Genomic DNA, 56641 nt, shown 5'->3' with positions numbered 1-56641 from the left:
ACCATAATCTCACCGGTGCTCATCAGCGGGCCCGACGAAGATCCGTGGTGCGGGATGGACGGCAGGATCAGGGCGTTGGTCGTGGTCGGAATGCCGCCGGCGCTGATGCCGCGAGCCACGATCTGGTCGAACGGTTCGAGCTGTGTCACGCCGGGAACGTGGTCGTCGACCTCGTCGCGGGCCAGCGACCAGTGTCCGACCGGCGGGTGGAGCACTCCGGGTCGGGACTTGACCTTCGTGCGCGGGGAGGCCTCGATCAGGAACTCGACGGGCGGCGCCACCTTGGCGGGGGCCACCGGAACGTGCAGCGCGTCGATGGCGAAGGGGTGCGCAGCCGTCTCGGGCACAGATGCGGGTGCGATCGGGGCAGCCGGGAGCGCCGACTCGGTGTGGGAGTTGTGCTTCAGCAGGAATTCGCCGGAATCGCCGGTCTGTGCGGTCTGAAGCGCGCGCAGCTCACGACGGGTCAGGGTGCTGTGGTCCTGCGCGTGGACAACGCTGCTCATGCTGTCGACGGCGCGGGGCGCGAACGCGGACGGTGCGGCGGGATACTGCTGGGCGGCGTGCTGCCGTGCGGAATGGGCATCCGTCACCGGAACCGGCGCCTGATCCGCCGGAGCTGGTTCGAGCGGCGCCGGAGGCGCAGGAACGTCGGATTCGCCGGCGACGACCTGCTCGTTCCGACTAGCCAACTCGCGAGCTTGTCGCCGCGTCAGTGGCTGTGGGTCATTACCCAACGTCATGCCACACTCCGATACAGATGATGCTTTGAGATGTACTGGACGACCCCATCGGGGACCAGATACCAGACCGGGAATCCCCGATTCACACGTTCCCGGCAGTCCGTGGACGAGATGGCCAGAGCCGGAACCTCCAACAAGCTTACGTCCTGGTGGGGCAATCCCGAAATACTGAGCTCGTGTCCCGGACGACTCACAGCCACGAAATGGGCCAGGTCCCAGAGCTCCTGAACATCTTTCCAGCCCAGGATCTGCCCCATCGCGTCGGCACCCGTAATGAAGAAGAGCTCCGCGTCCGGGCGTTCGGCGTGCAGATCCCGCAGGGTGTCGATCGTGTAGGTGGGCCCGGTCCGGTCGATGTCGACCCGGCTGACCGTGAACCGGGGATTGGAGGCGGTGGCGATGACCGTCATGAGATACCGGTGCTCGCTCTCGGTCACATCTGCCTTCTGCCACGGCTGACCGGTGGGAACGAAAATGACCGTATCAAGGTCGAAGCTCTGAGCCACCTCGCTGGCGGCCACAAGGTGCCCGTGGTGGATGGGGTCGAACGTGCCGCCCATCACGCCGATGCGCGGTGGGCGGGCCCCGGGATTATCGATGGGTGGCGCTTCCGGTTAGTGGTCGCTGCGCGCGCCGCCGTGGGCGTCGGCGTAGGCCTTCGCCTTGGCCTGGTGGCGGTTGGCGACATCCCGGTAGGACCAGACGACGAAGCCGAGCGCGGCGAAGACCACGAGGGCGATCACTCCGTAGAGGAAGATCGGCATCGGCAAATCGACGAGACCGGCCTCAGCCAGCACAACGGTCAGGAACGACATGGGTTTCTCCATTCAGGGACACACAAGGCACAGTGATGCGCCACCGCCAACAGTCTAGCGGGGCTATGCGCGCACCTGGCCGGAGCCACGCACTATCCACTTGGTGCTGGTGAGCTCGGGCAGACCCATCGGCCCGCGAGCGTGCAGTTTCTGGGTGGAAATGCCCACCTCGGCTCCGAAACCGAACTCGCCGCCATCGGTGAACCGGGTCGAGGCATTGACCATGACCGCCGCGGAATCCACTTCTCCGAGGAACCGGTCGGCGTTCACAATGTCGTTTGTGATGATCGACTCCGTGTGACCGGTCGAGTAGCGACGGATGTGCGCAATGGCGTCGTCGAGGGAGTCGACGACTGCCACGGCCAGTTCGAGGCCCATGTACTCGGTGGACCAGTCCTCCTGCGTGGCCGGCACGGCCGCGGGGAAGATCTCGCGCACGCGGTCGTCGCCGTGCAGGGTAACGCCGGACTCCGTCAGCTTCGCCAGAACGGCCGGCAGGAGCCGCGCGGCCGCGGCCTCGTGCACGAGCAGGGTCTCGAGGGCGTTGCAGACACTGGGCCGGTGCACCTTCGAGTTGTGCACGATGTCGACCGCCCACTCCGGATTCGCCGACTCGTCGATGAAGATGTGCACGACGCCGGCCCCGGTCTCGATCACGGGCACGGTCGACTGGGTGACGACGGCCCGGATCAGGCCGGCGCTCCCCCGCGGGATCAGCACGTCCACAAGGCCGCGGGCCTGCATCAGCTCGGTGGCACCGGCACGGCCGAACGGGTCGATGGTCTGCACGCACGCCTCGGGCAGGCCGACCTGCCTGATCGCGTCCTGCAGCAGGGCGACGAGCACCCGGTTGGTGTTCTCGGCGGCCGATCCGCCCCGCAGGACGACGGCGTTGCCGCTCTTCAAAGCGATGGCGGCTATGTCCACAGTGACGTTCGGGCGGGCCTCGTAGATGACGCCGACGACACCGAAGGGCACACGCACCTGGCTGATTCGCACGCCGTTGGGCAGGCTGGAGCCGCGCACAACTTCCCCGACGGGATCGGTGAGCAGGCTGATCTCGAGCACGGCGTCGGCGAGGGCGTTAATGCGCGCCTCGTCGAGGCTGAGGCGGTCGAGCATGCCCTCGGAGAGGCCATTGTGCGTGCCGGCGGCCAGATCCAGGGTGTTGGCGGCCAGAATTTCCGCCGCGCTCCCCCGCAGGGCGGCGGCGATCCCGTGCAACGCCTGGTTCTTCAGCCCGGTCGGCGTCGTGGCCAGAGTTCGGGCGGCGGTGCGGGCGGCTTCGAGGATCGGGGTGATCTGAGGTGAGTCGGTCTGCAGCATCCCGGTAGTTTAGGCCAGAGCGGGTTCGAACCAGGTTCCGACCGGGTCGCCGCGGAGTGCCTCGGCCACCAGACCAGTCGATGTGAGCAGCACGGCAGTGCCGGCCTCCGCCGCGATCCGCGCGGCCGACACCTTGGTGTCGGCACCCCCGGTGCCCACCCCGGAGCGGCTGCCGCTGAGCTCGACACCGAGCATGGGATCGCCGCAGGGGACGTGATCGATGCGTTCCGCGCCCGGCAGGTGCGGCGCACGCGTGTAGAGGGCGTCGACGTCGCTGAGCAGGACCAGCAGGTCGGCGTGGATGAGCGTGGCGACCAGGGCGGCCAACCGGTCGTTGTCACCGAAACGGATCTCGTGGGTTGCGACCGTGTCGTTCTCGTTGACGATCGGCAGGATGCGCAGACCGAGCAGGCGATCCATCGCCCGGTGGGCGTTGCCTCGATGCGAGGGGTTTTCCAGGTCGCCGGCAGTGAGCAGCACCTGGCCGGCGACGATGTCGTACCGGTCGAGGCTGTCCTGGTAGCGGAAGATGAGCAGATTCTGGCCCACGGATGCCGCGGCCTGCTGGGTGGCCAGGTCGGTGGGGCGCTCGTCGAGTTGCAGGTAGGGCATGCCGGTGGCGATGGCCCCGGAGGAGACGAGGACGATCTCCACTCCGCGCCCGTGCGCTTCGGCAAGGGCATCGACGAGCGGGATGATCTGTGCGATGTTCGCGCCGCTGATCGAGGAGGAGCCGACCTTCACAACGATGCGCGCGGCCGACGCGACCTCGTGTCGGCCGAGTGCGCTCACAGAAGCGCTCGGCCGGGCGCGGTGGGCATCGGCTCGAACCAGGTGCCACAGGAGCCGCCGCGGAGGGCCTCTGCGGCCAGGCTCGTCTCGGTGACGAGAACGGCCGTTCCGGCGGAGGCGGCCAGGCGGGCCGCCTTCACCTTGGTGTTCGCCCCGCCGGTGCCCACGGTGCCGGTACCCTTGTTCGCCCCGAACTCCATGCCGTCCAGTTCCTGGTCGAACCCGATGAAGTCGATCGGCTCCGCCCCGGGCAGGTGCGGGGGCTTGGTGTAGAGCGCGTCGACGTCACTGAGCAAGAGCAGTAGGTCGGCACGGATGAGCACCGAGAGCATGGCGGCGAGCCGGTCGTTGTCTCCGAATCGCAGCCCGTAGGTCGCGACCGTGTCGTTCTCGTTCACGACGGGCATGATGCGCAGGTCCAGCAGTCGGTTCACCGCGCGGCGGGTGTTACTGCGGTGCGGCTCGTTGAGCAGGTCACCCTCTGTCAGCAGCACCTGCCCCGCGGCAATGCCATAGCGGTCCAGAGTCTCCTGATAACGGGCCGTGAGCACGTTCTGGCCCACGGATGCCGCGGCCTGCTGGGTGGCCAGGTCGGCCGGCCGCTCGTCGAGGTTGAGGTAGTCCATGCCGCTGGCGACGGCGCCGCTTGACACCAGGACGACCTCCACGCCGCGATTGTGGGCCTGGGACAGGACCTCGATCAGAGGTGCGATCTGCTCGGAGTTGTCTCCGCTGATCGACGAGGAGCCGACCTTCACGACGATGCGCCGGGCGGAGGCTACCTGGGCGCGGGCGCGGTAACTCATTCGGCCCCGCTCTCCTTACGGGGCGACACCGGGACTGAACCGTCGCCCGTGAGAGTGTCGCCGTTGTATTCTTCCTCGCCGGTCGACCACATGCCGGCTTCGCGCTCTCGGATCAGTTCGGCGCGTGCGGCTGCCTTGGCGTCCATCCGGCCGAAGTACTCCTCACGGCGCTCGTTGCTGGTGCGTCGCTTGGAGTCGTCAAGGCGGGTATCGGTGCCACGCGGGGCCGTGATCAGTTCGGCCGTGGAGGTGAGGGTGGGCTCCCAGTCGAAGACCACGCCGTTGCCGGGCCCGATGATGACCGTCGAGCCGGCGATCGCGCCGGCCTTGAACAGTTCGTTTTCGATGCCGAGCTTGGCCAGGCGGTCGGCCAGAAAGCCGACGGCCTCGTCGTTCTTGAAGTCCGTCTGCTGCACCCAGCGCTCGGGCTTGGTGCCGATGATGCGGTAGATGTTGCCGAACGACCCACCCTCGACCTTGACGACGAAGCCGCTGTCGTCGACGGCCTTCGGGCGGATCACGATGCGCGGCTTGACGGCCTGCGCCGCGGCGGCCTCGACCCGGCCGGCCTCGACGGTCTCGGCCAGCGCGTAGTTGAGCTGCTTGAGACCCTCATGGCTGACGGTCGAGATCTCGAACACGCGGTAACCGCGCGCCTCGAGGTCGGGCTTGACGAACTCCGCGAGCTCCCGGCCCTCGGGAACGTCGATCTTGTTCAGGGCGATCAGCTGAGGGCGCTCGAGGAGCGGCTTCTGGCCGTCGGGCACCGGGTAGGCGGCCAGTTCGCCGAGGATGACGTCGAGGTCGCTTTGCGGGTCACGGTCAGGGTCGAGCGTGGCGCAGTCGAGGATGTGCAGCAACGCCGTACACCGTTCCACGTGACGAAGGAATTCGAGGCCGAGGCCCTTTCCCTCGCTGGCGCCCTCGATCAGTCCGGGCACGTCGGCGACGGTGTAGCGTACCTCGCCGGCATCCACGACGCCGAGGTTGGGGTGCAGGGTCGTGAACGGGTAATCCGCGATCTTGGGCCGGGCCGCCGAGATGGCCGCGATCAGGCTGGACTTGCCGGCCGAGGGGTAGCCGACGAGCGCGACATCCGCCACGGTCTTGAGCTCAAGCTGGATGTCGCCTTCCCAGCCGTAGGTGCCAAGCAGGGCGAAGCCGGGGGCTTTGCGTTTGAGCGAGGCCAGTGCCGCGTTGCCGAGCCCGCCCTGACCGCCCGGCGCCACGACGATGCGGAAGCCCGGCTCGGTCATGTCGGCGAGTTCGTTGCCCTCGGCGTCTTTGACCACGGTGCCGAGCGGTACGGCCAGCTCCATCAGCTCGCTGCCGAAGCCGGCGCGGTGGTCACCCATGCCGGGGCCGCCGTTCGCGGAGCTGCGGTGCGGGGACCGGTGGTAGCCGAGGAGGGTCGTCACGTTCGGGTCGGCGACGAGAACGATGTCACCACCGCTTCCGCCGTTGCCGCCGTCGGGGCCGGCAAGCGGCTTGAACTTCTCACGCTTGACGGAGACACAGCCGTTCCCTCCGTTGCCTGCTCGCAGGTGGAGAGTGACGTGGTCAACAAACGTGGCCATGGGGGTGCCCCTTTCAGGTGGCAAAAAGCTCAGTGGTGCCTAAATCGTCGGTGCTGTGGATCTTGTCGTGCGGGTGCCGTAAAACACGCAAAGGGCGAGCCGAAGCCCGCCCTCACGCTTACCGATGTGGAATGCTTAAGCGGCAGCCACCACGATGTTGACGACCTTGCGACCGCCCTTGGCGCCGAACTCAACCGAGCCGGGCTCAAGAGCGAAGAGCGTGTCGTCGCCACCACGGCCGACGTTGACGCCGGGGTGGAAGTGGGTGCCGCGCTGACGGACGATGATCTCGCCCGCGCTGACGACCTGACCGCCGAAGCGCTTCACGCCGAGGCGCTGGGCGTTGGAGTCGCGACCGTTGCGAGTGGAACTCGCGCCTTTTTTATGTGCCATCTGTTCTGCTCCTCAGGGCCTAGGCGATGCCGGTAACCTGAACGCGAGTGAGCTCCTGACGGTGCCCCTGACGCTTCTTGTACCCGGTCTTGTTCTTGAACTTCTGGATGACGATCTTCGGACCGCGGAGATCGTTCAAGACCTCAGCCGTGACCGTGATCTTGGCCAGTGACTGCGAGTCAGAGGTGATCGTGTCGCCGTCGACGAGAAGCACTGCGGCCAGCTCGACGTTGCCGTCCTTGTTGGCTTTGATTCGGTCCATCGTGACGATGGTCCCGACCTCTACCTTTTCCTGCCGCCCACCGGCGCGCACAACTGCGTAAACCACGTTACGTACCTATCTCTGGGGAGCCGTGAGGCCCCGTGATGGAAAGTTACTGCTTTAAACACGCCAAGTCGGCCCGTCGCTCTCAGAAAACCTCGGTGATCGCGGGGGCAAAGGCCCGTCGCACACCAAAAGTCAACGTTAGCCGATCCTGCTGCAACGGTCAAACCGAGGCCGGATCATAGAATCGGGTGATGACCGTCTTGATCGACAAGCCGATGTGGCCCGCGCATGGCACCGTCTGGTCCCATCTTGTCAGCGATTCGTCACTGGCCGAACTGCACGCGTTCGCGGCCCGCAACGGAATCCCCCGTCGCGGCTTCGACCTGGACCACTACGACGTTCCCGCCCACCGCTATGACGCCCTCGTCGCCTCGGGGGCGCATCCGGTGGACAATCGGGAACTGGTTCTCCGGCTCCGCGCAAGCGGCCTGCGTGTGCGCGGCCGGGACCGATCGCGCCGCGGCCTTCTCCCGGAGTCCTGATCGGGCCTCGAAGCGCTGCCTTGCCGGTTGAGCGAGACCGGGCGACCGGCGACGCCCTGCCCCGCGGGCTGTGCGCCGCCGGTTGCCCGATCGACTCGATTCGTTCCTGCGCGGATTCTCGCTACTGCGGGGAATCCGCGGCCGTGGTCACGATCGGCTGGGCCGACCCGGTGGATCCGCCGGCCGTCGTCACCCGGCGGCTGCGTGAACGCCCCTGGCCCGGCTGCTTGGGCTCGGGCAGGGCATCCAGCACCGAGTCCAGCAGCTGGTCAGTGACCTGCTTGCTGACCGGGCGGCGGCTACGGGAGGACTTCTTGACCGGGATGTCCAGGATGGCGACGGGCTCGTCGTCGTCGGGCGCCGTGGCCTCGAGCGCGGCAGGCGCCTCGACCGGGGTCTGCTGCGCCCCCTGCACCGGGGTTTCCGGGGTCACGATAGGCGCTGCGTCCCGCTGTCGGGGCGTGGAGGACGCCCTACGGCTGCGGCGTGCCGGCGGTGCAGACGTCTCGGCCGCGACTGCCTCTTTCACGGCCTCCTCGATCGGGTTGGCCTCGGCGGCCGGAGCGGCTGACGCGGCGGCCGCCTTCTCCGCGGGAAACGATTCCGGCTTCGCCTCAGGCAGGGCGATGATCGGGATCGAGCCGGTCAGGGCGCGCGGGATGGTGCGGGCGGCGATCAGGGCGAGGGCGTGCTTGGCATCCTCGGTGATGCCGTGGGTGCCATGTCCGGACTTGCCGGCATCGGCCTGAGGCGCGTGCGCGGCTGCGGAGTTGGTACCGTTGCCGTTGCCGTTGCCGTTTCCGCCGCGGTTCCCGCCGTCGCCGCCGGAATTGGTGCCCGACTTGCTGCGCGGGCGACGCTCCATGGTCGGCTGAGCCGTCTGGCGGTGCTTGAGCACCGGGTCGTGGTGGATGACGATGCCTCGGCCGGCACAGGCGTCACAGTTCTCGCTGAATGATTCCAGGAGTCCGAGACCGAGCTTCTTGCGGGTCATCTGCACAAGCCCGAGCGAGGTGACCTCGGCGACCTGGTGCTTGGTGCGGTCGCGGCTCAGGCATTCGAGCATGCGGCGCAGTACGAGGTCGCGGTTGGTTTCGAGGACCATGTCGATGAAGTCGACGACGATGATGCCGCCGATGTCGCGCAGACGCAGCTGGCGAACGATCTCTTCGGCAGCCTCGAGGTTGTTCTTCGTGACGGTCTCCTCGAGGTTTCCACCAGAGCCGACGAACTTGCCGGTGTTGACATCGACGACGGTCATGGCCTCGGTGCGGTCGATCACAAGGGAGCCACCGGACGGTAGCCATACCTTGCGGTCGAGGGCCTTCTCGATCTGCTCCGAAATGCGGTACTCGTCGAAGGCGTCGTTCTCACCCTCGTAGCGCTCCACGCGCTCCACCAGGTCCGGTGCGACCTGGCGCAGGTAGGCCTCGATGACCTCGCGCGATTCCTCGCCGGAAATGACCATCTTCTGGAAGTCCTCGTTGAAGACATCCCGCACGATCTTGATCAGAAGGTCCGGTTCGCTATGCAGCAGGGCCGGTGCCTGCACCGTGTCGACCTGCTTGGCGATGGACGCCCACTGGGAGGTGAGCCGGTTGACGTCGAGCGTGAGCTGCTCGTCGGTGGCACCCTCGGCCGCGGTGCGCACGATGACTCCCACGTTCTCGGGCAGAACCTCCTTGAGGATCTTCTTCAAGCGGGCCCGCTCGGTGTCGGGCAACTTGCGGCTGATCCCGTTCATCGAGCCGTTCGGCACGTAGACGAGGTAGCGGCCGGGCAGTGACACCTGGCTGGTGAGTCGCGCACCCTTGTGCCCGATCGGGTCCTTCGTGACCTGCACGAGAACCTTGTCGCCCGGCTTGAGCGCGAGCTCGATGCGGCGAGCCTGGCTGCTGTTGCCGGAATTCTCGGCGGCGGCCTCCCAGTCGACCTCCCCCGAGTACAGCACGGCATTACGGCCGCGTCCGATGTCGACGAAGGCGGCTTCCATGCTCGGCAGCACGTTCTGCACCTTGCCCAGGTAGACATTTCCGATCAGCGAGGCATCCTGGTTCTTGGCGACGTAGTGCTCGACCAGCACACCGTCTTCCAGCACCCCGATCTGAATCTTGTTGTGCTTGGCCCGCACGACCATGACCCGGTCGACGGATTCGCGGCGGGCGAGGAACTCGGCCTCGGTGATCACCGGGCGACGGCGTCCGGCATCCCGGCCGTCACGGCGGCGCTGCTTCTTGGCCTCGAGGCGGGTCGATCCCTTGATCCGCTGGGGTTCGGTGATGAGTTCGGGTTCGCGGGGCGTGCGGACGCGAACAACGGTGTTCGCGGGGTCGTCGGATCCGGACCGGTTCTCGTCGCCGGTGCGCCGGCGGGCGCGACGACGGACGGTCGACGACTCGTCGCCCTCGTCGTCATGGTCCTGACGGATGTCCTGGCGTTGGTCCTGACGCACGGTGTCGCGGCGCGCTCCGGTGCGGGCCGGTAGCGGCACGATGACCGGGGCCTGAAACACCAGCGAGGTGGACGGGCGGCGGACCACATCGGCGGTCGGGGTGGGCGGCGTCGGTTCCACGGCAGCGTCCTGTTCTGAGTCGGGGGTTTCGCCGATGGGAGCGGCGGCTGCCGGCTCGGTCACGGCGTCGTCGGTGTGGACGCGGGGTGTCTGCGCTGCTGAAATCGGCTCGCGCGTCGCCGGGGCGACGTTCTGCTCGGCGTCATTGTGCTGCGGACTGTTGTGCTCAGGCGCGGCCTCCGGAGCGGCCACCGGGGTGGCAGACCTCCGCGAGGTGCGGCGGCTGCCGAACAAACCCTTGCGTTTTTTGATGTTTTCGTTGTCTTCCACCATCACTGGTGCGCTCCTTGACCGGTGTGGGCGACCGCGCCACCCATCCGGCTACTCTCTCGTGCGAGGATCGCGCTTGCGCGAAACCCTCGGAAATCCTCTTCGTTCGCAACCGGCTCTTGGCTCTGGCTGCTAATACCTTTGGTCGTGGGACCAATGAATCTGGGCCTTTACGGCCCATTAAGACTTGTCTGGCGTCAACTTGAGCGCGGCCCAAGCGACTGTTCCGATTATCGCATGCATTCTCAGGAACACATGCGAGGCACATGACATAATCCAAATGTGCCCCACAACCCGCCCGTCAAGCGCCCCATCGGGCTCGCCATCTTCTTCATCATCGGTGGTTTGATCGCCCTCACCGCGGCTTTCCTGCTGACCGTCGACAAGTTCGCGATCCTCGAGGACCCCCAGGCCCAGCTCTCCTGCAACTTCAGTGTGCTGGTGGGCTGCAGCACCAACCTGGGTTCGTGGCAGGGTGCCATCCTCGGGTTCCCCAACCCGTTGATCGGCCTGATGGCCTGGACGGTCGTCATCACGATCGGCGCCGCGATCCTGGCCGGGGCGCGGTTCGCCGGCTGGTTCTGGATCGCGCTGAACGTGGGCGTCACCGGCGCCCTCGCCTTCGTGATCTGGCTGATGGCACAGAGCTTTTTCGTGCTCGACGTGCTCTGCCCGTGGTGCATGGTGACCTGGACGGTCACGATCCCAATGTTCCTCGCCGTGACGCTGCACAACCTCACGGCGGGCAACCTCCCAGCGGCGCCCCGGGTGCGGCGCCTGGCATCCGTCGCCTACTCCTGGATCATCGTGATCACGATCGTCTGCTACCTGATCGCCGCCGTCATCGCCCAGGTCGAGATGGACTTCCTGAACCGCCTGTAGCGGAGCGCCTGCCTCGGCGGTCGCGTGTGTCGGGACCCGGTGACGTGGCGTTCGGAGGTTCGCCCCCACGGCTCCCAGCCCCGTCAGGTGAGGCCCCCGAGGTTGCCTGCACCTGGCTCAGCCGGCACCGCGGCTCAGCGCGTGGTGACGGTTCCGCCGAGAGAGGCGACCGCCCGCAACAGTCGGGGACCCTCGGCGACCCAGGCCACGAGCATCACGACCAGGGATGCGGCGAAGATCCAGAATCCGGTCCAGCCGTCGTCGCTCTGCGCCGCGTACATGTGGTTCAGGTTGCGCAGGGCACCGGTGGCGAACACCAGCGTGACGTGGATCACGATGAATGCAAGGAAGAAGACCATCACGCCCACGTGCACGGCCCTGGTCGGGCGCAGCGGGATCAATTCTCCAAGCCGGCGCGACGTGCAGAGCGGTGACAGGCGGATGCCCGAGGCCAAGGCGAGCGGCGCGGCCACGAACACGATGCTGAAGTAGCTCAGAGTTTGTAGCGCGTTGTAGTTCACCCAGCCGTTGGTGATCGGCCAGTCCAGCGAGGCGTACTGGAGGGCGGCCGAGAGCGCATTCGGAATGATGTCCCAGCTGACCGGAACGATGCGCACCCACTGACCGGTGACGAACAGCAGCACGTAGAAGACGATCCCGTTGAGTACCCAGAGGGCATCCACCGCGAGGTGCAGCCAGAGGTTGATACCCAACCGGCGGGGGGCACGTCGGGTTCGAAACAGGCCGGTGTTGCGCCGGGTCCAGAACATGCTCGGGCGCCCGGACGTGCGGATCTGCCAACCCGAACGCACGATGAAGAGCAGGAAGAAAACGTTCAGGCCGTGCTGCCACGCCAGCCACGCGGGGAAGCCGACGGGGGCCCACGACGGCAGCGGCGAGGCCCCCGGGAAGTCGACCAGGAACTCCTGCGCCATCGGCAGGGAACGGATGCCCCGGGCGGCGAGCACGACGGCGGCCAGCAGGATGATCGCCAGCGGGATGGCCCAGACCAGATTGAACCAGGGGTTCCGGGCATGCGGCATGGTGAGGCTTTCTAGTCAGACGAATCAAAGAGGATGTCGGCACGTGCTCAGCGGGGCACCGTCATCATCGGCCATTCTGCGACGGCGGTGCGCTTGGTGCACCAAGCACCGACATCGGCTTCCCACGAGAACAGCCGCTTCCCGGCATCCGGTCAGTGGCTGTTCCCCGTTCGGTACGGGTCAGTCGAACCAGAGGGCCAGTTCGCGGTCGGCCGACTCGGGCGAGTCGGAGCCGTGCACGAGGTTCTGCTGCACCTTGGTGCCCCAGTCTCGGCCGAAGTCGCCGCGGATGGTGCCGGGAGCCGCGGTGGTCGGGTCGGTTGTGCCGGCCAGGGAGCGGAAGCCCTCGATCACGCGTTCGCCGGCGATGCGCAGCACGAGGATCGGACCGCTTTCCATGAACTCCACGAGAGGTTCGAAGAACGGCTTGCCCTGGTGCTCGGCGTAGTGCTCGGCCAGCAGGGACCGGTCGGCCTGCACGAGCTTCGCGTCGACGAGGGAGTATCCCTTCTGCTCGATGCGACGCAGGATCTCGCCGGAGAGGTTGCGGGCAACGCCATCCGGTTTGACCAATACGAGAGTTTCCTGGACCTGGGTGCTCATGAGTTCTCTTTCTCGTTGTTCTCGTTGTTCTCGTTGTTGGGAAAGTTTTGGTTCTGGTTGTCGATCCGGGAGCCGGCGATCATGCAGTACGCCCACATGGCGGCGAACATGCCGCCGACGAAGAACATGGCCGGGTTGAGGAAGCCGGCGGCCACCATGATCAGCTGGAGGATCCAGCCGACCACGTAGGCCCACTCATAACGGAGCAGCGCGAGCACGGCCACCATGGCCAGCCCCAGCACTGCTCCCCCGCCGAGGGCCAGCCACGGCGGCAACGCCTGCAGACCGAAGATCACCAGGGCGGCAAGGGCAACCACGATGATCTCGAAGCCGAGCACGATCGTCGCGAGCGTGCGCTTCACCGAGCGGGGAGCGGGCGTCATTTCGCCAGCCATTCCCGGGCGTCGGCCAGAATGATGGCTTCGCCGACGAGGGTGATCGACCCGGTCACGATCACAGCCCGCTTGGGCGACTCGAGGGCCCAGTCCCTGGCGGATTCGAGGGCCTGCGCGAGGTCGTCGAACCGGACGGTCGTCTCCTCGCCGGCGAGGTCGGCGATCAGGTCGGCGAGGTCGTCGACGCCGACCGCGCGCTCGGACTGCGACTGTGTGACGTGGAACCGCACCACCGTGGACTGCAGCGCGGTGATGATGCCGGTCGCATCCTTGTCGGTGAGGATGCCCACCACGGCCACGATTTCGTCGAAGTCGAAGTAGTCGGCCAGCGCAGTGCTGAGGGCGGCCGCTCCGTGCGGGTTGTGCGCGGCATCCACCAGGACGGACGGTTCGATTCCGATCAGTTGCAGGCGTCCGGGCGAGGTGACCTGCGCGAGGCCCTCCTCGACCAGGTCCTGCGAGAGCGCCGTGGTGCCGGCCCCGAGGAAGGACTCGACGGCGGCGATCGCGACGGCCGCGTTCTGCGCCTGGTGCGTGCCGTACAGCGGCAGGAACAGGTCCGAGTAGGTGCCGGCGAGGCCGCGCACCGAGATGAGCTGCCCGCCCACGGCGACCTGGCTGTTGATCAGGGCGAAATCCTCGCCCTCACTGGCCAGGGTCGACTCGGTCAGCTCGGCGGCCCGCTCGAGTTCGGCCTGCGCCGCCTCGCCCTGCCGGGCGGAGACCACGGCGGCGGACGGCTTGATGATGCCGGCCTTGGTGCGGGCGATCTCGGCGATCGTGTTGCCGAGGCGGAGCGTGTGGTCGAGGGCGATGGGCGTGAACACGGCCACCTGCCCGTCGGCGACGTTGGTGGAATCCCACTCGCCGCCCATGCCGACCTCGATCACGGCGACGTCGACGGGGGCGTCGGCGAAGCAGGCGAAGGCCAGCACGGTGAGCGCCTCGAAGAAGGTGAGCGCGTCGTCGCCTGCCGCCGCGAGTTCCGCGTCGACCATGGCCAGGAAGGGTTCGATGTCGGCCCAGTTCGCCGCCAGGGCCTCATCGGTGATGGACTCCCCGTCGATCACAATGCGCTCGTTGAGCCGCACGAGGTGCGGGCTCGTCATCAGTCCGGTGCGCAGCCCGTAGGCGCGCACGATGCTCTCGGTGATGCGGCTCGTGCTGGTCTTGCCGTTGGTGCCGGTGATATGGATCACCGGGTAGACGGTCTGAGGGTCACCCAGCAGTTCGAGTGCCCGCCGGGTCGGGGCCAGACGCGGCTTCGGCGCACCCTCGCCCACGCGGGCGAGGAGGGCGGCGAAGACGGCGTCCCCGGCCTCCCGGCCGGGGTCGGAGGACTGGCGCGGCTTCTTCGCCCCGGGCTTCTTCGATCCGGGCTTCTTCGCCCCGGGCTTCTTCGCCCCGGGCTTCTTCGGGTCAGACATGGACGAGTCCGTTCTCTCGGGCGACGGCGACCAGGACGGTCCCCCGGTTGGCATAGTGACCAGCCTCGTAGAGCACGTAGTGCTCGACGGGAAAGCCGACCAGGCTCTGCAGCCATTCGGACGGCAGGCCGTGCGCCAGGCTGTCATCGGACACCTCGGTGGCCACATGGGTGGCGAACCGGAGGGTCAGGGTCTCCGCGGCGACGTCGACGCCGGCCGCAAGGGCGAAGGTCGCGGCGTCCTCGGCGGAGTAGAAGACGAGATCGAGACGGATGCGGTCGCTCACCTCGAATCCGGCCGACTTGCGGGTGTCCTGCACGGCGCGGATCAGATCGCGGGCTAAGCCCTCCGCCTCGAGTTCCGGGGTGGTCTGCGTCTCGAGCAGCACGAAACCACCGCCCGCCAGGAGCGCCAGGGCCGGGGCATCAGACGCCGCGTCGTCGGCGACGGGGGAACCGTCGGCCGGGCCGGTCTGCAGCACGAGTTCGTACTCCCCTGCGACCAGCTCGATGCCGCCGGCGGTGACGACGTCGGCGGTCTCGCTCCAGTCGCCGGCGCGGGCGGCCTTGATGACCTGCTGCACCTGCTTGCCGAGGCGCGGGCCGGCGGCCCGGGCGTTCACGGTGAGCCGGGAGGTGATGCCGTAGGCGCTCGCGCTGTCGTCGGCCAGCTCGACCAGGCGCACGCTCTTGACGTTCAGCTCGTCGCGAAGGATGCCCTCGAACGGGGCCAGGGCCGCCGTGTCGACTGTGACCACGGTAAGGGTTGCCAGCGGCAGGCGCACGCGCAGACCGGCCTGCTTGCGCAGCGACAGCACGGTGGAGCTGATGGTGCGCACCTGGTCCATCGCCGTGACCAACACGGTGTCGGCAGGGAACAGATCGGCGTCGGGCCAGTCGGTCAGGTGCACGCTGCGCCCACCGGTGAGGCCCTGCCAGATGCGCTCGGTGACGAGCGGGAGCATCGGGGCGGCCACCCGGGTCACCGTTTCGAGCACGGTGTAGAGCGTGTCGAAGGCCTCGTTCGAGGTGGTCGCGCCTGTCGAGCCCGAGCCCGAGCCCGAGCCCGAGACCGAGCTCCCGGCGCCGGCCCAGAACCGGTCTCGCGAGCGGCGCACGTACCAGTTGGTGAGCACGTCGGCGAAGTCCCGGAGCCGGGCGGTCGCCTGGGTGCTGTCGAGGGCCTCCAGGTCGGCCGTGACCTCCACGATCAGGTCGCGGGTCTTGGCCAGCAGGTAGCGGTCGAGCACGTCGGTGGAGTCGGTGCGCCAGGTGGCGTCGTAGCCCTTCTCACCGGACGCGTTGGCGTAGAGCGAGAAGAAGTACCAGGTGCTCCAGAGCGGGAGCATGACCTGGCGGGCACCCTCGCGGATGCCCTCCTCGGTGACGATCAGGTTGCCGCCGCGCAGCACGGAGGAGCTCATCAGGAACCAGCGCATGGCATCCGAACCGTCCCGATCGAATACCTCGTTCACATCGGGGTAGTTGCGCAGCGACTTGGACATCTTCTGCCCGTCGTTGCCGAGCACGATGCCGTGGCTGACCACGTTCTTGAAGGCGGGGCGGTCGAACAGGGCGGTGGAGAGCGTGTGCAGCATGTAGAACCAGCCGCGGGTCTGCCCGATGTACTCCACGATGAAGTCGGCCGGGTTGTGGCTGTCGAACCAGTCGGCGTTCTCGAACGGGTAGTGCACCTGCGCGAACGGCATCGACCCGGAGTCGAACCAGACGTCGAGCACATCCGTGATCCGCCGCATGGTGGACTGGCCCGTGGGGTCGTCGGGGTTCGGGCGGGTGAGCTCGTCGATGTAGGGGCGGTGCAGGTCGGTGGGGCGCACGCCGAAGTCGGCCTCGAGCTCGTCGAGGGAGCCGTAGACGTCGATGCGCGGGTAATCGGGGTTGTCGCTCTTCCAGACCGGGATCGGCGAGCCCCAGTACCGGTTGCGGCTGATCGACCAGTCGCGGGCGTTGCCGATCCACTTGCCGAACTGGCCGTCCTTGACGTTCTCCGGCACCCAGTTGATCTCCTGGTTGAGGTCCACCAGACGGCCACGGAAGTCGGTGACACGCACGAACCAGCTCGACACGGCCTTGTAGATCAGCGGGTTGCGGCAGCGCCAGCAGTGCGGGTAGGAGTGCTCGTAGCTGGCCTGTCGAAGCAGGCGGCCCTCGTTCTTGAGCAGCTGGGTGAGCGGCTTGTTCGCGTCGCTCCAGAGCTGGCCGGCGACCTCGGGCACGTCGGCGAGGAACTTGCCGCCCGCGTCGAGCGAGATGATCACCGGGATGCCGGCGGCCTCGCAGAGCTTCTGGTCCTCCTCGCCGTAGGCGGGCGCCTGGTGCACGATGCCGGTGCCGTCGGCGGTGGTGACGTAGTCGGCCACGACGATCGTCCAGGCGTTCTGGGTGCCCCAGACCGCGGTGTCGGCGTAGTAGTCGAAGAGGCGGTCGTAGCTGACGCCCTCGAGGGCGGTGCCGAGAACGGTGCGGGAGATCGCCGCGGTGGCGTCCGCCGCCGAGTCGTAGCCGAGGTCCTTGGCGTAGTTGCCGACCAGGTCGATCGCGATCAGGTATTCGGCGCCGAGAACCTCGGTGGAGGCGACGGATGCCGCGGCATCCGTCCCGGGAACGGACTCCCGCAGCACCGTCGCGTCCGGGGTGCCGTTCGGCCCGGCCGGCACGACGGCGTAGATGATCTCGGGGCCAACGGCGAGCGCCAGGTTCGTCGGGAGCGTCCAGGGGGTGGTCGTCCAGGCCAGGGCGCGCACGGCGGTCAGCCCCAGGGCTTCGGCCTTGGCGCCGACGAGCGGGAACGTGACCGTGACGGTCTGGTCCTGGCGCATCTTGTAGACGTCGTCGTCCATGCGCAGTTCGTGGTTGGACAGCGGCGTCTGGTCGCGCCAGCAGTACGGCAGCACCCGGTAGCCCTCATAGGCCAGACCCTTGTCATGCAGCCGCTTGAAGGCCCAGATCACGGATTCCATGAAGGTGATGTCGAGCGTCTTGTAGTCATTCTCGAAGTCGACCCAGCGCGCCTGGCGGGTGACGTACTCCTCCCAGACCTTGGTGTACTTGAGCACGGAGCTGCGGGCGACGGCGTTGAAGGCGCCGATGCCCATCTTCTCGATCTCGCTCTTGTCGGTGATGCCCAGCTCGCGTTCGGCTTCCAGTTCGGCCGGTAGGCCGTGGGTGTCCCAGCCGAAGCGGCGGTGCACCTGCTTGCCACGCATGGTCTGGAACCGCGGGAACAGGTCCTTCGCGTATCCGGTCAGCAGGTGGCCGTAGTGGGGCAGGCCGTTGGCGAACGGCGGGCCATCGTAGAAGACCCACTCGGGGGCATCCGCCCGGTTGTCGATCGACGCCTGGAAGGTGCCGTCGTTCTTCCAGAACGCGAGCACGTCGGTTTCGATCTGGGGGAAGTTCGGCGAGGGCACGATGCCGCCGGGCTGGGCGGGGGAACCAAACTGCTGGCCTTTGGGGTACGTCATGTCTCTCCTGGACGAGTCGGGCAGGCTCGGTCGTTCACAGATCTGCCCCTGTTCCACGAGGACGCCGACTCCGAACGGGATTCGCCGCGGTACCACCTCGCTTGTCTCTCGAAGCCGAAGCCCTGGGAAACCGCTTGTTCTGAGGCTGTGACGGGCCCGACCCGTTCGGTTCTACTGGGAACCGCCGCGAAGCGGTTGCCGTTCTTCCGAAGACTCACCGGTGATGGCCGGATCACAGTCATGTCGGTCTATTCTACCCTGCGTCCGGCCCCGGGTGTGCAGGGCGCGGTACCCCATGCAGACGGGCGCGATGGCCGCGCCGACGTAGGGTTCCAGCGCTCCGCGGGTGACCCCGGCACGCGCCCAGACCCCGGCGGCGGCGGCCGCGGCCCCGAGCACGGCCATCGCGAAGGCCCGGCTGGAGAGCTGGTCGGTCGTGCCGCCTCGCGCTCCGACGAAGCGGGTGACCAGGGTCACCTGGGCCATGAACCGGGACAGGGCGGATGCCTCCAGCTCGCCGGTCGTGCCCATCAGCTCGTACTGGGTGAGCGCCCAGGGCACCTGCCCCGGCCCGAACGCGGCAGAGACCTGCAGCAGCGCCCGCTCCACGGCATCCACGGCCTCCGCCGGCCCGGCTGCGGCGGCGGACTGGTCGAGGGCGGCCGGCAACGTCGCCAGGCCCGCGTCGACGTCGACCCAGAGCAGGTCACTCTTGGCCGTGAAGTAGTTGAAGAAGGTGGCCCGGCTGACGCCCGCGCGGCGGGTGATCTGAAGGATCGTGGTGCCCGCATACGTCTGCTCGAGGAAAAGCTCGGCGGACGCCTCCTCGAGCATCGCCCGCGAGGATCCGCGGGGCCGGCCGGCCCGCTTCGGTTCGGGATCAGGCATGCCGCTCCTGTGTTCTACGATGGGACGAGTCCATCTCGTTTGTGGACCGAGTCCAACAATTGCACACTCGGCCCATCGGGCGCCGCGGAAAGAGACCCACCATGCACACTTCGGGGCATACCCAGCGCGCATCGCGCACCCTGACCGGGCTGGTCGGCCTCGTCGCCACCGGCATCCTGCTCGCCGGCTGCGCCACTGCCGAGTCCCCTGAAGCCACCGAGCCCGTCTCCGGTGGCACGCTGACCTACGCGTCCGGCGACGCCGAGCCCACCTGCCTGGACCCGCACGTGGGCGGCAACTACCCGCAGGCCCTGGTCAGCACGCAGTACCTCGAGTCGCTCGTCTCCCGGGACGAGGACGGCACGATCATCCCCTGGCTGGCCGATTCTTGGACCGAGAGCGCCGACGGGCTGGCCTGGGACTTCACGCTCGCCGCCGACGTAAGCTTTACCGACGGCACCCCGCTCGACGCCGCCGCCGTGCAGGCGAACATCGCGCACATCCAGGACCCCGAGACGGGCTCGTCGACCGGCTACCTGGCCCTAGGCAAGGTCACCGGCACCGAGGCGGTCTCCACCAACGTCGTGCGCCTCGTGCTGAGCGAACCCGACAGCGCCCTGCTCGAATCACTCTCCCAGCCGTGGTTGGCGATCGAATCTCCCACCGCGTTGGCCCGCAGCCAGGACGAGAACTGCGCCGCTCCGGTCGGGACCGGCCCGTTCCAGGTCGAGAAGTGGGTGCAGCAGGAATCGATCACCCTGGTGCGGAACAAGAACTACAGCTCCCCGCCCGAGGATGCCGAGCACACCGGGCCGGCCTACCTCGACTCCATCGTCTGGCGCTTCATCCCCGACTCCGCTTCCCGCTACGCGGCCCTGCAGTCCGGCGACGCCGACGTGATCGACAACATTCAGCCCGACACCATCGTGCAGGCCGAGAAGAGCGACACCATTGTGCACCTCGACGCCCCGCGCCCGGGCGCCTCGAACCGGATCGAGCTGAACTCCGGCCGCGCGCCGTTCGACGACCCGCTCGTGCGGGAGGCGTTCATCCGCTCGGCGAACGTCGACGACGCCGTCACGAGCCTGTTCCAGGGCACGGCCGAACGCTCGTACTCCGCCCTCTCCAGCGCCGAACCGCTCGCCGTGTCGGGCCCCGACCTGTTCGACTACGACCCCGCGGCCGCCTCGGACCTGCTCGATTCCGCCGGCTGGACCGAGCGAGACTCGGACGGCTACCTGGTTAAGGACGGCGAGCGCCTCACGGTCGACTTCCCGGTGAGCACGAACCAGTCCATCCCGGCGGAGCAGTCCCTGTTCGAGCAGATCCAGGCCACCGCGAAAGAGACCGGCTTCGAGGTCGTGCTCAGCCCGATGGACCTCTCCAGCTGGTACACCGCGCTAGGCGAGAACGACTACGACGCCGTCAGCGCCCCGTACACGAAGGTCGGACCCGACGTTCTGCGCATCCTGTTCCACTCCGACGGCATCATCCCTGCACCCAGCGGCTACTTCGCCAATCACGCCCAGGTGAATGACCCGGCCATCGACGCCCTGCTCACCCAGGCCGGCCAGGTGACGGATGCCGAGGAACGCGCCGCCCTCTACGCCGACGCGCAGAACATGGTGCTCGAGGGCTTCTACATCCTGCCGCTCTTCGACCAGCAGAACCACTACCTGCTCGGCACCGACGTGGTGGGCGCGCGGGCGCTGCCGACCGTGTCGACGCCCACGTTCTACGATGCGTGGCTGAAGTAGGCCGCGCCGCGCCGGTCGTCCGGACGGCCCGGGTCGTCCTGGGCCGCCTGGGCGGCGCGGTCTTCGTGCTCTGGATGGTGGCCACGCTGACCTTCTTCGCTATCCGCCTGATCCCCGGCGACCCGGCCGAGGCCATCCTGGGTGGCCCCGGCTCGCAGACCTCTCCGGAGGCGCTCGCCGCGGTCCGGGCGGAATACGGGCTCGACCAGCCCGTGTTCGTGCAGTACCTGGCGCAACTGGCACGCCTGGCCACCGGGGACCTGGGCCGCTCGTACTCCCTGAACCAGGACGTCGCGCCGCTCCTGCTCGGCCAGCTCGGAGGCACCCTGTTGCTGGCCGTGCTCGCCCTCGCCGTGGCCTGGCTGCTCGCCCTCGGGCTGGCCACCTGGTCCACCCGCGGCGGGCGGTTCGCCTGGTACCTGGGGTCCGGGCTGGAGATCGTTGCCGCCGCGCTCCCCCACTTCTGGCTGGCGACGGTGCTGATCGTGCTGTTCAGCGTATGGCTGGGCTGGCTACCGCCGATCAGCACCTCCGGGGTGTCCGGGCTGGTGCTGCCGGTGCTGACCCTCGCCGTGCCTCTCGCCGGTTTCCTCGGCCAGATCATGCGGGAGTCGCTGCTCACGGCGCTGGAGTCCCCGTTCGTGCTCTCCGCCCGCGCCCGCGGCGAGGGCGAACGCGGGGTGCGCTGGGTGCACGTCATCCGGCACGCGTCGCTGCCGGCGATCAGCCTCTCCGGCTGGGCCTTCGGCTCCCTGATCAGTGGGGCCGTGGTGGTCGAGACCATTTTCGCCCGGCCGGGCCTGGGGCGCACGCTGCTGACCGCGGTGACCGTGCGCGACGTCCCGGTCGTGGTCGGCGCGGTGCTGATCGTGGCCGTCGGGTACATCCTGATGACCCTGCTCACCGACCTGGCCCAGCGCATGGCCGACCCTCGGCTGCGGGCGCGATGAGCGACCTCGAGATCCAGGCCGGGCTGGGCCGGGCGCCGCGAGCGCCCAGGACTGCGCGTGCGTCCCGCCGGTTCGGCGTGGCCGAGGTTCTGGCCGGCCTGTTCGCCCTGTTCCTGGTCACGGCGGCGCTGTTCCCCACGCTCGTAGCCCCCGGCGACCCGCTCGGGATCGACCCGCTGTCGGCGTTCCAGACCCCCTCACCCGCACACTGGTTCGGCACCGACGAATCCGGCCGGGACATCTATACGCGGGTCAGCCACGGCACCGGCAGCTCCCTGCTGATCGGCACCCTCGCCACCCTGATCGGACTCGGCCTGGGACTCGTGCTCGGCACCCTGGCCGGCATGCTCGGCCCCGTCGTCGACTTCACCGTGAACCGGTTCCTCGAGGTGCTGTTCGCGTTTCCCGGGCTGCTGCTGGCCCTGCTCTTCATCCTGATCTTCGGGCCGGGCGTTGCCACGGCGACCGTCGCCGTGGGTCTGGCGACCGCGCCCGGCTATGCCCGCATCATCCGTGGCCAGCTGCTGTCCGTACGGTCCTCGGCCTTCGTCGAGGCGGCGACCGTGCTCGGGCGCAGCCCGGGGCAACTCCTGGTGCGGCACATCCTGCCCAACACCCTCGCTCCGCTGTTCGTGCTCGGCACGCTCGGCATCGGCCAGGCCATCGTCTGGGCATCGGCGCTGAGCTACCTGGGCCTGGGCGCGGCGCCGCCCGCCGCGGAGTGGGGCGCGATGCTTTCCGCCGGGCGCACCTACATCGGGTCAGCCTGGTGGATGAGCTTCTTTCCCGGGCTATTCATCGTGCTGACGGCGGTATCGGCCACGGCGCTCGGCCGCGGCATCGAGCGACGGATGAGGCACGCATGAGCGGCGAGCTGGGCGTGGGCCTGGGCGGCCTGGGCTCTCCCGAGGCCGCGGGCGTGACCGACGCTACGGCGGTGCGAGTGCGGAACCTCGTGGTGGGCTTCGGGCCGCAGGGTGACGCCGACCCGGTGTTGAACGGAGTCTCGTTCGAGGTGGCCCCCGGCGAATGCCTGGCCATCGTGGGCGAGTCCGGCTCGGGCAAGAGCGTCACCGCGCGCAGCCTGCTCGGCCTGGCCGGTGACACGGCCTGGGTGCGCGCCGACGAGCTGAGCCTCGCGGGCTCCGATGTGCGCGGGCTGTCCGAGCAGCACTGGCGCCGACGGCGCGGCCGCGACGTCGGTCTGGTGCTGCAGGATGCCCTCGTGTCGCTGGACCCGCTACGCCCGGTGGGCCGGGAGATCGCCGACTCGCTGCGGCTGCACACCCGCCTCGGCGCCGCCGCTCGGCACGCTCGGGTGCTCGAGGTGCTGCACCAGGTGGGTCTGCCCGACGCCGCCAACCAAATGCGGAAACGCTCCGGTGAGCTCTCCGGCGGCCAACGCCAACGGGCCCTGATCGCGGCCGCGATCGCGCTGGACCCGCCGTTGCTGATCGCCGACGAGCCTACAACGGCGCTCGACGTCACCGTGCAGGCGCAGATCCTGGAGCTGCTGGCGAGCCTGAAACGCGCCGGAACGGGCATCCTGCTGATCAGCCACGACCTGGCCGTCGTCGGCCGTATCGCCGACCGGATCGCCGTGCTGAGCGAGGGACGCATCGTGGAACAGGGACCGGCGCACGAGGTGCTGACCCAGCCGGAGCATCCGGTCACACGGCAGATGCTCGCCGCGATCCCGGTCGACAAGCCGCGCGGGCTGCGGTTGAGCCCGCGGGCCGTGGCTCCGGTGTCACCTGCGTCCACTTCGTCGGCCTTCGCCTCGTCGGCCTTCGCTTCGCCTGCCCCGCCGGCCTTCGCCGACCATGCCGACCGCGCTGCTGACGGCGCTGCTGACCGCGACATCGTGATGGAGGCCGCCGGACTGGTCAAGCGCTTCACCCGGCCCGACGGGAGCGAGCAGCTTGCGGTCGACGGGGTATCGTTCCGGCTCGAGCGCGGCACGACGCTCGGCATCGTGGGCGAATCCGGCTCCGGCAAGACCACGACGGCCCGCCTCGTGCTGGCGCTGACCCGGCCCGACGCCGGCGAGGTGCGGGTGCTCGGGCAGCCGTTCAGCGCCGCCGCGGAGAAGCAGCGCCGGCTCCTGCGACCCCGGCTCGGTGCGGTCTACCAGGATGCGCTCAGCTCCTTCGATCCCCGGCTGAGCGTCGAGCAGGTGCTGCGGGACGCGGTCGGCGGCGCGGCCGGGCGCGGCCGGCGCGGCGGCGCACCCGGCTCTGGCGACACCTCCGGCTTTGGCGGCTCTGCATCGACTGCCGCGTCGACTACCGCCTCAGCAACGACTACCGCCTCAGCAACGACTGCCGACCGGCTGCGCGTGCTGGAGCTGCTCGACGCGGTGGGTCTGCCGCCGGGGCTGCTGGGCCGCCGACCGCTCTCACTCTCCGGCGGGCAGCGGCAGCGGGTGAGCATCGCCCGAGCGCTGGCCTCCGACCCGCAGATCCTGATCTGCGACGAGCCCGTGTCCTCGCTCGACGTGACCGTGCAGGCCCAGGTGCTCGACCTGCTCGACGATCTGCAGCGCGAGCTGGGCCTCAGCCTGCTGTTCATCTCCCACGACCTCGGGGTGATCCAGCACGTGAGCGACCAGGTCGCCGTGATGCTGGATGGCCGCATCGTCGAGACCGGTGCCGCGGCCCGGGTCTTTTCCGCCCCGCAGCATCCGTACACGCAGGCCCTGCTCAGCGCGGTCCCCCGGCTCGGATTCTGACCCTGGGGCGACTCCGTCCCGAACGAATTCGACGGAGATTCTGCCCGAAACGTCCCGTTCGGGCCTGAAAACCGGCTCCCAGAGCAAAATCTCCGTCGAATTGGTGGGGCAATCGCCTGAATCGACCGCCACCTGACGGGGGCTCACCCTCCTAGTCGGCGTGCGGCACCACCGGCGGCTCGGCTTCGCCGCGCCACGCCTCGATGCCCTCCCTGATCGCGAACCCGGCGATCACGAGGGCGGCGAGCGAGTCCGCCCAGGCCCAGCCGAGGAGCGCGTTGGCCGCCAACCCGAGCAGCATCGACCCGGACAGCCACGCGCAGAGCAGCAACTGCCGGGCGTCGGCGATCACGCTGGCACTGCCGAGCTCCGCGCCGGTCCGGCGCTCCACGCCGGCCACCCCAGGCATGATCACAAGACTCAGGCACGCGATGACGATGCCCAGCGGGCTGGGCGCGGCCTCGACGACGCCGGCGAAGCTCAGACCGGCGGCCAGGATCACGTACCCGGCGAGGGTGAAGAACGCGATCGCGATGGCGCGGAGGGCCGGTTTCTGCCAGCGCTCAGGATCGCGCCGGGAGAACTGCCACGCGATGACCGCGGCGGAGAGCACCTCGATGACGGAGTCCAGGCCGAAGGCGATCAGGGCGGTCGAGGATGCCGCGGCGCCCGCCACGATCGAGGCGACGGCCTCGAGCACGTTGTAGCCGATCGTGAAACCCACGATCCAGCGCACCGTGCGGTGCAGCACCGTGCGACGGGCCTCGGACAGTGTTCCCGGGTCATCCATGGCACCCCTTCCCGCTTCAATCCTGCCACTCACGGCGAGTCCCAGCCGGGCGCTGCAGGGCTGGGTGACGGCCCGAGTCGGCGGACGACGGGGCATCCGGTAAGTTGGATAAGGCCCAATACTCAGGCACTTCACCAACGACACGGTGCCGCACAGATCGAATCGGAGAAACATGACCGCCGCCAACGTTCCGGAAAAACCGGCCCTTGAAGGCCTCGAAACCAAGTGGGGCGGCTCGTGGGAAGAGGCCGGCACCTACCGTTTCGACCGTGACTCGGCCACGCGGGAGAGCATCTTCTCCATCGATACCCCACCGCCGACCGCCTCCGGCTCCCTGCACATCGGCCACGTCTTCTCCTACACCCACACGGATGTCATCGCCCGCTTCCAGCGGATGCGCGGCAAGAGCGTCTTCTACCCGATGGGTTGGGACGACAACGGCCTGCCCACCGAGCGGCGCGTGCAAAACTACTACGGCGTGCGCTGCGATCCGTCGCTGCCCTACACCACCGAATTCACCGCCCCGTTCGAGGGCGGAGACGGCAAAAGCACCAAGGCCGCCGACCAGTTGCCGATCAGCCGCCGCAACTTCATCGAGCTGTGCGAGCGCCTCACCATCGAGGACGAAAAGCAGTTCGAGGCCGTTTGGCGCATGCTGGGCCTGAGCGTCGACTGGACCCAGACCTACCGCACCATCGGCAATGACTCGCTGGTCACCTCCCAGTCCGCCTTCATCGGCAACGTCGAGCGCGGCGAGGCCTACCAGGCCATGGCCCCCACCCTCTGGGACGTCACCTTCCGCACCGCGGTCGCCCAGGCCGAGCTCGAAGACAAGGAGATGCCGGCGTTCTACCACCGGGTCGCCTTCGCCATGCCCGATGGCGGCGCCATCGAGATCGAGACCACCCGCCCGGAACTGCTGCCGGCCTGTGTGGCGCTGGTGGCGCATCCGGACGACGAGCGCTACCAGGCGCTGTTCGGCACGACCGTGCGCACCCCCCTCTTCGACGTGGAGGTGCCGATCCTGGCCCACCACCTCGCGCAGAAGGACAAGGGCAGTGGCATCGCCATGATCTGCACGTTCGGCGACGTCACCGATGTGATCTGGTGGCGTGAACTCGACCTGCCGAACCGCGCCATCATGGGCTTTGACGGCCGCATCATCGCCGAGGCGCCCGAGGCGATCACGAGCGAGGCCGGACAGGCCGCGTACGCGCAGCTGGCCGGCAAGACCGTCTTCTCCGCCAAGGCAGCCGTGGTCGACCTGCTCCGCCTCGGCGGCGACCTGATCGGCGAGCCTCGCGCGATCGTGCACCCGGTCAAGTTCTTCGAGAAGGGCGACAAACCGCTCGAGATCGTGTCGACCCGTCAGTGGTATATCCGCAACGGCGCTCGGGACGAGAAGCTGCGCGCCCGCCTGATCACGCACGGAACCGACCTGCAGTGGCACCCGGAGTTTATGCGCGTGCGGTACGACAACTGGGTCAACGGCCTCACCGGCGACTGGCTCGTCTCTCGCCAGCGCTTTTTCGGCGTTCCGCTGCCGATCTGGTACCCGCTGGATGTCGACGCGAACCCGCTCTTCGACCAGCCCATCGTCGCCACCCGCGAGATGCTCCCGGTCGACCCGTCCTCCGACACCGCCCCGGGCTACGCCGCCGAGCAGCGCGGCCAGGCGAACGGCTTCGTCGGGGAGGTCGACGTGATGGACACCTGGGCGACCTCCTCCCTGACCCCGCAGCTGGCGGGCGGCTGGGAGCGCGATCCCGCACTGTTCGATCTCGTCTACCCGTACTCGCTGCGCCCGCAGGGCCAGGACATCATCCGCACCTGGCTGTTCTCCACCCTGCTGCGCTCCGAGCTGGAACACGGCGTCTCGCCGTGGCAGCACGCAGCTCTGTCCGGCTTCATCGTCGACCCCGACCGGAAGAAGATGTCCAAGTCCAAGGGCAATGTGGTCACCCCGGCGGACATGCTCGAGCAGCACGGTTCGGATGCCGTGCGCTACTGGGCCGCGTCATCACGCCTCGGCACCGACGCCGCCTTCGACCCCAAGAACCCGACTCAGATCAAAATCGGCCGTCGCCTGGCGATCAAGATCCTGAACGCGTCAAAGTTCATCCTCTCCTTCGACGGCGCCGCCGACGCCCCCGTGACCGAGCCGCTCGACCAGAGCATGCTCGCTCGGCTCAGCGTCGTCGTCGGCCACGCCACCGCCGCGATCGAGGGCTACGACCACGCCCGTGCGCTGGAACTCACCGAGAGCTTCTTCTGGACGTTCTGCGACGACTACCTCGAACTGGTCAAAGAGCGCGCGTACGGCGACGCGGGAGCCGGCCAGGCGTCGGCCGTCGCCGCCCTGCGCACCGCCCTGGCCACCCAGCTGCGCCTCTTCGCCCCGTTCGTGCCGTTCGCGACCGAGGAAGCCTGGTCCTGGTCCAACGAGGGGTCCATCCACCGAACCTTCTGGCCCGTTCAGACCGAGCTCGGCGGAGGGCAGGGCGGCAACGTGGCCCTGCTGGACCTGTCCAGCCGGGCGCTCACCGGCATCCGCCGCGCGAAAACGGATGCCAAGGCATCCCAGAAATCCGCCGTTGTTTCTGCTGTAATTAGCGGTACGGCTGCAGAGATTGCCCTGCTCAGGCAGGCTGCAGTTGATCTGAGGGCCGTTGGCCGCATCTCGGAGTTGGTTTTTATTGAGGGCAGCGAATTGGCTGTCACTGACATCGTGCTCGCCACGGTGCTGGAGAACTAGGAGAACCGGATGTCAATCAAGGTACGCGCGCTCGGCGATAAGGACTTCTTCTCATGGCTGGGACTCTTCGAGGGCTACAGCGAGTTCTACAAGAGCGATCTGACTGATCAGAAAGCGCTCCAGGTCTGGAGCTGGATCATCGACAAGAACGAGTCTCTCGCCGGTGCCGTGGCTGTCGACGAGGACGGCGAGTTCGTCGGCTTCGCCCATTACCGCGAGGTCCCGAGCACCCTGACCGCCACCCGCGGACTGTTCCTGGACGACCTGTTCGTGTCGCCGGACTCCCGCAGCACAGGCGTCGGCCGCGCCCTGATCGAGTTCGCCAAGGAGTACGCCGCGGCGCACCGTCTCACGACCGTGCAGTGGCTGACGGCCGCCGACAACGAGACCGCACAGCGCCTGTACGACGATCTGGCCACCCGTACGGACTGGGTCACCTACGAGATCGAGCTGTAAGTGAAGATGGGAACCCGCTGGCCTCTGGGTCACCCGGCGCCGGCCGGGCTGCCTCACGTGGTGGAGATCGCCATCCGTGCGGTCGAAGAGGACCTCACCGCGCTGGCGGAGGACTCCAGCGCCTGGCGCTGGACACTGACCTGGCTCGAGGGCAGCCCCGTGCTCGAGCTCGACGACGGCACGATCATCCGCTATGACCCAGGCGAGGACAGTGCCACGATCACGCAGCCGTCGATCGTGCTCGACGACGAGGACGACTGGATCTAACCTCAGCTGACCGGCATCCCGCGAGGCCACTCCGCACCCCGTGGTCGTGCGTCAGCGTGAGAGTCGGTCGGCGCCCGCTGCCTCCGATGACAGGGACTGCTCCCAGCGGAACAGGGCGGCAAGCCCCAGCCCGCCGGCGATGCTGACCGCAGCGAGGGCGGCGTCCCCCGGTGTTGCCGCGGCGCGACACTGCTGCAGCAGCCTCAGCACCAGCAGGGCTCCGCTGGCGCCGAACGGATGCCCGAGGGCGAGCGCCCCACCCTCGCGGTTGGCGTGCTCCTCAGGAACGCCGAGCAGATCGAGGGATGCAAGCACCTGCGCCGCGAACGCCTCGTTGAACTCGATCCGAGCCAGGTCGGCCCCGGTCAGGCCCTGCCGAAGCAGCACGAGGCGCGCGGCCTCGGCGCCGCCAATGCCGAGGAAGTTCGGGTCCGTGCCGGTGACCGCGGCGTCGACGAAGGACAACCACCCGGTCAGTCCGAGTTCGCGCGCCCGCCGGCGGCTGGTGACCAGGACCACGACGGCGCCATCGGCATCCGCGCAGGAGTTGCCGGCGGTGACCGTTCCTCCCGGCCGGAAGACCGGCGAGAACCGGGCCAGCAGGGCCTTAGTCAGACCCGGGCGAGGCCCCTCGTCGACGAAGACCGGGCCGGCCTCTGTCGGCAGCGGCACGATGTCGGGCGCCGGCACGGCGGCAGCCGTGACGGCCAGCCGGTGACTGCGGAGGGCGAAGGCGTCCTGCCGCTGCCGGGAGATGCCGTAGCGGTCGGCCACGTTCTCGGCGGCGACGCCCATGTCGGGGTCGCCGACTGAATCGGGGGCGAAACGCACGCGATCGAAGAAGTCCGGCCGCCCGGGGCCCGAGGTGAGCCGGTGCGCGCGCAGCGGGGCCGTGCTGCAACTCTCGACTCCCCCGGCGAGGTAGAGGTCGCCGGCGCCGGCGACAACCAACCGGCAGGCCAGCACGATGGCCTCAAGGCCGGAGCCGCACTGCCGGTCGATCGTGAGGCCGGGGACGGAATCCGGCAGACCGGCCGTCAGCGCGGCCAGGCGGGCCACGTTGCCGCCGCCGCCCACCGCGTTGCCGATGATGACATCGTCGATGGCAGCCGGGGACACCCCGCCACCGGACACCACGGCGTTCAGCACGGGGGCCAGCAGGTCTTCGGCACAGGTGTGCGCGAACACCCCGTTGCGGCGGCCGAAGGCGGTGCGGCGGGCAAGCACGATCACGGGTTCCCGGGCAGCGTCGTTTGGCGGTCCGGCGGGCGAATCGGCGCTGTCGGCGCTGGGAGCAGTGGAGCCGTCGGCGCCGACCGCGTCCGGCCGGACTGGGTCAGCGCAGAGGGCGCACACGACGGTCACCCTTCTCGATCCAGCGGCGCAGCATCACCCGGCTGAGTTTACCGGCCGAGGTGAGCGGCAGCTCCGTCAGGGCGTAGTAGGCGCGGGGCCGGTGGGGCGCGGCGAGCAGAGCCGCGGCGCGCGACCGGATGCGCGCGGCATCCGTCTCGGAGCCGGCGATCACGGCGGCCACCACGCGGGTTCCGCGCACGGGGTCCGGCAGACCGGTGACGACGGCCGACTCCACGCCGGGAAGGCCGCGCAAGGCCGCTTCGACCTGCTGCGGGTAGACGTTGTGCCCGGACGTGACGATGAGGTCGGCGCGGCGGCCGAGGTGGTGCAGCACCGCAGCCGGGTCGAGGAAGCCGATGTCGCCGACCGTGCACCAGTCGACCTCGCGGCGGAACGCCTCGCCGTCGTCGCCCCAGGCGTACCCGCCTCCCACCAGAAGGCTGCGCACGAAGATGGTGCCCGGGGTGCCGGTCGGCAGGGCGCGTCCCGCGTCGTCCTGGATGCGCACCTCCACGCCGGGCAGAGCCCGCCCGACGGCGGTCGCCGAGATCGGCGCCACCTCGCCGGGACGCAGCACGGACCCCGTCACGAAGCTCAGTTCGGCTGCCCCGTAGTACTCGAACACGCTGGCGTCCGGCGCCCAGAGGCGCAGCATCGACAGGGTTCCCGGGTCGAGTTTGGCCCCCGCACTCACGATGGCGGTGAGCCTCCTGCCGGTGGGTGGCGTGCCGTTCGTGCCGACGGCCAGCGCGTGCGCGGCGATCACACGTAGCACGGTCGGCGCCGCCACGATCCGGGTGATCTGCTCGACAGCGACACAGGCGACAGCGTCGGCGGCGGAGAAGCGGGGCAGAGCGAAAAAGGCGGAGCCGGTATGCAGCGATTCGGCGAGAGCGTAGAGGCTGAGGCTGGCGGAGAGCGGGCCGGGCGCCAGTGTTCGGTCGTGCCGAGTCAGGCCGAAGAACTCGGTGCCCAGCGCGAACGAGCGCTGCCAGGAGGCTCGGCTGCGCGTGAACGCCTTGGGCACGGAGGTCGTTCCGGAGGTGAACCCGTAGAGGAAGTCCCTGTCGGGGGGACCGTCGCGCAACTCCGTGCCGAGCAGGGGCGCGCCGGCGCCGACCCGTCCGTCCAACCCGGCGATCCTCGCCAGGCGTTCCTCGACCACCCTGCGCTGCGCCTTCGGCCAGTCAGGGTTCTGAATCGCAGAGCAGCGGCCTTCGGCGACGCCGGCGGCGAAGGCAACGGCGAACGCGGTGCCGTGGGGCAGGCAGACGGTGGAGATCCGGGGCGTCGCGGGCAGGAGCGCCGCCGCCGCATCGCGGAGCTCGGCGAAGCTGATTCGGTCGGCGCCGACCGAGACGGCGGTGGCGTCGGGCTGAACCTGGGCCCAGTGTTGGAGTCGGTCGAGGAACGGCACGGGCTACTTCCTGGCCACGATCTCGCCGTGTGGGATACCGAACCAGCCATCGGGGTCGCCGGCCCATTGCAGCCACGCGGCCTGCATCATCCGAAGGTCGGCCAGGTCGGCCGCGCCCACCTCGATGGCGTGTGCGGCGAAGTCGGATTCGATCACCCGCTCGGCCCAGGACCGCCCCCACCACTCGCGTTCGACATCCGAGGCGAAGCACCAAAGGGATGCCGAACTCGCCACGTCGGTGAACCCGGCCTGGCGCGCCCAGGCTTTGAGCGCCCGCCCGGCGTCGGGGTCGCCGCCGTTCCAGTACTGCACGTCGCGGAAGGCGCTCTCCCACAGCTGCAGGCCCTGAAGCTTCGGGTAGTACATCACTCCCCCGGAATCGACGTCGCGGGCGGCGAGGATCCCGCCCGGTCTCAGCACGCGCTGGAACTCCCGCAGCGCGGCGACGGGGTTGGCGAGGTGCTGGAGCACCTGGTGCGCGTGTACGATGTCGAAGCTCGCATCGGCGAAGCCGAGCGCGTAGGCGTCACCCACCTGGAACGACACGTTCCGCACCCCCTCATCGAAGGCCAGCCCGGCTGCGCGCCGCACAATCTGCTCCGACGCATCGATGCCGGTGACCTGACCGGGATACAGCCGGCGTGCCAGGTCGACCGTGACCGTGCCCGGACCGCAGCCCACGTCGAGCAGGGTCAGCCCGGCATCCAGGTGCGGGATCAGGTAGGCCGCCGAGTTGGCCACCGTGCGCCAGGTATGCGAGCGCAGCACGCTCTCGTGATGCCCGTGCGTGTACTGCTCCCGGGGCGCGGTCTCGGGGCGTGCCGGCTCGTCGATCATGAACCGATCCTAGGCGTGCGGGGGAGTACTCCGACAGACGAAATGTGGATGTGACCGGGGATGTGACAGGGTGAAGAAATGAACCCCTTCGCCAGCATCAGCACGCTTCCGTTCGAGCTGCCTCCGTTCGCGCTGATTGCGGAGGAGCACTACCGGCCGGCGTTCCTGGACGGTATGTCCGAGCAGTTGGCCGAGATTGCGGCGATCTGCGCGAGCGCGGATGCCCCCACCTTCGACAACACGATGGTCCCGCTCGAGCGCAGCGGGCCGTTGCTGACCCGGGTGGCCGAGGTGTTCTTCAACCGGAGTTCGTCGGACTCCAGCGACTTCACCAACGCACTCGAGGAGGAACTGGCCCCGCTCCTCGCAGCGCACGCGGACGCCATCCGTCTGGACCCTGGCCTGTTCACCCGGATCGCCGCTCTGCAGGAGCAGCGGGATCGATTGGACCTGGAGCCGGAGGAACGCTACCTGATCGAGCGGTACTTCACCGAATTCACGCTCGCGGGCGCGGGCCTCGACGACGACGACAAGGCCCGGCTGCGTGATTACAACAAGCGGCTCTCCACGGTCACCACCCGGTTCGAGAAGAACCTGCTCGCCGACACCAACGACCTGGCACTCGTGCTCGACGACGTGAGCGAGCTGGATGGCCTCACCCCCGGTCAGATCTCCGCCGCAGCCGAGGCCGCCCACGAGCGCGGCCTGACCGGCCGTTACGTGATCACTCTGGTGCTGCCTACCTCGCACCCCTACCTGGCACAGCTGACGAACCGCGGTGTGCGGGAGCGGCTGCTGGCCGCCTCCCGGTCACGGGGCATCCGCGGCGGGCAGTTCGACAACCGCGCCCTCGTGCTGGAGATCTCCCGGCTGCGTGCCGAGCGGGCCCGGCTGCTCGGATTCGACAGCCACGCGGCCGGCGTGACCGCGGACCAGACGGCGAAGACCCCGGAGGCGGTCGCCGACATGCTCGGGCGCCTCGCGCCGGCGGCAGCCCGCAATGCGCGCGCCGAGCAGGCCGACCTGCAGGCGCAGATCGATGCGGACGGCGGGGCCTTCGAGCTCGCCGCCTGGGACTGGGCCTTCTACACGGAGAGGGTGCGACGGGCCCGCTACGACGTGGACACCGCGGCCATGCGCCCCTACTTCGAGTTCGAACGGGTGCTGCAGGACGGCGTGTTCTACGCGGCCAATCGGCTCTACGGCGTCACCTTCACCGAGCAACCCGACCTCGTCGCCTGGCACCCCGGCGCGCGTGTGTTCGAGGTCACCGAGGCCGACGGCTCCCCCGTGGGCCTGTACATCATCGACGTCTACACCCGCGACTCCAAGCGGGGCGGCGCCTGGATGAACGCCCTGGGCTCCCAGTCGACGCTGATAGGCACCCCCACGATCGTCTGCAACAACCTGAACGTGCCCCGGCCGGCGACGGGCGAGCCCACGCTGCTCAGTTTCGACGAGGTCGTCACCCTGTTCCACGAGTTCGGGCACGCCCTGCACGGCCTGTTCGCGCGGGTCACCTACCCGAAATTCGCCGGCACCAATGTGTACCGCGACTTCGTGGAGTTCCCCAGCCAGGTCAACGAGATGTGGATGCTGTGGCCCGACGTGCTCACGAACTATGCCCGTCACCACGAGACCGGGGAGCCCATGCCCCAGGACCTCATCGACCGCATCCACGCCTCGTCCACCTTCAACGAGGGCTTCTTCACCAGCGAGTACCTTGCGGCGGCCCTGCTCGACCAGGCCTGGCACCGCATCGGAGCCGACGACAGGGTGACGGATGTCGCCGCGTTCGAGGCATCCGCCCTCGCCGCCGTGGGGCTCGACAATCCGGCCGTGCCGACCCGCTATTCCAGCACCTACTTCGCGCACACCTTCGCCGGCGGCTACGACGCCGGCTACTACTCCTACATCTGGAGCGAGGTGCTGGACGCCGACACCGGCGAGTGGTTCGCAGAGAACGGCGGGCTCACCCGGGCCAACGGAGACCGTTTCCGGTCGCGGCTGCTGGGCGTGGGCGGCAGCACCGACCCGCTCGCCGCCTACCGCCATTTCCGCGGCCGTGACGCCGACATTCAGCCGCTGCTCGACCGTCGCGGCCTGAACTAGCACCGTCCGGCACTGCCCGGCGTTGCCCGGCGCCCTAACGCCCCGCCCCTGAACCAATTCGACGGAGATTTTACGGAAACAGGCCGCTTTCGGCCCGTGTGGGCCTGATTTCGCCAAAATCTCCGTCGAATTCGTTAGGGGGCAGCGACGGCAGTTGGGTGAGAGCGGCCGGAGGGCATCCAGCCGGGCCAGAGCATGACCACGCCGCCGATGACCAGCACCCCGAACGCGGAGCCGATGCCCGACACCGAAACGCCCGACGCGGTGACCAGGACGAGGCAGGCCGCCCCGGAGGCAGCCGTGGCGATCCACCGCTTCAGGCCGTCAGGATGCGCGTCGGGGCCGGCCATCGGCGCGGTCGTGATTGCCGTCAGGTTGATGCCGAGCGCGCCGACGACCGATCCGAACGCGTTCGCCAGACCGGAGCCGACCAGATCGCGCAGGGCAGAGGCTGGTAGCCGAACGTCGATGATCGCGGCCCCGACCATGGTCGCCGGCACCATCCACGCGCGCGCCAGCTTGAACACGGCGAGCCAGACCAGAACAACCGGCACCGCGAGCAGCGGCTGCTACACGGCTGCCGTCACCGGGGCCGGGCAGATCGGGAACAGGATGCCGGCGAGCATCGCACTGGCGATCGGCTTCGGGATACAGCACGCCGTCGATGCCGACCAGCAGGCAGTGCGCCAACAGGACGGATGCCGCCTGCGAATCGGACGCGCCCACGGCCTGCAGCCCGGCGATGACGAGCACGAATGAACCCGCGAATCCGGTGACCGCCGCAACGACGCCGACGAAGGCGGGCTGGTACACGGCGGCCCCCGGGCTCGGTTCGGTCGGGTGCCGAAGCGGGGTGAGGCCGGGCGCTGAACCTAGGCGGACTTGTCGACGCGACGGGCCTTGTGCAGCACGATCGTGGGCTCGGCGTTATCGAGCACGGCGGCCCGGGTGACCACGACACGCGCCACCTCGGAGCTCGACGGCACCTCGAACATGATCGGTCCGAGCACCTCTTCCATGATCGCTCGTAGGCCGCGCGCACCGGTCTTGCGCAGGACCGCGAGGTCGGCGATGGCCTCCAGCGCCGGCTGTTCGAATTCGAGCTCGACGCCGTCGAGCTGGAACATACGCTGGTACTGCCGCACGAGGGCATTCTTCGGGACGGTCAAAATCTGCATCAGGGCCACTTGGTCGAGCTGGGTGACGGTGGTGACCACGGGCAGACGGCCGATGAACTCGGGGATCAGGCCGAATTTGTGCAGGTCTTCGGGGAGCACCTCACTGAACAGGTTGACGTCGTCGCCCTTGCTGTGCAGCGGCGCGCCGAACCCGATGCCCTTCTTGCCGGCCCGGGTCGAAATGATGTCATCCAGGCCCGCGAACGCGCCGGCCACGATGAACAGCACATTCGTGGTGTCAATCTGAATGAATTCCTGGTGCGGATGCTTGCGCCCACCCTGCGGCGGAACCGAGGCCACGGTGCCCTCGAGAATCTTCAGCAGGGCCTGCTGCACACCCTCGCCGGACACGTCGCGGGTGATCGAGGGGTTCTCGGCCTTGCGTGCGATCTTGTCGATCTCGTCGATGTAGATGATGCCGGTCTCGGCGCGCTTGACGTCGTAGTCGGCGGCCTGGATCAGCTTGAGGAGAATGTTCTCCACATCTTCACCGACATAGCCGGCCTCGGTGAGGGCCGTCGCATCCGCCACGGCGAAGGGAACGTTGAGGCGTTTTGCCAGCGTCTGGGCGAGGTAGGTCTTGCCGCAGCCGGTAGGGCCGATCAGCAGAATGTTGGACTTGGCGATTTCCACGTCGTCGTGGATGGCGTCGGCGGCGGTGAGGGTGGCGCGGGAGCGTACGCGCTTGTAATGGTTGTAGACGGCAACGGCGAGGGCGCGCTTGGCGGCTTCCTGCCCGATGACGTATTCCTCGAGGAAGCCGAAGATCTCCTTCGGCTTGGGCAGTTCGAATTCGCCGGCACCGTCTTCAGCGGTGGCTTCGGCCAAACGCTCCTCGATGATCTCGTTGCACAACTCGACGCACTCGTCACAGATGTAGACACCGGGGCCCGCAATGAGCTGCTGCACCTGCTTCTGGCTCTTTCCGCAGAAAGAGCACTTCAACAGGTCAGCGCTTTCGCCTATTCGGGCCATCCGTCAGCCTCCTCCATTGATAACTGCATCGAGCCTAGCCTGTGCCTGTGCGGCACGGGCGCAGGCTGACCGCATCTGTCGAATAACGTTCAAGCACCGTTGTGCCCGATCTCCCCGATATGCGAAACGCGACGGATGCCCGGCTCCGTCGAGCCCGGACATCCGTCGCGTTCACGGTTTCGCTCTACTACTTGACGAGCGTGGGCACGTTTTTGCGGCTGGTCAGGATCTGGTCGATCAGGCCGTACTCGAGGGCCTCGGCCGAGCCGAGGATCTTGTCGCGGTCGATGTCCTTGTGAACCTGCTCCGCGCTGCGGTTGGAGTGGTGAGCGATGGTGACTTCGAGCCACTCCCGCATCCGCTGAATCTCGGCTGCCTGGATCTCGATGTCGGAGGCCTGACCGCCGCCCTGTCCGCCGGCCGAGGGCTGGTGGATGAGGATGCGGGCGTTGGGAAGGGCGAGGCGCTTCCCGGGGGTGCCGCCGGCAAGCAGCACGGCGGCAGCGGATGCCGCCTGGCCGAGGCAGACCGTCTGGATGTGCGGACGAATGTACTGCATCGTGTCGTAGATCGCCGTCATCGCGGTGAAGGAGCCACCCGGTGAGTTGATGTACATCACGATGTCCCGGTCCGGGTCCTGGCTCTCGAGCACCAGGAGCTGGGCCATGACGTCATCGGCGGACGCGTCGTCCACCTGCACGCCGAGGAAGATGATGCGGTCCTCGAAGAGCTTCGCGTAGGGGTCCTGGCGCTTGTAGCCGTAGGCCGTGCGCTCTTCGAACGTGGGAAGGATGTATCGGGCCTCGGGTGCCTGAGGAGCGCGGCCCCCGGCCTGCTGACCAAAATTCGTGAATTCCATGTCGTCTCGCCCGTCCTACTTCTTGTTCACTGAGTCGTCGGTGCCGCCGCCGCCGACCACTTCCGACGCGGAGCCGCGCAGGTGGTCGACAAAACCATAGGCCACGGCCTCGTGAGCGGTGAACCAGTTGTCGCGGTCGTTGTCGATGAGGATCTGCTCGACCGATTTGCCGGTCTGCTCTGCCGTGAGTTCGGCCATCCGCTTCTTCATATCCAGGATGACCTTCGCCTGCGTCTGGATGTCGGCGGCCGTGCCACCGAATCCGCCGGACGGCTGGTGCAACAGGACCCGGGCGTTGGGGGTGATGTACCGCTTGCCCTTCGTTCCAGAGGACAACAGGAACTGCCCCATCGAGGCCGCGAGTCCGATGCCGACGGTGACGATGTCGTTCGGAACGAACCTCATCGTGTCGTAAATGGCCATGCCCGCCGTGATTGAGCCGCCGGGAGAGTTGATGTACAGGAAGATATCCCGCTCCGAGTCCTCTGCGGCCAGCAGCAGGATTTTGGCACAAATCTCGTTGGCGTTCTCATCCCGGACCTCTGAACCCAGCCAGATGATGCGGTCTTTCAGCAGTCGGTCAAAAACGCCCGGTGTAGGTGTCATATCGGCCATGTCGCGCTCCGTTTCACTTGTCGCTTCAGATTGAATCTATAGGAGCCGACGCTCCGGAACGGCTGTGTTCGCCCTCGGCAGATAACGCGCCGGCCACGCATCCGTCGCTCCGAACCAATTCGACGGATATTTTGCTCTCCTGACCCCGAAAACCGTGAATAACGGCCCTGAACCCGAAAAATTCCGTCGAATTGGTCCAGGTCGGGAGGGGTCAAGCCAGGGACGGGGTCGTGGGCGGGGTGGGGGCGGCAGGGCACAAACGCGGAACGGGCCGGATGCCTGTGACATCCGACCCGTACGCCCGCGTGAGCGATTGTCGTGCTACTTCTTGGCGGCGGCCTTCTTCTTCGCCGCGGCGGCCTTGGCCTTGGCTGCCTTCGCTGCCGTGGCCTTGGCGGCCTTGATGGCCTCGACCTCGGCGTCGACCTCGGCCTCGGCGGCGTCGGAGTCGTCCTCCTCGATCTCCTCGTCCTCGCCCTCGCCGGACGCCTCGTCGGCGACCGCGACGAACTCGGACAGGTCGACGGCGTTGCCGTTGGAGTCAACGACCTCGGCCTTGCCCAGTGCGATGGCGAGGGCCTTGTTGCGGGCAACCTCGGCCACCATCGACGGGATCTGACCGTTGCCGCTCAGCGCCTGGACGAATTCGCTCGGGTCCATGCCGTACTGGGCTGCGCCCTGGATCAGGTACTGAGTGAGCTCGTCCTGGCTGACCTGAACCTTCTCGGCCTCGGCGATGGTGTCGAGCAGGATCTGCTGACGGAAGGTCTTCTCGCTGGCCTCGGTGACCTCGGCGCGGTGCTCGGCGTCTTCGAGGCGGTTCTCGCCCTCGAGGTGGCGACGAACCTCGTCCTCGATGATCGCAGTCGGAATCGGAACCTCGACCGACTCGAGCAGCTGCTCGACGAGCTTCTCGCGGGCCTGGGTGCCCTGGCCGAAGACCTTGGAGCGCTCGACCTGGCCCTTGAGGCTCTCGGTCAGCTCGGCGATGGTGTCGAACTCGCTGGCGATCTGCGCGAAGTCGTCGTCGGCGGTCGGAAGCTCGCGCTCCTTGACGGCGCCGACGGTGACGGTGATCTCGGCGGTCTCGCCCTCGTGGTCCCCACCCATGAGGTTGGAGTTGAAGGTGGTGGTCTCACCGGCGCTGAGGGAGTCGAGCGCCTCGTCGATGCCGTCGATGAGGTCGCCGGAGCCGACCTCGTAGGAGATGCCGGTGGCGTTGTCGACCTCGACGCTGTTGATGGCGGCGATCAGGTCGATCTGCACGAAGTCGCCCGTGGTGGCGGGGCGATCGACGGTGACGAGCGTGCCGAAGCGGCTGCGCAGGTTGTCGAGTTCCTCGGCGACCTCTTCATCGGACACCTCGACGGCGTCGACGGTGAGCTTCAGCCCGGAGTAGTTCGGCAGGTCGATCTCGGGGCGCACGTCGACCTCGATGGCCAGTTCCAGGTCTCCGGAGAAGTCCTTGTCGCTGGGCCAGGCGACGATGTCTGCCTCGGGGCGACCCAGGGGGCGCAGCTTGTGCTCGGTCACGGCCGAGCGGTAGAAACCGTCGAGGCTCTCGTTGACCGCATGCTCGAGCACGGCGGACTTGCCGACCCGCTGGTCGATGATGGCCGGCGGGACCTTGCCCTTGCGGAAGCCGGGAATGTTGATGTCCTCGGCAATGTGGCCGTAGGCGTGGGTGATGCTGGGCTTCAGCTCCTCGGGAGCCACCGAGATGGTGACCTTCGCGCGAGTGGGGCTCAGTTGTTCTACCGTGGACTTCACGTGGCAATCTCCTGTGTTCGACCGATGTATTTAGGGGGTGTTGGTCGGGGCGACAGGATTCGAACCTGCGACCTCTCGGCCCCAAACCGAGCGCTCTACCAAGCTGAGCTACGCCCCGGACAATTTCTCAACCCGGTGATCGCATCCGTTTGGCGCGCAGAGTTCGCGCAATTCGCGGAATGACCTCAGTAAGTCTACTGCACGGTCCGGATGCCGCGGGTCGAGACGTGCAGCTGGCGACCGTCAGCGTGTACTACGCTGAGTGTATGCGCAGGGGACTGCGCCCGGGGATGTAGCTCAATGGTAGAGCCTCAGTTTTCCAAACTGATGGCGCGGGTTCGATTCCCGTCATCCCCTCCACACCACGCCCTGGACGGATCGTCTCACACGGCTCAGTCGAGTCCGAGCCCGTTCAGCGTCGCGCGCAACGTCGCCGCCGAGTGCTCGAACAGCCCCTGCTCCTTCTCGCTGAAGGGAACCTCGATCACGCGGGAGACGCCCTCGGCGTTGATCACGCTCGGCACCGACAGCGCCACATCGCTGACGCCCCGGTAGTCGGTGAGCACCGAACTGACCGGAAGCACGGCGCCCTCGTCGCGCAGCACGGCCTCGACGATCCGGGCGCCCGAAAGCCCGATCGCGTAGTTCGTGGCGCCCTTGCCGGCGATGACCGTGTACGCCGCGGTCTTCACGCTCTCGGTGATCGCGTCGAATTCCGCCTCCGAGAACGGCACCAGACCCTTGGGCGAGATGTCGTCTTGCACCCACTCGGCCAGGGAGATCGGGCCGATCCGGGCCTGGGACCAGAGCGGGAACTCCGAGTCGCCGTGCTCTCCGACGATCACGGCGTGCACATTGGCGATCGCGACACCGACCCGGTGCGCGAGCATCCAGCGCAGCCGAGAGGAATCGAGCACCGTGCCCGACCCGAAGACGCGCGTGGCCGGCAGCCCGCTGAACTGGCGGGCAGCATAGGCAAGCACGTCGCAGGGGTTGGTGACGAGCATGTAGACGGCGTCCGGGGCTCGCTCGACCAGCTGGGGCATCAGCTCACGCAGGATCCCGACATTGACGCCGGCCATCTCGAGTCGGGACTGGCCCGGGTGCTGTCTGGCCCCGGCCGTGATCACGACCATGTTCGCCCCCGCGATGGCGTCGAGGTCGCTGCCGCCGGCCACGCAGGAGGCACCCGTGAACTGGGTGCCGTGGGCCAGGTCGAGAACCTCGGCCTCCACCTTGGGCCCGTTGATGTCGTAGAGGACGACTTCCCGCGCGGACTGCCGGATTAGTGCGGCGTAGGCCAGGGACGACCCGACGGCCCCGGCTCCGATGATGGCCAGCTTGGAATTCGCGATCTCGCTCATGAGCTAAGTCTGCACCCCTGACCGGGCCGGATCCGAACATTCGGATGCCCGTGGCTGGGCCAGTGCCGCGGGGTCAGTGCCGCAGGTAGGTGAGCACGGCGAGCACCCGGCGGTGGTCGGAGCCCGAGTCGTCAAGGCCGAGCTTCTGGAAGATCGAGGTGACGTTCTTCTCGACCGCGCCGACGCCGATCACGAGCTTCGCGGCGATGCCGGCGTTGGTGCGCCCCTCCGCCATCAGCCCGAGCACGTCGCGCTCACGCGGGGTGAGGGCCGCGACCGGGTCGGTGCGGCGGGCCAGCAACTCGCGCACGACCTGTGGGTCGAGCACGGTGCCGCCCGCGCTGATCCGGGTCACGGCGTCCCGCAGCTCGTCAAGCGACGCCACCCGGTCCTTGAGCAGGTAGCCCAGTCCCCCGTTGCCGGCAGCGAGAAGTTCATGCGCGTAGGTGCCCTCCACATACTGGCTGAGCAGCAGAATGCCCACCGACGGCAGCCTGCGGCGCAGTTCCAGGGCGGCGCGCACGCCCTCGTCCCGGAAGGTGGGCGGCATCCGCACATCCAGCACGGCGATGTCGGGCCGCAGCGCGTCTACCTCGGCCAGGAGGGAATCCGCGTCGCCGTAGGACGCGACGGTCACAAACCCGGCCTCGTCGAACAGGCGGATCAGACCCTCTCTGAGCAGCACCGAGTCCTCGGCCAGCACGAGTCGCAGGGGTGGGGCGGAGGGAGCGGCGGGAAAGGCTGAGGCGAGGTCGGTCATCCGTTCAGGATACGGCGACGGCTCGCGCCGGCCGGGCCGCGGGCAGTGGGATGTGTGCCCCGATCGCGGTTGGGCCACCCTCGGGGCTCCGCACCGACAACACCCCGCGAAGGCCGTGCAGGCGTTCGTCGAGTCCCTGCAGGCCGTGGGCATCGGTCAGCCGGGCCCCGCCGATGCCGTCGTCGATCACCCAGAGGTCGAGCCAGATGGCGCCGGCGGCCCCCGTGCCGGCAGGACTGCCGGTGCTCACATCGTCGGGGACGGCGCGCAGGGCCAGGTGCAGACGGATGTCCGTGGCCCGCGAGTGCTTGGCGGCGTTGGTGAGCAACTCCGCGCCGACGAAATACGCGCTTCGCTCGATTTCGCTGGGCAGCCGCAGCGCCGGGTCGACCTGCAGCTCGAGCCGCACCGGGATGGTGCTTCGGGCGGCCAGGGACTCGAGGCCGGCGAGGAGGCCGCGATCCTGCAGGAGGGGCGGCACCAGACCGCGGGACAGCGCCCGCAGCTCCTCGAGGGTGTCATGAGCCTGCTCCCGGGCCTCCACGATCAGGGTGCGCGCGGCATCCGGGTCGACATCGAGTTTGCGCTCGGCTCTGGCGAGGTCCATCTGCAGGCGAACCAGCCGCTGCTGCGGACCGTCGTGGATGTCCCGTTCCAGGCGCCGCAGGGACTGGTCTTCCGCGGCGACGGCCGCCCCGCGCGACGCGCTGAGGTCGGCGACCTCACGCTGCAGGGCCTCGGACCGCCAGGCGCCCAGCATGCCGCGGGCCGCGAACTGGTGCAGCCGGGTGAACGCGTGCGTGATGTACGGCAGGGTCAGCAGAAAGAGGATGCCCAGGACGAGCTGGAGGAGGCTCTCGGCCAGGAGCGGGTCGATCGGGAGCGTGGTGCCCGGCAGTATCCAGTTCAGGATGATCGCGTGCAGGTCGTCGTTCCGGTCCTCGGGGAGGAAGCGGCCCCAGATCCAGTAGCTGACGCCGCCGAGGCCCACCGACAGCCAGACGACGGTGACGATCCAGCTGACAAGCCCGACCACGAAGTTCACGACCATGCCGTGCAGCAGGTAGAGCCAGTAGTGCCCGTTGACGAGCGGGCCGAGCAGGGCGCGGAGGGTGGTGGCCGGCTCCCCCGGCGTCTCCCACCGCGGCGGGGTGATGGCAGGCTGGCCGGCCCAGCGCAGGCGGGCGAGTTCGACCAGACCGATGCCGCGGGCGAGGTAGAGGGACGCCACGACGACGACGATCCCGACGACGACGGCGAGCAGGCCGACGCCGGTGAAGAATACGGTGCTCAGAACGGTGAGCGCGATCACGACCACCGGCAGGGTCAGCAGCAGAAAGAGCAGCTCCTGCGGCACGCGGCGCCAGAGCGCGCCATATCCGGCGCGTGGGGAGGTTTCGGTCGGTGCGGTCATGGTGTCCTCCAGTAAGTCTGTCGGTACTCAGCCTGATCGCCGGGTCGAGTAGACAACATCCCGCTGCCAACCGGATCTCGCCGGGGGTAAACCCCCAGGTCAGAGGGTGGTGTGGGTGAAGCGGCCGGCGAGCAGGGTGGCGGCAACGGGCATCCGTCGCAGGTCGGGCACGGAGGCGACGAACGGGTCGATCTCGCACACCGCGAGGTCGGCGACGTCCCCCGCCAGAACGCGGTGCCGGCCGCGCGCGGACGCGGCGAGCGCGGCCTGCCGGGAGATGGCTTGCTCGGCGTGCCAGGGTTCGCGGCTGCCGCGGGTGCGCCCGACGGCGGCGGCGATGCTCACCCACGGGTCCAGCGGAGCGACCGGGGCGTCGGACCCGAGCGCGAGGGTGACCCCGGCGTCCAGCAGGCTCTTCAGCACGAAGGCCCGGTCAGTGCGTCCCACCCAGTAGCGGTCGGCGACGTCCCGGTCGTCGAGGGCGTGCTCGGGCTGCACACTCGCCACCACACCGAGCCGGGCGAAACGGGCGACGTCCTGCCTCGTGAGCAGCTGCGCGTGCTCGATGCTGCCGGCGCAGCCGAGCTGCTCGAAGGCGTCGAGGGCCAGCGCGTTGGCCCGGTCGCCGATGGCGTGCACGGCGGGGCGGATGCCCGCGGCCACGGCCCGACCCAGGTGCGCGAGCAGTTCCTCCGACGGCACGGTGAGCATCCCGCGTGACCCGGGCTGGCCCTCCAGGCCGGGGTACTCGTCGAAGCAGTACGCGGTGCGGGTGTTCAGCGAGCCGTCGGTGATCACCTTGCCGGGTCCCACCGTGAGCAGCCCGCCGGTGCCGTCGACGCCGGCCCCGCTCCGCAGACCGAGTGCGATGGCGCGCTCCAGGTGCTGGGTGTAGATACCGAACTCCACCCGCAGCGAGTCGGTGCCGCCCTGGATGCGCCGCAGCCAGGTGGCGAGGTTCCAGTCCATCTCCATGTCGACGATGCCCACGACCCCCCGAGCCGCCGCGGCCCGGGCCGCGCTGTCTGCCCAACCGTCCATCACGACATCGGGCACCTCGGCGAGCGTGCGCACCACGGCGAAGCAGTCCTCCTCACGGAGCAGCCCGGTCGGGTGCTCCGTGTGACCGTGGCGGCCGAGCGCGGCCGAGTTCAGCCAGCAGGAGTGTAGGTCACCGCTGATCAACACGGTCGGAACGGTGCCGGCGGCGGCGTCCAGCAGGGGCCGGCTCGGGGCATCCGGCCACAGACCGTCGCGAAACCCGAACCCGACCAGGGTCTCCCCTCTCGAAACTCCGGGCGCTCGTCCGGCGACCAGATCGGCCGCGGCGGCGGCACTGCCGGTGCCGGACAGATCAAGCCTCTGATTCGTCTGCGCCCACTGGCTGAAGTGCACGTGGTTGTCCCAGAGGCCCGGAATCAGCCAGCGTTCTTCCAGATCGACCGAACGGATGCCCGCAACCGCCTGACTCAGATACCCGAGCCGGCGCACCCGGCCGTCGACGATCAGCGTGTCGACGATCTCGTCGCTCCCCGGCAGCCGGCCGTTCCTCAGAACGAGCGGAGGGGCCGCCGCGGTTGCCGGAGCGGGCGTGGACACGCTCACCGCTCGGCCCCGTGCACCCGGCGCATTTCGGCTGCCAGGCCCGGGCTCGCATAGGGACCGTCCCCGTCGAGTTCACCCAGAATGCGCGCCACGGTCTCGGCCGGCTTGTTCTGGCTGAGCTTGCTCTTGGCGGTGAGGCGGTTCACCCTGAGCCGGAAACCGACCGTGCCGGCCACAATGCGGGCGGCGTAGGCGGCGTTGGCCTCGGTGCCGGACAGGCGGCGCGGTTCAGGCATCCGCTCCTCGAAGTGGTCGACCAGGCGGTCCAGCACCCGTAGGTTCTCCTCGTCGCGGAGCAGTTCGGGCGTGCCGTGCAAATGCGCGGCGACGAAGTTCCAGGTGGGAACGGCGGGCGCCGCGTCGTACCAGCCGGGCGAGATGTAGCCGTGGGGTCCCTGAATGATCACCAGCAGCTCGTGCCGGCCGAGTTCGTGCAGGGCCTCGTCGGGGCGTCCGACGTGGCTGACCAGCACGATTCCGTCGGCCTCATCGGCCTCCTCGTCGAGCAGCACCGGGTAGTGCGAGGCCACCAGACCGGACTCGGTGTGGCTGATCAGCGTGGCCCATGGGTTCTCCCGGATGAGACGGCGGATCTCGGCTGGGTCGCCCTGCGCAAAAATGGGGTTGTGTCTCATCGGTCCCGTTCTGGTCGTTTGTTCAGATCAGGTGAAGCAGATCGGGGCGAGCAGGTCAGGCCTGGCATTTCGGGCACCAGTAGAGCTTGCGTGCGGCCATCTCCTCGAGGGTGATGTGGGTGCCGCAGACCCGGCAGGGCAGCCCCTCGCGCTTGTACACCCAGTGCCGGTCGGCCCGTCGCCTCAGGGCGCGCCCGTACGCCGCGTCGCCGAGGCCGTCCATGGTCATCATCTGCCCGGTCGACACGCCGATCTTTAGCAGGTGCGCCCAGTCTCGCCAGAGCGCCCGGGACTGCTCGTCACTGAGCGACTTGCCCGGCGCATACGGGTTCAGGCGCGCACGGAAGAGCAACTCGGCCCGGTAGACGTTGCCGATGCCGCTGACCACCAACTGATCCATCAAAAGGCGCCCGATCGGGGTGGGTTTCTTCCGCACCACCGTGACGAAGCGGTCCTCGGCGGCTGGGCTGTCATCAAGCATCGGGTCCGGCCCGAGACGGTCCATCGCCTCGTGCACCTGCTGAGGGTCGAGCACCACGCATGCCGTGGGCCCGCGCAGGTCCGCCACGACGTCGTCGGCCAGCAGACGCACCCGAACCTGGCCGATGGGTGCGGGCGGGAAGCCGTCGGGTTCGACGCTGACTTTCTCGTCTTCCGCCATCCGCAGCCGGGTCAGCCGGGGCGCGCCGATGCTCTGCAACGAGTCCTCCCCCGCCAGGCCCTGTATGACGTCACCCGCGCCGCGCCTGACGGTCCGGCGCCTGCGACCCGAGATGGCGGCGTCCGTACCGTGCGCTTGGATGTCCCCGGCGAAGTCCCAGGCGCCGTACAACCCCAGGTGCACGCGCAGCCAGAGCCCGTTGTCGAACTCCAGGAACATCTGCTTGCCGACGGCACGGGCATCCGTCATGATGTGTCCGTCGAGCATCGCCGCGCCGTCCACGAACCGGCCCTGCGGCGACGACAGCTGGATGCTTTTACCCACGAAGTTGCGGGCGAACTGGCGCGCAATGCGGTGGACGGAATGACCCTCAGGCACGGCTAGTCGGCGAGACGCGTGCCGTTGATGGTGCAGTGCGCCTCGTACTCCGCCAGCTGCAGGATGCGTCGGCAGTGGCGTTCGTCGCCGGGGAACGGCTCCGAGATGAAGGCGTCGATGAAGTCGATGGCGTCCTCGATGGTGTGCTGCCTGGCACCGATGGAGATGACGTTCGCGTCGTTGTGCTCGCGGGCGAGCCTGGCGGTGCTGAGGCTCCAGACCAGCGCGGCGCGTACGCCCTTCACCTTGTTCGCGGCCATCTGCTCGCCGTTGCCCGAGCCGCCGAAGACGACGCCGAGCGCGTCGACGCCGACGGACAGGTCGGTGACGACGGCCTCGGCCGCCCGGATGCAGAAACCGGGGTAGTCGTCGAGGGCGTCATAGACCTCCGGTCCGTGGTCCACGACTTCGTGACCGGCCAGGGTGAGGTGCGTGACCAGCTGGTGGCTGAAGTCGAGGCCGGCGTGGTCAGTGGCGATATGGATGCGCATGCAACCGATTATATTTACTCGACTTGCTCGGCCGATACCGTCGCAGCCGTGGCGAAGATCGGCTCCCGGGTGCGGGAGCGCTTCAGCTCGAAGAAACCGTCGTACCCGGCAACGGCCACCACACCGTCCCACAGCTTGAGCGCCGCATCGCCGCTCGGCGCGGGCGAGATGACCGGGCCGAAGAAGGCCACGTCGTTCACGGCGATGACGGGGGTGCCGACATCCTGGCCCACCCGCTCCATGCCGTCGAAGTGGCTGGCGCGCATCTGCACGTCGTGGTGGTCGCTGTCGGCCCACTCCGCGAACGATGCCGGCAGGCCCACCTCGGCGAGCGCGGCGGGAATGACCTCGTCGGGGTTTGTGCTGCCACCGAGGTGGATGCGGACGCCCAGGGCATCGTAGAGCGCCTTGACCGTTTTCTGGCCGTGCAGCTCCTGCGCGGCAGCAACCAGGCGGGTGTACTTGAGAGCCCGGGGGAAGAACGCGCGGTATTCCTCGGACACGTCCTGGTCCTCGTTCAGAACGGCGAGGCTCATCACCTTCCACTCGACGTCGAAACCGCGCAGGGCGGAGACCTCGTCCACCCAGCGGGAGGTCATCCAGGCCCAGGGGCAGGAGGGGTCGAACCAGAACTTTACAGAGTCAGCCATGAGGCTCAGCCTAAGTGTCTCCCGGCTGGGAAAGCGCCGACGGAGACCGAACGTAAACCCCTGTCCAGAGAGGGTATCCTCGGCAAAATGTCTGGTTGTTGCCCATTTCCGACTAAAATTGTTCGTTATGCCCGAAAGCGGGCCCCTTTTTTTCGCAGCAACATGATCTCTACGAGAGAAGTTCCAATGCCCAGAACCAGCTCATTTTCCGGTGCCGACGGCACGGCGGTGAAGACCAAGAATCCGCTCCTGCAGCGTCGTTTAAAGGTGTCACACGTGAACGTGGTCGACCAGTCAAGGCTGAAGAAAGCCCTCGGCGGGACCATCGTGGGAAACACGATGGAATGGTACGACGTCGGCGTGTTCGGCTACCTCATCACGACCATGGGTCCGGTGTTCCTGCCCGAGTCCGACCCGACCGTGCAGACCTTGTTCCTGCTCGGCACCTTCGCCGCGACGTTCATCGCCCGCCCGCTGGGTGGTGTGTTCTTCGGCTGGCTCGGTGACAAGATCGGCCGCCAGAAGGTGCTGTCGATGACCCTGATCCTGATGGCGGCATCCACTTTCGCCGTGGGCTTGCTGCCCGGCTACGCTCAGGTGGGCATGTTCGCCGCCGCGCTGCTGGTCTTCACCAAGCTCGTGCAGGGCTTCTCCACCGGCGGTGAGTACGCCGGTGCGACCACCTTCGTGAGCGAGCACTCGCCCGACAAGCACCGCGGCTTCTTCGCCAGCCTGCTCGATATGGGCAGCTACCTCGGCTTCGCCATCGGCGCCGCGCTTGTGTCCATCCTGCAGATCACCCTCGGGCAGCCCGTCATGGAGGACTGGGGCTGGCGGATCCCGTTCCTGATCGCCGGACCGCTCGGCCTGATCGCCATCTGGTTCCGTCTGAAGATCGAGGAATCCCCCACCTTCCAGGCCACTCTGGACGCGAAGGAACTGGCCGCGACCGACCCGTCGTTCTCCGACGAGTCCGCCCCGTCCAACAGCCCGGTCAGCATTTTCAAGAACCACTGGCGCGGCATCATCGTCGCGATGATCCTCGTCGCCGCGGCCAACACGCTCGGCTACGCACTCACCTCATACATGCCGACGTACCTCACCGCCACCAAGGGCTACGACGAGCTGCACGGGACACTGCTCACCATCCCGATCCTCGTTATCATGGCGCTCTGCATCCCCCTGGCCGGCCGCCTGTCCGACAAGATCGGTCGTCGTCCCGTGCTCTGGATGGGTTCGCTCAGCGCCGTAGTGCTCTCCATCCCCGCCTTCATGCTGATCGGCGTCGGCGAGATCTGGACGACGCTGCTCGGCCTGGCTCTGATCGCCCTGCCCGTCACGTTCTACGTCTCCAACCTCGCCTCGGCCCTGCCGGCGCTGTTCCCGACCGAAAGCCGTTACGGTGCCATGGGCATCGCGTACAACTTCTCGGTGGCCATCTTCGGTGGCACGACGCCGTTCATCATCGCGGCGCTGATCGCCACGACCGAGAACGACATGATGCCGGCGTACTACCTGATGGGGACATCCGTCATCGGCGGAATCGCGATCTTCTTCCTGCGCGAGTCTGCCGGGCGTCCGTTGATCGGCTCGATGCCCAGCGTGGACTCGGTCTTCGAGGCCCGCGAACTGGTCGCCACGCAGGATGACAACCCTGCCCTGGACACCGACGAGATGCCGTTCGACGAGACCTATGAGCCGCCGACCTCGTCGATGGATCTCTCATCGCTCGCGACGGAGCCGAAAACCGAGCCGGAGCCGCTGAAGGTCTAGCGACACCCTGCTGCATCGACCGGTGGTCCGGCGTGCGGAGGCCCTGGTCTCGGCGCGCCGGGCCACCGGTCTGTGTGCTGTGTGCACCGGGCCGGGCCATCGCGGGGGCCATCGTAGAATTGTCCGATGATCACGACCCCTCCGACCGAGCCCGCTCCCGGGGCCGTGTCCACCCCGGGGATCGACCCTGCCGAGATGGCGATCGCCCTGCGCGTGCTCGCCTCGCTCAGCGAGATCGACCCCGAAGACCCCGATTTCGTCACCGTGCGGCAGGCCACCGCCAAGATGTTCAAGTCCGTCAAGATGGTGCGACGCGGCGAGAAGCGGCAGGCGATCGCGGATGCCGACCGGGAGGTCATCGCCGCGACCGCGACCGGCGCCGCCACCCGCATCGACGACGAGACCATCGGCGCCCAGCTGCGCCTGGGCACCGACCGGGCGTCGGCCGGCGAGCTGCTCGTGCCACGGGCCTGCTACATCTGCAAGCAGAAGTACACCCTCGTCGACGCTTTCTACCACCAGCTCTGCCCTGCCTGCGCGGCAATGAGCCACGAGAAGCGGGATGCCCGCACCGACCTGACCGGCAAGCGCGCCCTGCTCACGGGCGGCCGCGCCAAGATCGGCATGTACATCGCCCTGCGCCTGCTGCGCGACGGCGCCCACACCACCATCACCACCCGGTTCCCGCGCGACGCGGTGCGCCGCTTCAGCGCCATGCCGGACTCTGCCGACTGGCTGCACCGTCTCCGCATCGTCGGGATCGACCTGCGCGACCCGGCCCAGGTGATCGGCCTGGCCGACTCCGTCGCCGCGGCCGGGCCGCTGGACATCCTGATCAACAACGCCGCCCAGACCGTGCGCCGCTCCCCCGGCTCGTACTCGATGCTGGTCGAGGCCGAGCAGTCGCCGCTGCCGGAGGGCGTCATCCCGGAGATCGTCACGTTCGGGCACACCAGTGACGCGCACCCGACCGCGCTCGCGGCATCCGTCACCAGCCATCCGATCCTGGCCGCAGCAGCCGGCGCGAGTGGCGCACTCACGGCAGACGACCTGACCGCCCTGGCGCTCGCGCCGGGCTCCTCGTCACTCGCGCGTCTCGCCGCCGGCACCGCGATCGACGCCGGCGGGCTCGTGCCCGACCTGCACTCCCGAAACAGCTGGACCGCGAACGTGGAAGACGTCGACCCGCTGGAGATGCTGGAGGTGCAGCTGTGCAACACCACGGCCCCGTTCCTGCTGGTCAGCCGTCTGCGTGGCTCGCTCGCGGCATCCGACGCCCGCCGCACCTACATCGTGAACGTGTCGGCGATGGAGGGCGTGTTCGGCCGCGGGTACAAGGGGCCCGGCCACCCGCACACGAACATGGCCAAAGCCGCGCTGAACATGCTCACCCGCACGAGCGCGAAGGAGATGCTGTCCGACGGCATCCTGATGACCAGCGTCGACACCGGCTGGATCACCGACGAGCGGCCGCACCCCACCAAGGTCCGCCTCGCCGAGGAGGGCTTCCACGCCCCACTCGACCTGGTCGACGGCGCGGCGAGGGTCTACGACCCGATTGTGCGTGGCGAGGGCGGCGAGGACCTCTGCGGCGTCTTCCTCAAGGACTACAAGCCCGGCCTCTGGTAGCCGGGGCAGGTCGTCGGAGGGGTCCAGACCCAGGGGGTCGTCGTCGTGATGGCCTGAAAGCCCAGCCGCAGCAGGATCGGTTTGCTGTCGTCGGAGGCATCCACGTGCACGAAGCGCACATCGCGTTGGTGCGCGAGCCGCGCGCGGTATGCCACCAGCGCCCGGTAGATGCCGCGGCCCCGCCAGGCGGCCAGGGTCGACCCACCCCAGAGTCCCGCGAAATCGGTGCCGGGGGTGAACTCGACCCGGCACGAGGAGACGAGCTCGCCGCCGCGCACGCCACCGGCCTCGGCGACGAACACGAGCACGTCGCCCGGGGCATCACGCACACCGGCCTCCAGCTGGTCGGCCAGCCAGGCGTAGTCCTCGTCCCAGACCTGCGACTGCAGCGCGGCGATGCGCTCGAAGTCGACCCGGGTGTCGACCTGCCTGATCGTGACGCCGACCGGCAGCACCGGCACGGTGTTCAGGCGTTCGGTCTCGGCGACGACGACCGTCTCCAGCTCCTCGGCCACGAAGCCGGCCGCGAGCAGGCGGTCCGGCAGGTCGGCTGGCAGGTCGTGGCCGCGGGTCTTCCATTCAAAGGCCTCGCCGCGGGCAGCGAAGAAGTCGCGGTGCTCCGCGATCAGGGCGTCGAGCGCCGCGCCGGTCGCACCCACGTCGCGAGCAGTCTCGACGAACCCCTGGTGCCGTCCCAAGATCCGCAGAACCGGGCCCGACAGTTCGTAACGGATGCCCGTGGGCCGGTCGGTCGGAACCCGGAGCCGGAGCTGTGCGTCGTAGGCGTCACGGAGCGCGTCATGGGTTGTCATTGTGACCAACCCTAGAGCCGCCCCGAACGAATTCGACCGAGATTTTGTCCGAAACAGCTCCACGGAGGCCTGAAACGGCTCCTTTCCGCAGAATCTCCGTCGAATGGATTCCACACCGGACACCGGACGCGGGACGCCAGGCGCCGGACGACGGGCGAGCGCACGCGCACGGCCGGGCGGCGCCTCCGCTCACCTGCCGGGGCGACGGTCCCTACGCGCCGCCAGTGCAGCGCCCGCCTGTGCAGCCTGGTGGCTGCGCGGGGGCTCGGCATCGGGCGCGAGCACGAAGCCGTTTCGGTGCCGCGTGCCGGTCGATCGGAGCGGAGGTCGCCGGGTCGTCCGACACTTTCGACGCCCACACGTCGTGGCGGGCGCTCATGCCGCGCGCCCCCACGTCAGCGAACTCACGGTACCGGTCGCCCGTCGCGGCCCGCGGGTCGGTGCTTGCCCTTGTGCAGACACCATATTCCTTGGCTAGGCTGATTATTCGCGCGCTGCGCCACAAGCGTCGGCGCGCGTGCAGACCGCGAAACCGAGATGGAGAAACCGTTGCCCGGAGAGAACCTCACCAGGATCGAAGCCCAGGAGCGCGCCGCGCTCATCACCGTTCAGAGCTATGAGGTCACCCTTGACCTCACGACCGGACCGGAAACGTTCGGCAGCGAGACCACGGTGCACTTCACCGCGACGCCCGGTGCGTCCACCTTCATCGACGCGATCACCCGCACCGTGCACTCGGTGACGCTGAACGGCGCCGCGCTCGACCCCTCACTCGTCAGTGACGGCATCCGGATTCAGCTCGACGGACTCGCCGCCGAGAACACGCTCACCGTCGTCGCCGACGCCGAGTACACGAACACCGGCGAGGGCCTGCACCGCTTCGTCGACCCGGTCGACAACGAGGTCTACCTGTACAGCCAGTTCGAGGTGCCCGACTCCCGCCGCGTCTTCGCCGTGTTCGAGCAGCCCGACCTCAAGGCCACGTTCGCCTTCACCGTCACCGCCCCCGGCGCCTGGGAAGTCATCTCCAACTCCGTCACGCCCGAGCCGACGGATGCCGGCAGCGGCCACAAGACCTGGGCGTTCGCCCCCACCCACACCATCTCCAGCTACATCACCGCCCTCGTCGCCGGCCCCTACGCAGTCGTGTGCAGCGAGCTGACGTCCAGCGACGCCCGCATCATCCCGCTCGGGCTCTTCTGCCGTAAAAGCCTGTTCGAGTTCCTCGACGCGGATTACCTGTTCGAGAAGACCCGCCAGGGCTTCGCATACTTCGAGGGCAAGTTCAACTACCCGTACCCGTTCGACAAGTACGACCAGATGTTCGTGCCGGAATTCAACGCGGGCGCCATGGAGAACGCCGGCGCGGTCACCTTCACGGAGACGTACGTGTTCCGGTCCAAGGTCACCGACGCCATCAAGGAACGCCGCGTCGTCACCGTGCTGCACGAACTGGCGCACATGTGGTTCGGAGACCTCGTCACCATGAAGTGGTGGAACGACCTGTGGCTGAACGAGTCGTTCGCCGAGTGGGCGTCGACCATGGCGACCGCCGAGGCCACCGAGTGGACCGAAGCGTGGACCACCTTCGCCGTGATGGAGAAGAGCTGGGCCTACAAGCAGGACCAGCTGCCCTCCACCCACCCGATCACCGCCACGATCAACGACCTCGAAGACGTGCAGGTCAACTTCGATGGCATCACCTACGCCAAGGGCGGCTCCGTGCTCAAGCAGCTCGTGGCCTGGGTCGGCCGCGACGAATTCTTCACCGGCGTCGCCGCGTACTTCCAGAAGCACCAGTGGGGCAACACCGAGCTGACCGACCTGATGGCCCTGCTCGAAGCCTCCAGCGGCCGCGATCTCACCGAGTGGACGAAGCTGTGGCTCGAGACCGCGGGCGTGAACACGCTGCGTCCCGAGATCACCGTGGACACGTCCGGCACCATCACCGGCTTCACGGTGCTGCAGACCGCCGCGGCCGACTACCCCACCATCCGCCCGCACCGCCTCGCCATCGGCTTCTACGACCGGACGGACGGCGCCCTGGTGCGCACGCACCGGATCGAGATCGACGTCGACGGCGAGCAGACGGATGTCCCGTCACTGCTCGGCCGCCAACAACCCGACCTCGTTCTGCTCAATGACGATGACCTGGCCTACGCCAAGATCCGCCTCGACCCGGCATCGCAGGAGGTGGCCCTCGAGAACCTCGCCGCGATCGAGAGCCCCCTCGCCCGCGCCATCATCTGGGGCGCGGTCTGGGACGCCACCCGTGACGCCGAGACCTCGGCGCGCGACTTCATCACGCTTGTGCTCGGCAACGTCGCGACGGAATCCGAGTCCACCACGCTGCGCACCGTGCTCGGCCAGGTTGTGCTCGCCGCCTCGTACTACGTCAGCGAGGAATTCCGCACGAGTACAGTCAAGGAGGTCGGGGACGCGCTCTGGTCCCTCGCCCGCCACGCCGACGCCGGCAGCGACGAGCAGTTCCAGTTCGTGAAGTTCTTCGCCGCCATCGCGACCACCGACAGCCAGCTGGCATCCGTTGCCGCGCTGCGGGGTGGCACGGCGCCGCTCGACGGCCTCGAGATCGACACCGACCTCTCCTGGGAGCTGCTCATCGCCCTCGTGGCCGGCGGCAAGGCCGGCGCGGTTGAGGTCGACGCAGCGCTGGCCGCGGACAACACCGCGACCGGCGCCCAGTCGGCCGCGCAGGCCCGCGCCGCCATCCCCACCCTGGAGGGCAAGCAAGCCGCCTGGTCATCTCTGATCGACGTGGACACCGCGCCGAACACCATCGTTCGGGTCACGGCAGCCGGTTTCCTACGCGCCAACGACATCACGTTGCTGGAGCCGTTCGTCGAGCAGTACTTCACCATGTTGCAGCCGATTTGGGCCGCCCGCAGCTTCTCCATCGCGGAAAAGCTCGTGCTCGGCCTCTACCCGGCGCCACTGGCTGACCAGGCGCTCGTCACCGCGACGCGAACGTGGCTCGACGCCAACCCGGAGCCGCTCGCGCTGCGTCGCCTGGTGATCGAGAACCTGGCCGGGGTCGAACGCGCTCTCGCCGCCCAGGCGCGCGACGCGGAGTAGCCGCGCCGAGGCATCCGCCCGCCCGCGCCGTTCGTGCCCCACGCCGCATCCGCCCTCGCCCTCGGCCCTGACAAATTCGACGGAGATTCTGCTCCCCGAGCCGCACAAAACCGGTTCAGCTCGTCATCTGGTCAGAAATCTCCGTCGAATTCGTTCGAGCGGGTGGCAGAGGTCAGCAGGGTGCGGCTGGGTGCGGAGCCGCGGACTCAGGACTTGGACAGGACGCGGCTCTGTAGACTCGGATCGTTATGGACTTTGACGCAATCTGGCTTGAACTGATTCAATTCTTCACAATCGACCTGTGGCTCAGGGTCATCAATATCGTCGTCATCATTGTGGCCGCGCTGGTCACCCGGTGGGTGTTGCGCTTCGTGATCGACCGCGTCGTGCAACAGATCGTCACGGGGGTCAAGAAGACCCAGAACGTGGAGGACACGCAGGCGCTGAGCGTTTCGCCGCTAGCCGCCGTGCGCGTCGTGCAGCGCACCCGCACCCTCGGTTCGGTGCTCTCGAATATCATCAACGTGACCCTGTTGATCGTGACGATCCTGCTGATCGTCAACATCATCAACAATGAAATCCTGGGCTCCTTCGCCCTGCTGACGGCCGCGCTCGGTGCCGGTCTCGGTTTCGGCGCGCAGAACATCGTCAAGGACATCCTGAACGGGCTGTTCATGGTCGTGGAGGACCAGATCGGCGTGGGCGACATCGTCGACGTGGGCTTCGCTTCCGGGGTCGTGGAGACCGTCGGCATCCGTGTCACCCAGGTGCGCGACATCGACGGCACTCTGTGGTTCGTGCGCAACGGTGAGATCCTGCGCGTCGGCAACATGTCCCAGGGCTGGGCGCGCGTGATCATCGACCTCGCCATCCCCTACTCGTCCGATGTCGAGGCGGTGCAGAACGAGTTGCTGCGCGTCGCGAAGGCGCTCGCCTCCAGCCGCAAGTGGCGGTCGGTGATATTGGAGAAGCCGGAGATCTGGGGACTCGAGTCGATCTCCGCCGAGGCCCTCGTCGTGCGCCTCGTCGTCAAGACCCGGGTGGCGGCGAAGTGGGACTTCGCCCGCGACCTGCGCCTGCACCTGAAGAAGGCGCTGGACGGGCTCGGCATCGGTCTGACTCCGCTCAACAGCGTGGTCATGGCCGGCACGGATGGCGCGGTCGCCGCCGGCTCCGACCCCGGCTCCGATGGAACGGCCGACGCGGCCGCGGAAGCAGCCGCGGCCATGCCGGACCTCACCACCGGCCCGTTCACCGCCCCGATCCCGGTGCGGAAGAAAAAGGCTCCCCGCGCACCCCGCCGACCCAGGAACGCCGCGACCGCGCTGCCCCAGGAGGCACACCCGCGCACAGCGTCAGCGGATGCTTCCGGTACAGACCCGGCTGTACCCACAACCGCGACACCCAAGACCGAGACACCCAAGGCCCCGACACCCAAGACCGAGGCACCCACGCACACGGCACCAGATCCGGAGACTCACGATGACGAATGACCCCGGCGCCCCGACTCCTGCCGCGCCCGGTGCGGTCCACCTGCGCGAGGGCGAGAACGGCACCGCGATCGGCCTCACGTTCTACGCGCAGGTCGGCGGTAGGCCGTTCTTCGAGAATCTGGTGAACGAGTTCTATCGCGGCGTCGCCACCGACCCGGTACTGAAGCCGATGTACCCCGAGGATGACCTGGGCCCGGCCGCCGAGCGTCTGACCATGTTCCTCGAGCAGTTC

50 protein-coding genes and 2 tRNA genes (2 of these 52 only partly in view) are annotated in these 56641 nt (G+C 68.3%); 17 read left to right on the top strand and 35 right to left on the bottom strand.

The window, feature by feature from the left end; all coding sequences use genetic code 11:
• The 9 genes from E3O62_RS15870 to rplU form a co-directional block, all read right to left on the bottom strand.
• Window positions 1–692 carry the 5' portion of a hypothetical protein gene (locus E3O62_RS15870; RefSeq protein ID WP_134399179.1) on the bottom strand. It extends 298 nt beyond the left edge of the window, so only the first 692 of its 990 coding nucleotides appear in the window; the start codon lies at window positions 690–692; its stop codon lies beyond the left edge, outside the window.
• 47 nt (window positions 693–739) lie between these two features.
• On the bottom strand, window positions 740–1342 hold the full coding sequence (nadD, locus tag E3O62_RS15865; protein WP_255573929.1) for a nicotinate-nucleotide adenylyltransferase: 603 nt from the start codon (window positions 1340–1342) through the stop codon (window positions 740–742).
• 15 nt (window positions 1343–1357) lie between these two features.
• Window positions 1358–1558 carry a hypothetical protein gene (locus E3O62_RS15860; protein WP_104169633.1) on the bottom strand — a complete coding sequence of 67 codons (201 nt, stop codon included), beginning with the start codon at window positions 1556–1558 and terminating at the stop codon, window positions 1358–1360.
• A 63-nt stretch (window positions 1559–1621) separates the two neighbouring features.
• Window positions 1622–2884, bottom strand: coding sequence for a glutamate-5-semialdehyde dehydrogenase (locus tag E3O62_RS15855; RefSeq protein WP_134399175.1), 1263 nt, complete (start codon window positions 2882–2884; stop codon window positions 1622–1624).
• 9 nt (window positions 2885–2893) lie between these two features.
• Window positions 2894–3676 (bottom strand): glutamate 5-kinase, encoded by a 783-nt coding sequence (gene proB, locus E3O62_RS15850; protein ID WP_104103424.1) that lies wholly within the window; start codon window positions 3674–3676, stop codon window positions 2894–2896.
• A complete protein-coding gene (gene proB / locus E3O62_RS15845; RefSeq protein WP_134399174.1) occupies window positions 3673–4482 on the bottom strand; it encodes a glutamate 5-kinase in 810 nt (269 codons plus the stop codon). Before proB (E3O62_RS15845) ends, proB (E3O62_RS15850) begins: the two co-directional genes overlap by 4 nt.
• Complete coding sequence (gene obgE / locus E3O62_RS15840; RefSeq protein ID WP_134393901.1) at window positions 4479–6059, bottom strand: GTPase ObgE; 1581 nt, start codon at window positions 6057–6059, stop codon at window positions 4479–4481. The genes proB (E3O62_RS15845) and obgE overlap by 4 nt, the downstream gene beginning before the upstream one ends.
• A 135-nt stretch (window positions 6060–6194) precedes the next feature.
• The gene (rpmA, locus tag E3O62_RS15835; protein WP_104169636.1) at window positions 6195–6452 is read right to left on the bottom strand and encodes a 50S ribosomal protein L27; all 258 of its coding nucleotides are present in this window, start codon (window positions 6450–6452) and stop codon (window positions 6195–6197) included.
• 19 nt (window positions 6453–6471) lie between these two features.
• A complete protein-coding gene (rplU, locus tag E3O62_RS15830) occupies window positions 6472–6780 on the bottom strand; it encodes a 50S ribosomal protein L21 (RefSeq protein WP_104103412.1) in 309 nt (102 codons plus the stop codon).
• Between the two features lie 191 nt (window positions 6781–6971).
• On the opposite strand from rplU, the gene E3O62_RS15825 reads away from it, so the two are divergent.
• Complete coding sequence (locus E3O62_RS15825; RefSeq protein WP_134399172.1) at window positions 6972–7262, top strand: DUF4031 domain-containing protein; 291 nt, start codon at window positions 6972–6974, stop codon at window positions 7260–7262.
• A 121-nt stretch (window positions 7263–7383) separates the two neighbouring features.
• On the opposite strand, the gene E3O62_RS15820 is transcribed toward E3O62_RS15825, so the two are convergent.
• Window positions 7384–10107 carry an Rne/Rng family ribonuclease gene (locus E3O62_RS15820; RefSeq protein WP_134399269.1) on the bottom strand — a complete coding sequence of 908 codons (2724 nt, stop codon included), beginning with the start codon at window positions 10105–10107 and terminating at the stop codon, window positions 7384–7386.
• A gap of 279 nt (window positions 10108–10386) precedes the next feature.
• On the opposite strand from E3O62_RS15820, the gene E3O62_RS15815 reads away from it, so the two are divergent.
• Complete coding sequence (locus E3O62_RS15815) at window positions 10387–10986, top strand: vitamin K epoxide reductase family protein (RefSeq protein ID WP_241973548.1); 600 nt, start codon at window positions 10387–10389, stop codon at window positions 10984–10986.
• A 134-nt stretch (window positions 10987–11120) separates the two neighbouring features.
• Here E3O62_RS15815 and E3O62_RS15810 read toward each other — a convergent pair whose 3' ends face one another.
• From E3O62_RS15810 to E3O62_RS15785, 6 genes are all read right to left on the bottom strand, one after another.
• Window positions 11121–12029: a cytochrome b/b6 domain-containing protein gene (locus tag E3O62_RS15810; protein WP_134393904.1), complete on the bottom strand. Its 909-nt coding sequence runs from the start codon at window positions 12027–12029 to the stop codon at window positions 11121–11123.
• A 180-nt stretch (window positions 12030–12209) separates the two neighbouring features.
• On the bottom strand, window positions 12210–12632 hold the full coding sequence (gene ndk / locus E3O62_RS15805) for a nucleoside-diphosphate kinase (protein WP_134393905.1): 423 nt from the start codon (window positions 12630–12632) through the stop codon (window positions 12210–12212).
• Window positions 12629–13015 carry a DUF4233 domain-containing protein gene (locus tag E3O62_RS15800; protein WP_166786519.1) on the bottom strand — a complete coding sequence of 129 codons (387 nt, stop codon included), beginning with the start codon at window positions 13013–13015 and terminating at the stop codon, window positions 12629–12631. Before E3O62_RS15800 ends, ndk begins: the two co-directional genes overlap by 4 nt.
• Window positions 13012–14454, bottom strand: a complete 1443-nt coding sequence (locus E3O62_RS15795) for a folylpolyglutamate synthase/dihydrofolate synthase family protein (RefSeq protein WP_134399168.1) — start codon at window positions 14452–14454, stop codon at window positions 13012–13014. The genes E3O62_RS15800 and E3O62_RS15795 overlap by 4 nt, the downstream gene beginning before the upstream one ends.
• Entirely contained in the window at window positions 14447–17938 is a 3492-nt protein-coding gene (ileS, locus tag E3O62_RS15790; RefSeq protein ID WP_134399166.1) for an isoleucine--tRNA ligase, read from the bottom strand. Before ileS ends, E3O62_RS15795 begins: the two co-directional genes overlap by 8 nt.
• Before the next feature lie 171 nt (window positions 17939–18109).
• Window positions 18110–18826, bottom strand: coding sequence for a TetR/AcrR family transcriptional regulator (locus E3O62_RS15785; RefSeq protein ID WP_134399164.1), 717 nt, complete (start codon window positions 18824–18826; stop codon window positions 18110–18112).
• Window positions 18827–18927: 101 nt separating this feature from the next.
• On the opposite strand from E3O62_RS15785, the gene E3O62_RS15780 reads away from it, so the two are divergent.
• Genes E3O62_RS15780 through E3O62_RS15765 form a run of 4 tightly spaced genes read left to right on the top strand, consistent with a single transcriptional unit; the run spans window position 18928 to window position 24264 of the window.
• Entirely contained in the window at window positions 18928–20583 is a 1656-nt protein-coding gene (locus tag E3O62_RS15780; protein WP_134399162.1) for an ABC transporter substrate-binding protein, read from the top strand.
• Window positions 20571–21533 carry an ABC transporter permease gene (locus E3O62_RS15775; RefSeq protein WP_255570050.1) on the top strand — a complete coding sequence of 321 codons (963 nt, stop codon included), beginning with the start codon at window positions 20571–20573 and terminating at the stop codon, window positions 21531–21533. The genes E3O62_RS15780 and E3O62_RS15775 overlap by 13 nt, the downstream gene beginning before the upstream one ends.
• The gene (locus E3O62_RS15770; RefSeq protein ID WP_134399160.1) at window positions 21530–22399 is read left to right on the top strand and encodes an ABC transporter permease; all 870 of its coding nucleotides are present in this window, start codon (window positions 21530–21532) and stop codon (window positions 22397–22399) included. Before E3O62_RS15775 ends, E3O62_RS15770 begins: the two co-directional genes overlap by 4 nt.
• Window positions 22396–24264, top strand: coding sequence for an ABC transporter ATP-binding protein (locus E3O62_RS15765; RefSeq protein ID WP_134399158.1), 1869 nt, complete (start codon window positions 22396–22398; stop codon window positions 24262–24264). Before E3O62_RS15770 ends, E3O62_RS15765 begins: the two co-directional genes overlap by 4 nt.
• 151 nt (window positions 24265–24415) lie before the next feature.
• On the opposite strand, the gene E3O62_RS15760 is transcribed toward E3O62_RS15765, so the two are convergent.
• The gene (locus E3O62_RS15760; protein ID WP_194085923.1) at window positions 24416–25054 is read right to left on the bottom strand and encodes a cation transporter; all 639 of its coding nucleotides are present in this window, start codon (window positions 25052–25054) and stop codon (window positions 24416–24418) included.
• Window positions 25055–25226: 172 nt separating this feature from the next.
• Here E3O62_RS15760 and valS point away from each other — a divergent pair, with 172 nt between their 5' ends.
• Genes valS through E3O62_RS15745 form a run of 3 tightly spaced genes read left to right on the top strand, consistent with a single transcriptional unit; the run spans window position 25227 to window position 28532 of the window.
• Entirely contained in the window at window positions 25227–27809 is a 2583-nt protein-coding gene (gene valS, locus E3O62_RS15755; RefSeq protein ID WP_134399154.1) for a valine--tRNA ligase, read from the top strand.
• A 9-nt stretch (window positions 27810–27818) separates the two neighbouring features.
• A complete protein-coding gene (locus E3O62_RS15750) occupies window positions 27819–28265 on the top strand; it encodes a GNAT family N-acetyltransferase (protein WP_134393915.1) in 447 nt (148 codons plus the stop codon).
• Window positions 28266–28271: 6 nt separating this feature from the next.
• Window positions 28272–28532 carry a hypothetical protein gene (locus E3O62_RS15745; RefSeq protein ID WP_241973554.1) on the top strand — a complete coding sequence of 87 codons (261 nt, stop codon included), beginning with the start codon at window positions 28272–28274 and terminating at the stop codon, window positions 28530–28532.
• A gap of 51 nt (window positions 28533–28583) precedes the next feature.
• On the opposite strand, the gene E3O62_RS15740 is transcribed toward E3O62_RS15745, so the two are convergent.
• From E3O62_RS15740 to E3O62_RS15730, 3 genes are read right to left on the bottom strand one after another with little or no spacing between them, the layout of a single operon-like run.
• The gene (locus tag E3O62_RS15740; RefSeq protein WP_370448939.1) at window positions 28584–29897 is read right to left on the bottom strand and encodes a thiolase family protein; all 1314 of its coding nucleotides are present in this window, start codon (window positions 29895–29897) and stop codon (window positions 28584–28586) included.
• Entirely contained in the window at window positions 29869–31305 is a 1437-nt protein-coding gene (locus E3O62_RS15735; RefSeq protein ID WP_134399152.1) for an AMP-binding protein, read from the bottom strand. Before E3O62_RS15735 ends, E3O62_RS15740 begins: the two co-directional genes overlap by 29 nt.
• 3 nt (window positions 31306–31308) lie before the next feature.
• Window positions 31309–32142: a class I SAM-dependent methyltransferase gene (locus tag E3O62_RS15730; protein ID WP_134399151.1), complete on the bottom strand. Its 834-nt coding sequence runs from the start codon at window positions 32140–32142 to the stop codon at window positions 31309–31311.
• 78 nt (window positions 32143–32220) lie between these two features.
• On the opposite strand from E3O62_RS15730, the gene E3O62_RS15725 reads away from it, so the two are divergent.
• Window positions 32221–34254, top strand: a complete 2034-nt coding sequence (locus E3O62_RS15725) for a M3 family metallopeptidase (protein ID WP_134399149.1) — start codon at window positions 32221–32223, stop codon at window positions 34252–34254.
• Between the two features lie 134 nt (window positions 34255–34388).
• Here E3O62_RS15725 and E3O62_RS16875 read toward each other — a convergent pair whose 3' ends face one another.
• Window positions 34389–34742 carry a benzoate/H(+) symporter BenE family transporter gene (locus E3O62_RS16875; RefSeq protein WP_198413815.1) on the bottom strand — a complete coding sequence of 118 codons (354 nt, stop codon included), beginning with the start codon at window positions 34740–34742 and terminating at the stop codon, window positions 34389–34391.
• Between E3O62_RS16875 and E3O62_RS16870 the strand changes: the two genes are divergently transcribed.
• Window positions 34723–35013, top strand: a complete 291-nt coding sequence (locus E3O62_RS16870) for a hypothetical protein (protein ID WP_166785229.1) — start codon at window positions 34723–34725, stop codon at window positions 35011–35013. The genes E3O62_RS16875 and E3O62_RS16870 overlap by 20 nt on opposite strands.
• A 113-nt stretch (window positions 35014–35126) precedes the next feature.
• Here the strand turns inward: E3O62_RS16870 and clpX are convergent, their stop codons facing one another.
• The 5 genes from clpX to E3O62_RS15690 all read right to left on the bottom strand — a co-directional run bounded on the left by clpX (window position 35127) and on the right by E3O62_RS15690 (window position 39769).
• On the bottom strand, window positions 35127–36407 hold the full coding sequence (gene clpX, locus E3O62_RS15710) for an ATP-dependent Clp protease ATP-binding subunit ClpX (protein WP_104103359.1): 1281 nt from the start codon (window positions 36405–36407) through the stop codon (window positions 35127–35129).
• A gap of 187 nt (window positions 36408–36594) precedes the next feature.
• Window positions 36595–37266 (bottom strand): ATP-dependent Clp protease proteolytic subunit, encoded by a 672-nt coding sequence (locus E3O62_RS15705; protein WP_134399145.1) that lies wholly within the window; start codon window positions 37264–37266, stop codon window positions 36595–36597.
• Window positions 37267–37281: 15 nt separating this feature from the next.
• On the bottom strand, window positions 37282–37881 hold the full coding sequence (locus E3O62_RS15700; RefSeq protein ID WP_104103353.1) for an ATP-dependent Clp protease proteolytic subunit: 600 nt from the start codon (window positions 37879–37881) through the stop codon (window positions 37282–37284).
• A gap of 321 nt (window positions 37882–38202) precedes the next feature.
• A complete protein-coding gene (gene tig / locus E3O62_RS15695) occupies window positions 38203–39651 on the bottom strand; it encodes a trigger factor (protein WP_134399143.1) in 1449 nt (482 codons plus the stop codon).
• A gap of 41 nt (window positions 39652–39692) precedes the next feature.
• Window positions 39693–39769: transfer RNA gene (locus E3O62_RS15690), tRNA-Pro, on the bottom strand.
• A 168-nt stretch (window positions 39770–39937) separates the two neighbouring features.
• Between E3O62_RS15690 and E3O62_RS15685 the strand changes: the two genes are divergently transcribed.
• Window positions 39938–40011 (top strand) — tRNA-Gly (locus E3O62_RS15685).
• A gap of 32 nt (window positions 40012–40043) precedes the next feature.
• Here the strand turns inward: E3O62_RS15685 and E3O62_RS15680 are convergent.
• From E3O62_RS15680 to E3O62_RS15645, 8 genes are all read right to left on the bottom strand, one after another.
• Window positions 40044–41015, bottom strand: a complete 972-nt coding sequence (locus E3O62_RS15680) for an L-lactate dehydrogenase (RefSeq protein WP_134399141.1) — start codon at window positions 41013–41015, stop codon at window positions 40044–40046.
• 73 nt (window positions 41016–41088) lie between these two features.
• Window positions 41089–41775, bottom strand: a complete 687-nt coding sequence (locus E3O62_RS15675) for a response regulator transcription factor (protein WP_134393925.1) — start codon at window positions 41773–41775, stop codon at window positions 41089–41091.
• A 4-nt stretch (window positions 41776–41779) separates the two neighbouring features.
• The gene (locus E3O62_RS15670; RefSeq protein ID WP_134393926.1) at window positions 41780–43189 is read right to left on the bottom strand and encodes a sensor domain-containing protein; all 1410 of its coding nucleotides are present in this window, start codon (window positions 43187–43189) and stop codon (window positions 41780–41782) included.
• Between the two features lie 99 nt (window positions 43190–43288).
• Complete coding sequence (locus E3O62_RS15665; RefSeq protein ID WP_241973547.1) at window positions 43289–44794, bottom strand: amidohydrolase; 1506 nt, start codon at window positions 44792–44794, stop codon at window positions 43289–43291.
• Complete coding sequence (locus E3O62_RS15660) at window positions 44791–45429, bottom strand: FMN-binding negative transcriptional regulator (RefSeq protein ID WP_134399139.1); 639 nt, start codon at window positions 45427–45429, stop codon at window positions 44791–44793. The genes E3O62_RS15665 and E3O62_RS15660 overlap by 4 nt, the downstream gene beginning before the upstream one ends.
• A 55-nt stretch (window positions 45430–45484) precedes the next feature.
• Complete coding sequence (locus E3O62_RS15655; protein WP_134399137.1) at window positions 45485–46468, bottom strand: Fpg/Nei family DNA glycosylase; 984 nt, start codon at window positions 46466–46468, stop codon at window positions 45485–45487.
• A 2-nt stretch (window positions 46469–46470) separates the two neighbouring features.
• Window positions 46471–46959: a ribose-5-phosphate isomerase gene (locus E3O62_RS15650; protein WP_134399135.1), complete on the bottom strand. Its 489-nt coding sequence runs from the start codon at window positions 46957–46959 to the stop codon at window positions 46471–46473.
• A 14-nt stretch (window positions 46960–46973) separates the two neighbouring features.
• Window positions 46974–47609: a disulfide bond formation protein DsbA gene (locus E3O62_RS15645; RefSeq protein ID WP_134393931.1), complete on the bottom strand. Its 636-nt coding sequence runs from the start codon at window positions 47607–47609 to the stop codon at window positions 46974–46976.
• Window positions 47610–47795: 186 nt separating this feature from the next.
• Between E3O62_RS15645 and E3O62_RS15640 the strand changes: the two genes are divergently transcribed.
• Window positions 47796–49382, top strand: a complete 1587-nt coding sequence (locus E3O62_RS15640; RefSeq protein ID WP_241973546.1) for an MFS transporter — start codon at window positions 47796–47798, stop codon at window positions 49380–49382.
• A gap of 126 nt (window positions 49383–49508) precedes the next feature.
• Window positions 49509–51011, top strand: coding sequence for an SDR family NAD(P)-dependent oxidoreductase (locus E3O62_RS15635; protein WP_134399131.1), 1503 nt, complete (start codon window positions 49509–49511; stop codon window positions 51009–51011).
• Here E3O62_RS15635 and E3O62_RS15630 read toward each other — a convergent pair.
• Window positions 50990–51823, bottom strand: coding sequence for a GNAT family N-acetyltransferase (locus E3O62_RS15630; RefSeq protein WP_134393934.1), 834 nt, complete (start codon window positions 51821–51823; stop codon window positions 50990–50992). The two genes, E3O62_RS15635 and E3O62_RS15630, sit on opposite strands and share 22 nt — an antisense overlap.
• Window positions 51824–52372: 549 nt before the next feature.
• Between E3O62_RS15630 and pepN the strand changes: the two genes are divergently transcribed.
• The 3 genes from pepN to E3O62_RS15615 all read left to right on the top strand — a co-directional run.
• Window positions 52373–54916, top strand: coding sequence for an aminopeptidase N (gene pepN / locus E3O62_RS15625; protein WP_134399129.1), 2544 nt, complete (start codon window positions 52373–52375; stop codon window positions 54914–54916).
• 248 nt (window positions 54917–55164) lie between these two features.
• The gene (locus E3O62_RS15620; protein ID WP_198413814.1) at window positions 55165–56409 is read left to right on the top strand and encodes a mechanosensitive ion channel family protein; all 1245 of its coding nucleotides are present in this window, start codon (window positions 55165–55167) and stop codon (window positions 56407–56409) included.
• Window positions 56399–56641: the 5' portion of a globin gene (locus E3O62_RS15615; RefSeq protein WP_134399127.1), read on the top strand. It continues 216 nt past the right edge of the window; 243 of the gene's 459 nt are visible here — the first part of the coding sequence; its start codon is at window positions 56399–56401; its stop codon lies off the right edge, out of view. Before E3O62_RS15620 ends, E3O62_RS15615 begins: the two co-directional genes overlap by 11 nt.

The sequence above is a fragment of the Cryobacterium sp. TMT2-15-1 genome (genome assembly GCF_004402345.1).
GTDB classification, from domain to species: domain Bacteria; phylum Actinomycetota; class Actinomycetes; order Actinomycetales; family Microbacteriaceae; genus Cryobacterium; species Cryobacterium sandaracinum.
This window is presented reverse-complemented; position numbering and strand designations above follow the sequence as displayed.

Excerpts from the sequence above, each read along its gene's own strand:
- E3O62_RS15765 (WP_134399158.1), top strand. The coding sequence starts at position 22,396 with ATGAGCGGCGAGCTGGGCGTGGGCCTGGGCGGCCTGGGCTCTCCCGAG.
- E3O62_RS16870 (WP_166785229.1), top strand. The coding sequence starts at position 34,723 with ATGATCGCGGCCCCGACCATGGTCGCCGGCACCATCCACGCGCGCGCC.
- E3O62_RS15675 (WP_134393925.1), bottom strand. The coding sequence starts at position 41,775 with ATGACCGACCTCGCCTCAGCCTTTCCCGCCGCTCCCTCCGCCCCACCC.
- E3O62_RS15855 (WP_134399175.1), bottom strand. The coding sequence starts at position 2,884 with ATGCTGCAGACCGACTCACCTCAGATCACCCCGATCCTCGAAGCCGCC.
- E3O62_RS15640 (WP_241973546.1), top strand. The coding sequence starts at position 47,796 with ATGCCCAGAACCAGCTCATTTTCCGGTGCCGACGGCACGGCGGTGAAG.
- E3O62_RS15645 (WP_134393931.1), bottom strand. The coding sequence starts at position 47,609 with ATGGCTGACTCTGTAAAGTTCTGGTTCGACCCCTCCTGCCCCTGGGCC.
- E3O62_RS15680 (WP_134399141.1), bottom strand. The coding sequence starts at position 41,015 with ATGAGCGAGATCGCGAATTCCAAGCTGGCCATCATCGGAGCCGGGGCC.
- E3O62_RS15630 (WP_134393934.1), bottom strand. The coding sequence starts at position 51,823 with ATGACAACCCATGACGCGCTCCGTGACGCCTACGACGCACAGCTCCGG.
- E3O62_RS15670 (WP_134393926.1), bottom strand. The coding sequence starts at position 43,189 with ATGACCGCACCGACCGAAACCTCCCCACGCGCCGGATATGGCGCGCTC.
- E3O62_RS15770 (WP_134399160.1), top strand. The coding sequence starts at position 21,530 with ATGAGCGACCTCGAGATCCAGGCCGGGCTGGGCCGGGCGCCGCGAGCG.
- ndk (WP_134393905.1), bottom strand. The coding sequence starts at position 12,632 with ATGAGCACCCAGGTCCAGGAAACTCTCGTATTGGTCAAACCGGATGGC.
- E3O62_RS15725 (WP_134399149.1), top strand. The coding sequence starts at position 32,221 with ATGAACCCCTTCGCCAGCATCAGCACGCTTCCGTTCGAGCTGCCTCCG.
- E3O62_RS15860 (WP_104169633.1), bottom strand. The coding sequence starts at position 1,558 with ATGTCGTTCCTGACCGTTGTGCTGGCTGAGGCCGGTCTCGTCGATTTG.
- E3O62_RS15750 (WP_134393915.1), top strand. The coding sequence starts at position 27,819 with ATGTCAATCAAGGTACGCGCGCTCGGCGATAAGGACTTCTTCTCATGG.
- E3O62_RS15650 (WP_134399135.1), bottom strand. The coding sequence starts at position 46,959 with ATGCGCATCCATATCGCCACTGACCACGCCGGCCTCGACTTCAGCCAC.
- proB (WP_134399174.1), bottom strand. The coding sequence starts at position 4,482 with ATGAGTTACCGCGCCCGCGCCCAGGTAGCCTCCGCCCGGCGCATCGTC.
- rpmA (WP_104169636.1), bottom strand. The coding sequence starts at position 6,452 with ATGGCACATAAAAAAGGCGCGAGTTCCACTCGCAACGGTCGCGACTCC.
- E3O62_RS15780 (WP_134399162.1), top strand. The coding sequence starts at position 18,928 with ATGCACACTTCGGGGCATACCCAGCGCGCATCGCGCACCCTGACCGGG.
- clpX (WP_104103359.1), bottom strand. The coding sequence starts at position 36,407 with ATGGCCCGAATAGGCGAAAGCGCTGACCTGTTGAAGTGCTCTTTCTGC.
- E3O62_RS15730 (WP_134399151.1), bottom strand. The coding sequence starts at position 32,142 with ATGATCGACGAGCCGGCACGCCCCGAGACCGCGCCCCGGGAGCAGTAC.
- valS (WP_134399154.1), top strand. The coding sequence starts at position 25,227 with ATGACCGCCGCCAACGTTCCGGAAAAACCGGCCCTTGAAGGCCTCGAA.
- E3O62_RS15760 (WP_194085923.1), bottom strand. The coding sequence starts at position 25,054 with ATGGATGACCCGGGAACACTGTCCGAGGCCCGTCGCACGGTGCTGCAC.
- E3O62_RS15825 (WP_134399172.1), top strand. The coding sequence starts at position 6,972 with ATGACCGTCTTGATCGACAAGCCGATGTGGCCCGCGCATGGCACCGTC.
- ileS (WP_134399166.1), bottom strand. The coding sequence starts at position 17,938 with ATGACGTACCCCAAAGGCCAGCAGTTTGGTTCCCCCGCCCAGCCCGGC.
- E3O62_RS15745 (WP_241973554.1), top strand. The coding sequence starts at position 28,272 with ATGGGAACCCGCTGGCCTCTGGGTCACCCGGCGCCGGCCGGGCTGCCT.
- E3O62_RS15810 (WP_134393904.1), bottom strand. The coding sequence starts at position 12,029 with ATGCCGCATGCCCGGAACCCCTGGTTCAATCTGGTCTGGGCCATCCCG.
- obgE (WP_134393901.1), bottom strand. The coding sequence starts at position 6,059 with ATGGCCACGTTTGTTGACCACGTCACTCTCCACCTGCGAGCAGGCAAC.
- E3O62_RS16875 (WP_198413815.1), bottom strand. The coding sequence starts at position 34,742 with ATGGTCGGGGCCGCGATCATCGACGTTCGGCTACCAGCCTCTGCCCTG.
- E3O62_RS15620 (WP_198413814.1), top strand. The coding sequence starts at position 55,165 with ATGGACTTTGACGCAATCTGGCTTGAACTGATTCAATTCTTCACAATC.
- E3O62_RS15705 (WP_134399145.1), bottom strand. The coding sequence starts at position 37,266 with ATGGAATTCACGAATTTTGGTCAGCAGGCCGGGGGCCGCGCTCCTCAG.
- E3O62_RS15635 (WP_134399131.1), top strand. The coding sequence starts at position 49,509 with ATGATCACGACCCCTCCGACCGAGCCCGCTCCCGGGGCCGTGTCCACC.
- E3O62_RS15795 (WP_134399168.1), bottom strand. The coding sequence starts at position 14,454 with ATGTCTGACCCGAAGAAGCCCGGGGCGAAGAAGCCCGGGGCGAAGAAG.
- E3O62_RS15800 (WP_166786519.1), bottom strand. The coding sequence starts at position 13,015 with ATGACGCCCGCTCCCCGCTCGGTGAAGCGCACGCTCGCGACGATCGTG.
- E3O62_RS15700 (WP_104103353.1), bottom strand. The coding sequence starts at position 37,881 with ATGGCCGATATGACACCTACACCGGGCGTTTTTGACCGACTGCTGAAA.
- E3O62_RS15820 (WP_134399269.1), bottom strand. The coding sequence starts at position 10,107 with ATGGTGGAAGACAACGAAAACATCAAAAAACGCAAGGGTTTGTTCGGC.
- E3O62_RS15785 (WP_134399164.1), bottom strand. The coding sequence starts at position 18,826 with ATGCCTGATCCCGAACCGAAGCGGGCCGGCCGGCCCCGCGGATCCTCG.
- E3O62_RS15660 (WP_134399139.1), bottom strand. The coding sequence starts at position 45,429 with ATGAGACACAACCCCATTTTTGCGCAGGGCGACCCAGCCGAGATCCGC.